Annotated in this window: 60 protein-coding genes and 2 pseudogenes (1 of these 62 only partly in view); 28 read left to right on the top strand and 34 right to left on the bottom strand. The window is 54.8% G+C overall.

Annotated elements, in window-relative coordinates; genetic code table 11:
* Positions 1-246: 246 nt before the first annotated feature.
* Together ACYJ11_RS17300 and ACYJ11_RS17305 are read left to right on the top strand one after the other, a co-directional pair.
* On the top strand, positions 247-483 hold the full coding sequence (locus ACYJ11_RS17300) for a hypothetical protein (protein ID WP_461648733.1): 237 nt from the start codon (positions 247-249) through the stop codon (positions 481-483).
* Entirely contained in the window at positions 480-833 is a 354-nt protein-coding gene (locus ACYJ11_RS17305; protein ID WP_461648734.1) for a type II toxin-antitoxin system PemK/MazF family toxin, read from the top strand. The genes ACYJ11_RS17300 and ACYJ11_RS17305 overlap by 4 nt, the downstream gene beginning before the upstream one ends.
* Before the next feature lie 309 nt (positions 834-1,142).
* Here ACYJ11_RS17305 and ACYJ11_RS17310 read toward each other — a convergent pair whose 3' ends face one another.
* Both ACYJ11_RS17310 and ACYJ11_RS17315 read right to left on the bottom strand, forming a co-directional pair.
* Positions 1,143-1,364 (bottom strand): hypothetical protein, encoded by a 222-nt coding sequence (locus ACYJ11_RS17310; RefSeq protein ID WP_461648735.1) that lies wholly within the window; start codon positions 1,362-1,364, stop codon positions 1,143-1,145.
* Positions 1,364-2,977, bottom strand: coding sequence for a TrkH family potassium uptake protein (locus ACYJ11_RS17315; protein ID WP_461648736.1), 1,614 nt, complete (start codon positions 2,975-2,977; stop codon positions 1,364-1,366). Before ACYJ11_RS17315 ends, ACYJ11_RS17310 begins: the two co-directional genes overlap by 1 nt.
* Positions 2,978-3,203: 226 nt before the next feature.
* On the opposite strand from ACYJ11_RS17315, the gene ACYJ11_RS17320 reads away from it, so the two are divergent.
* From ACYJ11_RS17320 to ACYJ11_RS17330, 3 genes are read left to right on the top strand one after another with little or no spacing between them, the layout of a single operon-like run.
* On the top strand, positions 3,204-3,365 hold the full coding sequence (locus ACYJ11_RS17320; RefSeq protein WP_461648737.1) for a hypothetical protein: 162 nt from the start codon (positions 3,204-3,206) through the stop codon (positions 3,363-3,365).
* Complete coding sequence (locus ACYJ11_RS17325; protein WP_461648738.1) at positions 3,358-5,781, top strand: amino acid permease; 2,424 nt, start codon at positions 3,358-3,360, stop codon at positions 5,779-5,781. Before ACYJ11_RS17320 ends, ACYJ11_RS17325 begins: the two co-directional genes overlap by 8 nt.
* 7 nt (positions 5,782-5,788) lie before the next feature.
* Entirely contained in the window at positions 5,789-6,136 is a 348-nt protein-coding gene (locus tag ACYJ11_RS17330; protein ID WP_461648739.1) for a hypothetical protein, read from the top strand.
* Between the two features lie 388 nt (positions 6,137-6,524).
* On the opposite strand, the gene ACYJ11_RS17335 is transcribed toward ACYJ11_RS17330, so the two are convergent.
* Both ACYJ11_RS17335 and ACYJ11_RS17340 read right to left on the bottom strand, forming a co-directional pair.
* On the bottom strand, positions 6,525-7,235 hold the full coding sequence (locus ACYJ11_RS17335; protein ID WP_461648740.1) for a potassium channel family protein: 711 nt from the start codon (positions 7,233-7,235) through the stop codon (positions 6,525-6,527).
* 251 nt (positions 7,236-7,486) lie between these two features.
* Positions 7,487-8,251 (bottom strand): Lrp/AsnC family transcriptional regulator, encoded by a 765-nt coding sequence (locus ACYJ11_RS17340; RefSeq protein WP_461648741.1) that lies wholly within the window; start codon positions 8,249-8,251, stop codon positions 7,487-7,489.
* A gap of 414 nt (positions 8,252-8,665) precedes the next feature.
* Here ACYJ11_RS17340 and ACYJ11_RS17345 point away from each other — a divergent pair, with 414 nt between their 5' ends.
* Positions 8,666-9,538, top strand: coding sequence for a universal stress protein (locus ACYJ11_RS17345; protein WP_461648742.1), 873 nt, complete (start codon positions 8,666-8,668; stop codon positions 9,536-9,538).
* Here ACYJ11_RS17345 and ACYJ11_RS17350 read toward each other — a convergent pair.
* The 3 genes from ACYJ11_RS17350 to trkA form a co-directional block, all read right to left on the bottom strand.
* Entirely contained in the window at positions 9,535-9,798 is a 264-nt protein-coding gene (locus ACYJ11_RS17350; RefSeq protein WP_461648743.1) for a hypothetical protein, read from the bottom strand. The genes ACYJ11_RS17345 and ACYJ11_RS17350 overlap by 4 nt on opposite strands.
* 144 nt (positions 9,799-9,942) lie before the next feature.
* Complete coding sequence (locus ACYJ11_RS17355) at positions 9,943-11,511, bottom strand: TrkH family potassium uptake protein (protein ID WP_461648744.1); 1,569 nt, start codon at positions 11,509-11,511, stop codon at positions 9,943-9,945.
* Positions 11,512-11,593: 82 nt separating this feature from the next.
* Positions 11,594-12,928: a Trk system potassium transporter TrkA gene (trkA, locus tag ACYJ11_RS17360; RefSeq protein WP_461648745.1), complete on the bottom strand. Its 1,335-nt coding sequence runs from the start codon at positions 12,926-12,928 to the stop codon at positions 11,594-11,596.
* A gap of 418 nt (positions 12,929-13,346) precedes the next feature.
* Here trkA and ACYJ11_RS17365 point away from each other — a divergent pair, with 418 nt between their 5' ends.
* Genes ACYJ11_RS17365 through ACYJ11_RS17380 form a run of 4 tightly spaced genes read left to right on the top strand, consistent with a single transcriptional unit; the run spans position 13,347 to position 15,358 of the window.
* Positions 13,347-13,670 (top strand): hypothetical protein, encoded by a 324-nt coding sequence (locus ACYJ11_RS17365; protein WP_188979515.1) that lies wholly within the window; start codon positions 13,347-13,349, stop codon positions 13,668-13,670.
* Between the two features lie 5 nt (positions 13,671-13,675).
* Positions 13,676-14,545: an FAD:protein FMN transferase gene (locus ACYJ11_RS17370; protein ID WP_461648746.1), complete on the top strand. Its 870-nt coding sequence runs from the start codon at positions 13,676-13,678 to the stop codon at positions 14,543-14,545.
* Complete coding sequence (locus ACYJ11_RS17375; RefSeq protein ID WP_461648747.1) at positions 14,529-14,816, top strand: hypothetical protein; 288 nt, start codon at positions 14,529-14,531, stop codon at positions 14,814-14,816. The genes ACYJ11_RS17370 and ACYJ11_RS17375 overlap by 17 nt, the downstream gene beginning before the upstream one ends.
* Entirely contained in the window at positions 14,816-15,358 is a 543-nt protein-coding gene (locus ACYJ11_RS17380; protein ID WP_461648748.1) for a hypothetical protein, read from the top strand. Before ACYJ11_RS17375 ends, ACYJ11_RS17380 begins: the two co-directional genes overlap by 1 nt.
* Here the strand turns inward: ACYJ11_RS17380 and ACYJ11_RS17385 are convergent.
* From ACYJ11_RS17385 to ACYJ11_RS17400, 4 genes are all read right to left on the bottom strand, one after another.
* Positions 15,355-15,876, bottom strand: a complete 522-nt coding sequence (locus ACYJ11_RS17385) for a winged helix-turn-helix transcriptional regulator (RefSeq protein WP_461648749.1) — start codon at positions 15,874-15,876, stop codon at positions 15,355-15,357. The two genes, ACYJ11_RS17380 and ACYJ11_RS17385, sit on opposite strands and share 4 nt — an antisense overlap.
* A 3-nt stretch (positions 15,877-15,879) precedes the next feature.
* Entirely contained in the window at positions 15,880-16,167 is a 288-nt protein-coding gene (locus tag ACYJ11_RS17390; protein WP_188979520.1) for a hypothetical protein, read from the bottom strand.
* A gap of 859 nt (positions 16,168-17,026) precedes the next feature.
* Positions 17,027-18,673, bottom strand: coding sequence for an ArnT family glycosyltransferase (locus ACYJ11_RS17395; protein ID WP_461648750.1), 1,647 nt, complete (start codon positions 18,671-18,673; stop codon positions 17,027-17,029).
* 334 nt (positions 18,674-19,007) lie between these two features.
* Entirely contained in the window at positions 19,008-19,277 is a 270-nt protein-coding gene (locus ACYJ11_RS17400; protein ID WP_461648751.1) for a hypothetical protein, read from the bottom strand.
* 162 nt (positions 19,278-19,439) lie between these two features.
* Here ACYJ11_RS17400 and ACYJ11_RS17405 point away from each other — a divergent pair, with 162 nt between their 5' ends.
* Both ACYJ11_RS17405 and ACYJ11_RS17410 read left to right on the top strand, forming a co-directional pair.
* Positions 19,440-19,772 carry a hypothetical protein gene (locus ACYJ11_RS17405; protein ID WP_461648752.1) on the top strand — a complete coding sequence of 111 codons (333 nt, stop codon included), beginning with the start codon at positions 19,440-19,442 and terminating at the stop codon, positions 19,770-19,772.
* 571 nt (positions 19,773-20,343) lie between these two features.
* A complete protein-coding gene (locus ACYJ11_RS17410) occupies positions 20,344-21,573 on the top strand; it encodes a glycosyltransferase family 2 protein (RefSeq protein WP_461648753.1) in 1,230 nt (409 codons plus the stop codon).
* Between the two features lie 46 nt (positions 21,574-21,619).
* Here ACYJ11_RS17410 and ACYJ11_RS17415 read toward each other — a convergent pair whose 3' ends face one another.
* From ACYJ11_RS17415 to ACYJ11_RS17425, 3 genes are all read right to left on the bottom strand, one after another.
* Positions 21,620-21,754, bottom strand: a complete 135-nt coding sequence (locus tag ACYJ11_RS17415; RefSeq protein ID WP_461648754.1) for an amidohydrolase family protein — start codon at positions 21,752-21,754, stop codon at positions 21,620-21,622.
* A 99-nt stretch (positions 21,755-21,853) separates the two neighbouring features.
* The gene (locus tag ACYJ11_RS17420) at positions 21,854-22,255 is read right to left on the bottom strand and encodes a hypothetical protein (protein ID WP_461648755.1); all 402 of its coding nucleotides are present in this window, start codon (positions 22,253-22,255) and stop codon (positions 21,854-21,856) included.
* On the bottom strand, positions 22,252-23,121 hold the full coding sequence (locus tag ACYJ11_RS17425; RefSeq protein ID WP_188979526.1) for a ParA family protein: 870 nt from the start codon (positions 23,119-23,121) through the stop codon (positions 22,252-22,254). Before ACYJ11_RS17425 ends, ACYJ11_RS17420 begins: the two co-directional genes overlap by 4 nt.
* Positions 23,122-23,695: 574 nt before the next feature.
* On the opposite strand from ACYJ11_RS17425, the gene ACYJ11_RS17430 reads away from it, so the two are divergent.
* Positions 23,696-24,775, top strand: coding sequence for a CNNM domain-containing protein (locus tag ACYJ11_RS17430; RefSeq protein ID WP_461648756.1), 1,080 nt, complete (start codon positions 23,696-23,698; stop codon positions 24,773-24,775).
* A gap of 85 nt (positions 24,776-24,860) precedes the next feature.
* On the opposite strand, the gene ACYJ11_RS17435 is transcribed toward ACYJ11_RS17430, so the two are convergent.
* Positions 24,861-25,715, bottom strand: a complete 855-nt coding sequence (locus ACYJ11_RS17435) for a coenzyme F420-0:L-glutamate ligase (RefSeq protein WP_461648757.1) — start codon at positions 25,713-25,715, stop codon at positions 24,861-24,863.
* Between the two features lie 189 nt (positions 25,716-25,904).
* Between ACYJ11_RS17435 and ACYJ11_RS17440 the strand changes: the two genes are divergently transcribed.
* Positions 25,905-26,192 (top strand): amphi-Trp domain-containing protein, encoded by a 288-nt coding sequence (locus ACYJ11_RS17440; RefSeq protein WP_005538623.1) that lies wholly within the window; start codon positions 25,905-25,907, stop codon positions 26,190-26,192.
* Between the two features lie 109 nt (positions 26,193-26,301).
* On the opposite strand, the gene ACYJ11_RS17445 is transcribed toward ACYJ11_RS17440, so the two are convergent.
* The 5 genes from ACYJ11_RS17445 to ACYJ11_RS17465 all read right to left on the bottom strand — a co-directional run bounded on the left by ACYJ11_RS17445 (position 26,302) and on the right by ACYJ11_RS17465 (position 31,218).
* Positions 26,302-27,129: a hypothetical protein gene (locus ACYJ11_RS17445; RefSeq protein WP_229775340.1), complete on the bottom strand. Its 828-nt coding sequence runs from the start codon at positions 27,127-27,129 to the stop codon at positions 26,302-26,304.
* A 62-nt stretch (positions 27,130-27,191) separates the two neighbouring features.
* Complete coding sequence (locus ACYJ11_RS17450; protein ID WP_461648758.1) at positions 27,192-27,644, bottom strand: ArsR/SmtB family transcription factor; 453 nt, start codon at positions 27,642-27,644, stop codon at positions 27,192-27,194.
* 90 nt (positions 27,645-27,734) lie between these two features.
* Positions 27,735-28,532: a DUF7847 domain-containing protein gene (locus ACYJ11_RS17455; protein ID WP_461648759.1), complete on the bottom strand. Its 798-nt coding sequence runs from the start codon at positions 28,530-28,532 to the stop codon at positions 27,735-27,737.
* Positions 28,533-30,123: 1,591 nt separating this feature from the next.
* Positions 30,124-30,642 carry a GNAT family N-acetyltransferase gene (locus ACYJ11_RS17460; RefSeq protein WP_461648760.1) on the bottom strand — a complete coding sequence of 173 codons (519 nt, stop codon included), beginning with the start codon at positions 30,640-30,642 and terminating at the stop codon, positions 30,124-30,126.
* A gap of 168 nt (positions 30,643-30,810) precedes the next feature.
* Positions 30,811-31,218 carry a DUF7475 family protein gene (locus tag ACYJ11_RS17465; protein ID WP_461648761.1) on the bottom strand — a complete coding sequence of 136 codons (408 nt, stop codon included), beginning with the start codon at positions 31,216-31,218 and terminating at the stop codon, positions 30,811-30,813.
* A 368-nt stretch (positions 31,219-31,586) separates the two neighbouring features.
* Here ACYJ11_RS17465 and ACYJ11_RS17470 point away from each other — a divergent pair, with 368 nt between their 5' ends.
* A complete protein-coding gene (locus ACYJ11_RS17470) occupies positions 31,587-32,084 on the top strand; it encodes a hypothetical protein (RefSeq protein ID WP_461648762.1) in 498 nt (165 codons plus the stop codon).
* A gap of 42 nt (positions 32,085-32,126) precedes the next feature.
* Here ACYJ11_RS17470 and ACYJ11_RS17475 read toward each other — a convergent pair whose 3' ends face one another.
* The 4 genes from ACYJ11_RS17475 to xseA all read right to left on the bottom strand — a co-directional run bounded on the left by ACYJ11_RS17475 (position 32,127) and on the right by xseA (position 35,746).
* Positions 32,127-32,978 carry a hypothetical protein gene (locus ACYJ11_RS17475; RefSeq protein WP_461648763.1) on the bottom strand — a complete coding sequence of 284 codons (852 nt, stop codon included), beginning with the start codon at positions 32,976-32,978 and terminating at the stop codon, positions 32,127-32,129.
* The gene (locus ACYJ11_RS17480; protein ID WP_461648764.1) at positions 32,978-34,192 is read right to left on the bottom strand and encodes a PQQ-binding-like beta-propeller repeat protein; all 1,215 of its coding nucleotides are present in this window, start codon (positions 34,190-34,192) and stop codon (positions 32,978-32,980) included. Before ACYJ11_RS17480 ends, ACYJ11_RS17475 begins: the two co-directional genes overlap by 1 nt.
* A 172-nt stretch (positions 34,193-34,364) precedes the next feature.
* Positions 34,365-34,541 carry an exodeoxyribonuclease VII small subunit gene (gene xseB, locus ACYJ11_RS17485; RefSeq protein ID WP_008308529.1) on the bottom strand — a complete coding sequence of 59 codons (177 nt, stop codon included), beginning with the start codon at positions 34,539-34,541 and terminating at the stop codon, positions 34,365-34,367.
* Complete coding sequence (gene xseA, locus ACYJ11_RS17490; protein ID WP_461648765.1) at positions 34,538-35,746, bottom strand: exodeoxyribonuclease VII large subunit; 1,209 nt, start codon at positions 35,744-35,746, stop codon at positions 34,538-34,540. The genes xseB and xseA overlap by 4 nt, the downstream gene beginning before the upstream one ends.
* A 247-nt stretch (positions 35,747-35,993) precedes the next feature.
* Between xseA and ACYJ11_RS17495 the strand changes: the two genes are divergently transcribed.
* From ACYJ11_RS17495 to ACYJ11_RS17515, 5 genes and pseudogenes are all read left to right on the top strand, one after another.
* Positions 35,994-36,863 (top strand): ParA family protein, encoded by an 870-nt coding sequence (locus tag ACYJ11_RS17495; protein WP_188979560.1) that lies wholly within the window; start codon positions 35,994-35,996, stop codon positions 36,861-36,863.
* Positions 36,864-37,265: a hypothetical protein gene (locus tag ACYJ11_RS17500; RefSeq protein ID WP_461648766.1), complete on the top strand. Its 402-nt coding sequence runs from the start codon at positions 36,864-36,866 to the stop codon at positions 37,263-37,265.
* 784 nt (positions 37,266-38,049) lie between these two features.
* The gene (locus ACYJ11_RS17505) at positions 38,050-39,066 is read left to right on the top strand and encodes a DUF368 domain-containing protein (RefSeq protein WP_461648767.1); all 1,017 of its coding nucleotides are present in this window, start codon (positions 38,050-38,052) and stop codon (positions 39,064-39,066) included.
* 335 nt (positions 39,067-39,401) lie between these two features.
* A pseudogene (locus ACYJ11_RS17510) lies at positions 39,402-39,736 on the top strand (hypothetical protein); the annotation flags it as partial.
* Between the two features lie 9 nt (positions 39,737-39,745).
* On the top strand, positions 39,746-40,564 hold the full coding sequence (locus ACYJ11_RS17515; RefSeq protein ID WP_461648768.1) for an IS5 family transposase: 819 nt from the start codon (positions 39,746-39,748) through the stop codon (positions 40,562-40,564).
* Between the two features lie 44 nt (positions 40,565-40,608).
* On the opposite strand, the gene ACYJ11_RS17520 is transcribed toward ACYJ11_RS17515, so the two are convergent.
* Positions 40,609-40,899 (bottom strand): hypothetical protein, encoded by a 291-nt coding sequence (locus tag ACYJ11_RS17520; protein ID WP_461648769.1) that lies wholly within the window; start codon positions 40,897-40,899, stop codon positions 40,609-40,611.
* A gap of 987 nt (positions 40,900-41,886) precedes the next feature.
* Here ACYJ11_RS17520 and ACYJ11_RS17525 point away from each other — a divergent pair.
* From ACYJ11_RS17525 to ACYJ11_RS17535, 3 genes and pseudogenes are all read left to right on the top strand, one after another.
* Positions 41,887-42,411 (top strand): hypothetical protein, encoded by a 525-nt coding sequence (locus ACYJ11_RS17525; RefSeq protein WP_461648770.1) that lies wholly within the window; start codon positions 41,887-41,889, stop codon positions 42,409-42,411.
* 97 nt (positions 42,412-42,508) lie between these two features.
* Positions 42,509-42,912, top strand: a pseudogene (locus ACYJ11_RS17530) (IS5/IS1182 family transposase); the annotation flags it as partial.
* A gap of 456 nt (positions 42,913-43,368) precedes the next feature.
* The gene (locus ACYJ11_RS17535) at positions 43,369-44,133 is read left to right on the top strand and encodes a DUF7093 family protein (protein WP_461648880.1); all 765 of its coding nucleotides are present in this window, start codon (positions 43,369-43,371) and stop codon (positions 44,131-44,133) included.
* A 68-nt stretch (positions 44,134-44,201) separates the two neighbouring features.
* Here the strand turns inward: ACYJ11_RS17535 and ACYJ11_RS17540 are convergent, their stop codons facing one another.
* Complete coding sequence (locus ACYJ11_RS17540; RefSeq protein WP_461648771.1) at positions 44,202-44,891, bottom strand: hypothetical protein; 690 nt, start codon at positions 44,889-44,891, stop codon at positions 44,202-44,204.
* A 93-nt stretch (positions 44,892-44,984) separates the two neighbouring features.
* On the opposite strand from ACYJ11_RS17540, the gene ACYJ11_RS17545 reads away from it, so the two are divergent.
* The gene (locus ACYJ11_RS17545; protein WP_461648772.1) at positions 44,985-45,458 is read left to right on the top strand and encodes a hypothetical protein; all 474 of its coding nucleotides are present in this window, start codon (positions 44,985-44,987) and stop codon (positions 45,456-45,458) included.
* An 88-nt stretch (positions 45,459-45,546) separates the two neighbouring features.
* On the opposite strand, the gene ACYJ11_RS17550 is transcribed toward ACYJ11_RS17545, so the two are convergent.
* From ACYJ11_RS17550 to ACYJ11_RS17575, 6 genes are all read right to left on the bottom strand, one after another.
* Complete coding sequence (locus tag ACYJ11_RS17550) at positions 45,547-46,575, bottom strand: disk-shape morphogenesis protein volactin (RefSeq protein ID WP_005538666.1); 1,029 nt, start codon at positions 46,573-46,575, stop codon at positions 45,547-45,549.
* A gap of 162 nt (positions 46,576-46,737) precedes the next feature.
* A complete protein-coding gene (locus tag ACYJ11_RS17555) occupies positions 46,738-47,694 on the bottom strand; it encodes a DUF7139 domain-containing protein (protein ID WP_461648773.1) in 957 nt (318 codons plus the stop codon).
* Positions 47,695-47,791: 97 nt separating this feature from the next.
* Positions 47,792-48,142 carry a hypothetical protein gene (locus tag ACYJ11_RS17560; protein WP_170095522.1) on the bottom strand — a complete coding sequence of 117 codons (351 nt, stop codon included), beginning with the start codon at positions 48,140-48,142 and terminating at the stop codon, positions 47,792-47,794.
* A 487-nt stretch (positions 48,143-48,629) separates the two neighbouring features.
* Complete coding sequence (locus ACYJ11_RS17565; protein ID WP_170095521.1) at positions 48,630-49,019, bottom strand: MauE/DoxX family redox-associated membrane protein; 390 nt, start codon at positions 49,017-49,019, stop codon at positions 48,630-48,632.
* A gap of 73 nt (positions 49,020-49,092) precedes the next feature.
* On the bottom strand, positions 49,093-49,674 hold the full coding sequence (locus tag ACYJ11_RS17570; RefSeq protein ID WP_461648774.1) for a VIT1/CCC1 transporter family protein: 582 nt from the start codon (positions 49,672-49,674) through the stop codon (positions 49,093-49,095).
* A gap of 6 nt (positions 49,675-49,680) precedes the next feature.
* Positions 49,681-49,971 carry a DUF211 domain-containing protein gene (locus tag ACYJ11_RS17575; RefSeq protein ID WP_461648775.1) on the bottom strand — a complete coding sequence of 97 codons (291 nt, stop codon included), beginning with the start codon at positions 49,969-49,971 and terminating at the stop codon, positions 49,681-49,683.
* A gap of 57 nt (positions 49,972-50,028) precedes the next feature.
* Here ACYJ11_RS17575 and ACYJ11_RS17580 point away from each other — a divergent pair, with 57 nt between their 5' ends.
* From ACYJ11_RS17580 to rdfA, 3 genes are all read left to right on the top strand, one after another.
* Entirely contained in the window at positions 50,029-50,445 is a 417-nt protein-coding gene (locus ACYJ11_RS17580; protein ID WP_461648776.1) for a hypothetical protein, read from the top strand.
* A 297-nt stretch (positions 50,446-50,742) separates the two neighbouring features.
* Entirely contained in the window at positions 50,743-51,624 is an 882-nt protein-coding gene (locus tag ACYJ11_RS17585) for a universal stress protein (RefSeq protein WP_461648881.1), read from the top strand.
* A 111-nt stretch (positions 51,625-51,735) separates the two neighbouring features.
* Entirely contained in the window at positions 51,736-52,350 is a 615-nt protein-coding gene (gene rdfA / locus ACYJ11_RS17590) for a rod-determining factor RdfA (protein ID WP_461648777.1), read from the top strand.
* A gap of 83 nt (positions 52,351-52,433) precedes the next feature.
* On the opposite strand, the gene ACYJ11_RS17595 is transcribed toward rdfA, so the two are convergent.
* A complete protein-coding gene (locus ACYJ11_RS17595) occupies positions 52,434-52,769 on the bottom strand; it encodes a DUF7576 family protein (protein WP_461648778.1) in 336 nt (111 codons plus the stop codon).
* 1,273 nt (positions 52,770-54,042) lie between these two features.
* Between ACYJ11_RS17595 and ACYJ11_RS17600 the strand changes: the two genes are divergently transcribed.
* Positions 54,043-54,174, top strand: a complete 132-nt coding sequence (locus tag ACYJ11_RS17600; protein ID WP_268237885.1) for a hypothetical protein — start codon at positions 54,043-54,045, stop codon at positions 54,172-54,174.
* Between the two features lie 199 nt (positions 54,175-54,373).
* On the opposite strand, the gene lpdA is transcribed toward ACYJ11_RS17600, so the two are convergent.
* On the bottom strand, positions 54,374-54,957 hold the end of the coding sequence (lpdA, locus tag ACYJ11_RS17605; RefSeq protein WP_461648779.1) for a dihydrolipoyl dehydrogenase. The gene runs 850 nt beyond the window's last position; 584 of the gene's 1,434 nt are visible here — the last part of the coding sequence; the start codon falls outside the window, past its right edge — the gene reads right to left on this strand; it ends in the stop codon at positions 54,374-54,376.

Below are 54,957 nucleotides of genomic sequence, written 5' to 3' on the forward strand. Positions count from 1 at the left end.
TCAGCTCGGCCGTTTTCACCGCCCGGAGGACAGGTATCGACCTCGCGTTTAGCGGGACGTAATGCGTGTACCACAGCGAGACCGCGTACCGACATAGTGCTGTGCTCACAAGTTCGCTGCTCGACCGATAGAGAGCTTGAATAGCCAATTCCTGACTGCTGTTTCAACAGCATTATCTGGTTGCCTGTGATAAATGGGTAATGGTGGGTAAGACTGATATAAGCGTGGGCAATAGTGGGTTACGAGATGAAAGTTGACGCCGACAAACTCCAGACGAACGAAACCGACGACCGGGGAAGGGTGTATCTCGGCACCGAGTACGCGAACAAGCGCGTCACAGTGGCTGTCGTCGAGGTTGAGTCCGAGTCTCCCGACGAGGAGGAACTAGCCGCCGCGTATCGTGAAGCGTCGGAAAGTGCCAGTGATATTGCCGAGGAGTGGGGCGGGACTTCGGACGAGGCGTGGTCGGGACTTGATGAATGAGCGACGAAACCGAGATTCGACGCGGTGATGTCGTTATCGTTCGACTCGATCCTGCTGAGGGGCACGAAATGCGGAAAACGCGGCCTGCAGTGATAGTCCAGAACGATGTCGGGAACAGGAACTCTAATACCACAATCGTCGCACCCGCGACGGGAACGTACAGAGGCTATCCCTTTGAGGTACTTGTGGAAGCGTCGGACTCACCGTTCGAGAAAGACTCCTCCGTGCGGCTTGATCAAATTCGAGTTGTCTCTGTCGAGAAGCGAATCCATTCGGTGGCTGGCAGTCTCGACGATTCGACAATGGGTGAGATCGACGACGCACTCAAATTGAGTCTCGGACTCGACTAATCGGGAAGTTCTTTATCAAGAAATCAGTGTCAGATCCGTATGCATTGAGACAGCCAGTCTCAACTTCCATATATATTGGACGTTGAGACTATAGCGGGTTTAGCGGCACCCTGATGTGTGGTTTCGGCCGCTCCAGTGAACAGGAACTGACTTAGATTGCCCCCCCAAACGCCCAATCTTATTGAACTAACAATCATATGCGTGGATTTCCCAATGGATACACGCACTTGCACGGATATGAAATCGTTCACTCACTGGAAGAATTAAGATATCATTAAGCTGGACGAACCCGCTGATAAGTAGTAGGCCCTAAGTACTACTCTCTGTAGTTTCAGCAACTCCCTTATATGCGATATAGCTGAGAAACCCGCCCGTATAGGCGACTGCAAGGAGGACTGAAGGTAACGTGCGGCCAAGGAAAGTGATGATACTGATCACGATCGGACCGAGAATAAGAAGCGCATCGAATACGGAGTCATCTGCGCCAGCCGCGAGGAGCGGGCCAATGACCGGAATCTGTTCGAGTCGCATTAGTCATATACCTCCATCGAGACGAACAAACTCCGCAGGAGTACCAAGACCGGGATTATCTCAAGTCGCCCGATCCACATGTTGAATAAGAACATGGCCTTTGTGACCGCCGGCATCCCGGGACCGGTGATGCCCGACGAGAGCCCAACGTTACCTTGGGCGGAGGCAACCTCGAACAGAACGTTTTCTAGAGTGTAGCCTTCTGGACCCATCGGAAGAGCGATCATAAAGACAAATGCAGCGACGCCAAGGAAAAGGATCCAGAGGAACGTGATGATAGCAGCCTCTTCAAACTCCTGAGCTGCTTCGTCATCTGATAATGTTCGGTCGTCCAGTCGGAATGTGCGAACAGCAGTTGAAGGGTAGAACACGCCACGGATACGAAACAGAATCCCCTTTCCGAGGGTGAGCAGCCGGATGAGCTTGATACCCCCGACAGTTGATCCAGCAGCTGCCCCGACAATCATTCCGAACGCGACCGTCAGCTGTGCGGGCGCCGACCATCCCGGTCCGAGCGAACCTGCGGTCTGAAACCCGGTGCAGGACGCCGCCGAGATGAACTGGAATATGGCAAATCGGAACGTCTGAAAGAGCGTTGCTGCCCGGCCATGAAGGACGATTCCAGCAACGGTCATCGTCTCTGTCTGGTAGAATCCCTGATCAAACAGTAAGGCAGTCAAAATCAACGTCCCAAGGCCGAAGAAAATGAAGACCCACCGCGTCTGGAGGTCTCTGTAGAGGTTCCGGAGGTCCCCGCGTAGAATTAAATAATGAATCGGGAACGCAATACTCCCAAGAATCATGATGGGGATGAGTGCGAAGTCGATGGCGACGCTGTTGTACGTGCCTATCGAATTATCCGTAATCGAAAACCCTCCGGTTGCGAGCCCCGTCATTGCATGGTTGATTGCATCCCACATCGGCATGCCAGCCAGCCACAGGAGGAGGATCGAGAAGAACGTGAACAGGAGGAAGATCCACCAGATTGTCCTGACGGTGGACACGATACTCGGATGGATCTTCTCCGAACGCGCTTCACTTTCATAGAGCGTAAGTGACCCACTTCCCGGGCGTGCGAGAATAGCGGTCGTGAGCACGATGACTCCTACGCCACCAACCCATTCGATGAATGAACGCCACCACTGGAGCGTGTGTGGAAGCGCTGCCTCGTTATCGGTCATCGTCAGTCCCGTGCCGGTAAACCCGCTCATGCTCTCGAAGAACCCGTTGAGGGGATTCTGGAACGCAGCGAGTGTACTGAACGTCCTAGTTCCTCCGGTCGTGAACCGGGCCGGAATTTCGAGAACTGAGGGATCAAGTCGTGCCGTCCAGGCAATAAGCAGGAATGGGAGGGAGCCGAAGACTGCTACGAAGAACCATCCAGAGGCAGCGATCATCATCCCGTGCAACCGACCTGGATCGTCTGCGTTCTGAAAGGCTCGCGAAAGCCCAAATCCGACTAGCAATGGGAGCAGTCCTGAAAGAATCATACCAGGAACAACCCACCACTCTTGCCAGACGAGTGGAATAAGAACGGAGACGAGAATGAGACCCGCTAGCGCCTCGAGCATCCGCCCAAGGTCGCGAGCAATTGTCCCAAGACGATTAGCCATACAATTCCGGTATGCTGAACGAGAACTTAAATTGGCTGATTCACTCCAAAGAGGTGGGCCGTTAGATTGCGCAATGGGAAATGGTTACCTGCGAGTACCGCTATCTGGGCGAAGTCCTGATATCGAGCATAGGCCGTTTGCCATTTCGCTATCCATATAGTATTTATATATACTAATTACGAATAAGCACATTACTTTTATATTAGTGTATGGGAGACACAGGAATATGGTGTCCACGCTGACTATCGGCGCTATACTTACGCTGTTTGCGTGGGTAGGTCTCCAAGTTGCCGTTATACATGGCAAGTACGTCGTGGATAGTATAGCCGCGGGCGAGTATCAGAAAGGTCCATTCAGCGACGCTAGGGACGGTGATTCTGATGAGTGACGACGAAGGGTTGCCGGGTCATAGTCATAATGAGGATCTTGCCCGGGATCTCTCAGTATTCGACATCACAATGATCGGCATCGGTGCCATGATTGGTGCCGGAATCTTCGTCCTGACTGGGCTCGCTGCAGGTCAGGCAGGCCCTGGACTCGTAATGGCCTTCGCATTCAACGGGTTCATCACCATCTTCACGGGGATGGTCTATGCGGAACTGGGGTCAGCAATTCCGGAAGCTGGCGGCGGATATCTCTGGGTTCGCGAGGCGCTCGGACGGTCGCAAGCATTCCTCGCCGGCTGGATGTCTTGGTTCGCCCACGCCGTCGCGGGCTCGCTCTACACGCTCGGTTTCGGGGCTTTCGTCCACCTATTACTGACGGAATACTTCGGCATCGCCCTGTTCGAACCAGTCGATCTATTCCTGCTCACCATCGGACCAGAAAAGATATTTGCCGTGTTCGCGGGAGCGCTTTTCGCGTACATCAATTTCCGTGGTGCCAAGGAAACTGGACTCGCTGGCAACATCGTGACCATGGTCAAGGTCACGGTCATCATCATCCTCATCGCGTTTGGTCTAGGCTACATCGTCGGCAATCCCGCCGAAGCTAGTGGTCGATTCCAGCCGTTCCTTCCGCGTGACTTTGGCGGTGTGTTCATCGCGATGGGGCTGACCTTCATCGCTTTCGAGGGGTACGAGATTATCGTTCAATCCGGTGAAGAAGTCGTTAATCCCAAAAAATCTGTGCCGAAGGCGGTCTTCTACTCAATGTCCGTCGTCGTCACGATTTATATGCTCGTGGCAATCGTACTCATCGGGGCGGTCACAGTTACGCCTGACCTCTTCCAACTAGCGCAGGAAGGCGCTGCATCAGGTGCTCACGGTGCGACAAACCTGCCTCCGGTTCCGGATAATATCGAAAACGCCGCTGTATGGGAAATTCTCGGCCATCTCGGAGAGCTTGGTCTCGCTCGCGCTGCGGGCCAGATAATGCCGTACGGGACAGTCGTCATCCTCGTGGCTGGGATCTTCTCGACGCTCTCGGCCCTCAATGCGACAACCTATTCGTCGACGCGCGTCTCCTTCGCAATGGGACGCGATCACGTCCTCCCCGACGCTTTCAGCGCAGTTCACGACGAGAAGCGAACGCCGCACATCGCGACAGCACTCTCAGGGACCCTCATCGTCTTCATGGCGGTAGCGCTCCCGATTGAGGCTGTCGCAGCCGCGACCGACGTAATGTTCCTCTTGCTGTTCCTCCAAGTGAACTACGCTGCCATCGTGATTCGGCGAGAGTGGGGGGATCAGATCGATTACGGGTACGTGATGCCGTATTTCCCCTACGTCCCCATCATCGGGATCCTCACCAAACTCGCGCTCGCAGTCTACCTGTTCAATTACAGTCCGCTCGCGTGGTACGGAGCAGTTGCGTGGATCCTAGTCGGCGTCGGGATCTTCTTCCTCTACTCGCGGGGCCGGGTCCGCGAAACCGAAGCGAAAGAGGAAACCCGCCTCATCACAGAAGAACGCGCAGCCGAAGAGCGCGGCTATCAAGTACTGGTTCCGATCGCCAATCCCGACCATGCCGAACAGCTTATTCGTGCAGGGAGTGCCGTCGCTCGCCACCAAGACGGTGAGGTTCTCCTGACGAGTGTCGCCACAGTTCCCGAGCAAACGCCACTGTCGGAAGGCCGTCGGTACACTGATGAACAGCGGGAGTTACTCGACGAGGCGATGCAGTACGCTCCCGATGATATCCCGGTACACCAGACTGTGACAATCGGCCATGACATCGCGAAGAGCATCAACAACGTCGCCTATCAGCGCGACAGTGACCTTGTGTTGCTCGGCTGGCGAGGGCAGCGGAAACGTGTGTCCGATTATGCGCTGGGCTCGAATATCGACACCGTCGTCGAGAACGCCGAGTGTGATGTTGCTGTCCTAAAGACCGACGGGACGACGGACTCCAAGCGCGTTCTCGTACCGACTGCGGGCGGTGCAAATTCGGACCTCGCAGAAATGTTTGCCGCCGCGTATACGGTTTCAGGTGCCGAAGTAACCCTGTTTCACGCCGCAACCGACGGTGATGTCGAGGCCGCTCGCTCGTTCCTCGAAAGCAGACAGGAGGAACTGGCTGAGTCCGATATTGATGTGGAAATCGCTGTCGAAGAAGGCGATGACATTACACAAACAATCCTTGGTCACGCACGCGACGACCAATATGACTCAATTCTCGTTGGAGCGGCCACTGAGGGGATTCTCCGGCGGGTACTGTTTGGCGAAATCCCTGAGACTATCGGCGAAAAGTTCGACGGCGAAGTCATAATGCTCCGGAAGCATCGGCCGGTCCAGTCAGCCGTGAAGCGGCTACTCGGCAAGTGGATCGGCAAAGGCGCAAAAGCAACTAACTTAGGCGAGTGACTGAGGCATGGTTTCCGATTCTGAGGAGGATGAGTTTAGCCCGCCGAATCAGTCGCTGAGCGGTCAAGTTGCCGGTGTAATTGAGCAGTTCTGTGTTGTTGGGGCTCGAATTTCGATGCCGCTCTTCCTCCCGATAGGTGGGCTATTATTCGTCTACCTACTCGGAGGATATGCCCTCATAGAATTGGGGCTCTGGCCTCCTGTCTATGAATTCTTCTCCCCCACAGAGGACGTCTATTTTGCCTGGCTGGGATTCCTCACTGGTCTGGTTATTTGTTTTGACACCGGTTCACTCATCGGACTCGCTTCCTCAACGGGGGTGAAGGCCGAATCCACAATGAGGTCTCCATTCTAGCCTCGTTCATTGGTTTCGGATTCGGTGCCGGAGCGATCAGATTGACTTACGTGACTGCTCTTGCAGCGATAGTGTAGCCACTACAGACAGTTGTCGGTGACAAAAGGATCTGACTGGAACTGCTTGCGTGACTTCGGGATGTCAATGTTTGACCACTGATCGAACACTGCAAGCAACATTCTTTTGATGTTTAGAACACCGCTCGCCATAACAAGAATCTCTATCACTGGTGATCAGTAGCTGAAGCCGTCTTTTTTGCGCTTACGTCGCGGTACGGTGGGGCCCTCCGTACCCGGACAGTTCCGAGAGTTGTGCTACAAACAGCTGTGAGGAATTGTGACCACACTTCCCGAGTCTACGACTGCCGATTGAGCGATTCCCACACCACTCATAAACTGAATCTGCTCGAATTGTTTGTTTCGTGGTCCTCGTAATGTCCGAAGATATCTGTCACCTCTGGTGTTGCTCCAGTCCCCGAATACACCGTGAGCAAGTCACCGGTTTCAATGCGGGTCTGTCCACGGGGGGTAATAGGGGAATCCGATTCGGGCCGTTCAATCGCTACGACAAGTGTGTCCTCATCAAGCAGTCCTTCGTTGTCCGCTTCGATGAGATTCAGCCCAGCGATCGGTGCGTCCTCGGCGACCGTAATCTCGAACACTTCGGCAACATCCCCGACACGCATGTAATCGACAATCGATGGTCGATCCACAGACCGGAACAGTGATTCCGCGATGAGGCGCTGTGGATTCTCCATTGTGTTGACGCCGATCTGCCTGAAGAGGTTCATGTGCTCAGGGTTGTGGACGACTGAGACGATGCTAGGGATTTCGAGTTCCTGTGCGAGCAATGAGATCATGACATTGGTCGCGTCCTGATCCGTCGTCGAGATGAGCGCATCAGCCCGGTCAGCTCCGGCATCCTCCAATGTCTCCTTGGTCGTCGCATCCGCGTTGATGACCATGCAGTCGAACTCAGTAGCAACTTCGTCCGCTCTCGCCGGGTCTTTTTCGATGACGACGACTTCGTTTCCAGTTCCGGTTGCGATTTCAATGAGCGGCGTTCCGATATCGCCAGCTCCGACAGTGATTATGTACATGTGTTATATCTCCTACTGGTGCCGCTTTGGGCTGAGTCCCTCATAATCAGTGTCCCGGGCGAATCGCTCGTCTCGCTGTCTGCCGACACACCGCGGACGTAATCGAGGGTTCACTTGGGTGAGAATTACGGTCCTGAAATAAAAACCTCGCTATCTTGCTTAATCCACATACTATCGGGGGTTAGGCCAGCAATCCGAAGAGATGTTGAGTATGGGACTAGTCTAGTAGTATCGAAGAATCGCTCGGGTCTTCACGATGGTGTCATCGGTTGATTCGTGTTGCCAAATGACTCCAGTGTCGACTCTGGCACGCCGTCCCGGGCGAACACAGAGATGAGATCACCAGCACGAATCTCCGTGTCACCCTTGGGCGTAATCATTTCATCTCCACGCTCAATGGCGATAACAAGCACTTCACTGCCGAGCAGCGATTGCTCGTTAGCGTCTCGTAGTGTCGTATTGACGATAGGGGCGTCCTTGCTGACGGTCACATCAACTACCTCGGCTCCGCCGGAGAGAGACACCATATCTGTCATTGCACCCTGCTTGGGTGCGCCATCCGGCCCAAATGGCTCGTACGGCGTAAAATACTCCTCCTGAATCAGATCTTCGTCCTCGATTTCTAGACCGAGTTTACTGAGCTGGTGGGCTATTCGTGTGAGGTCGCTCATTTCTTCGCCCACAGCCTTGATTTGGAGGTTCCCACGGCCCGTCCTGAGTTCACGAACGTTCACGACTCCGGGAACCGTGAGTGCCTTTCTGGCGAGATTTTCCCGTTCACTCGCCGAAGTGTTACAAACGAATAAATTAGTCATGCGACTTTCACAGCGTTCGTAGTCGATATCAGCGTGATACCCTTTGATGATGCCCGCTTCTTCGAGTTGGTTGATTCGATTGCGAATGGTCCCCGGAGAGACATCCATCTCCTCGGCGACCATCGGAGCCGAGATATTCCGTGCATCTTCCTGCATCGCATATATAATGCGTTTGTCGATTTCGTCGAGACGACGACTCATACTAGATATACAGGATGCGTGCCAATCCCTTTTTCCCCTGCTGCCTGCAGTGGACTGTCAGCGATTCCAGGCGTCGGATGATGGTCTGACCAACTGACAACGTGGATTCTTCCGGACCGTGCGCGGTAAACAGGTCTGATCCGTCTGTTCAGCTGTGGTTTCAGATAGCGAACGTAGACCGGCCTGTGTCACCGGGGAAACAGGGCGCGCGTACAAAACGTACCCCGACCCGTTGCCAGCGTATTGAGCCTGATGTCTGTTGGTAGCTGTGTTCCGGCAATAGTCTACGAGACTAGTCTTGCAGCTGGTTGTCTCCGAAGGCATCAAACCGTTGTTTAGGGAATTTATATTCTTCTAGCTACGGAATCCGGAACGATAGAGTGGATTTATTACGGATAGACAGTCAGTAGTGGCATGGCCCACACTGAAACGAGTCTCCGAGAATTTCTGGAGCGGTCCAACCCGCCCGATTCTCCACCGAAAATACTGTACCCAGTTTTTAGTTCTCATGATAACTTCACGTTTCAGGCCGCATTGAATATCGCAAAGGGGGCCGGAGCGGAACTCCTCGTGCTAGATTTACTTACAGACGCTGGTCTGGAAACAGCAGAGACCTCACGTATCGGTCGAAAATTACTGCAGGCACATCTAGACGAGGACCACACTGTCGACGCCCATTTAATCGTCGAAGAGACAGACAGTCCACTCTCGACTGCGATTACCGTCGCACAGCAACGGCATGTCCAGCTCGTCGTGTTCGACGAACACACGCCCGAGTTGCTGGGCGAAGGGCTTCGCGGTGACGCGGCCGACCAGATGCGAAAAAAAGCAGGCTGTGACGTAGTATCAGTCACGCATCCCCGGAGTGGGGCAAGCGTCTCTTCGGTGCTCGTCCCACTTGCTGGTGGAGAACATTCTGGTCTCGCAGTCGTCGTCGGCGGAGCGCTGGCAGCAGGCGCGAACGGTGTTGTCGAGCTCTTTCATGTAACACAGAACAAAGATGAGACCGAGGCCGCACAGGCCACGGAACTGTTCGACACGGCACGGGCACGGCTCCCCGAGTCGGTCGAACTGGATACGCACCATCTTGAAGCGCCTGACGCAGCGGAGGCAATCATCGACGAGTCTGCCCACTACGACGTAACTGTAATAGGCAAACCGACTCAGAGCCGTCTCATAGAATTTATTACTGGCTCGGTAACCAAATCCGTAACCGAAGCCTCAGAAAACGCGGTTCTTACAGTCCAGCGTGGCGACGACGATGGGTTCAGTTTTGAGGGACGCTAATCTTCGCGCGTGGGAGTCTCCTCGTGGTCTGGTTCGACGACCCATTCGGCACCTTCCTGTACCACCGTGCCAGTGTACGACTGTTCAATAGCATCGCTGTCCTGTTCGACCACTTCGTACTCGTAATCCTGGTCGGTAACAGCCTCGAGTGACGAGATACGGACACCCCTGTCACCATTGGCCTGTGCATACACAAACAGCGCGGAGTAATAGTCACGAATAGCGTCTTCTATCTGCTCTTCAGCAGTATCATCGGTCATGAGTTATGGATGAGGAAGCGCACATAAAAAGGCTATGTTGAATGCGTATTCCCATCTATTTTAATACGGGATTGCTAATTGCCCTGATTCTATAGGCAGCCCAAGTCCAAGGCCGCGAGGTAGATTCGGTCCGGTGTATTGGCACTACCACTCCCAGAACGACCGGGTGAAGAGCACCAGCATAGGGATCACTTCGAGTCGGCCAAGCCACATCAGAACTATCATCAGGAGTTTCGAGGTCGCTGGGAAAGAGAGATAACTCCCGAATGGACCGAGCAGACCGAACCCTGGTCCGATGTTCCCGATGGTCGCGATGCTTGCGCTGAGTGCTTCGATCGTCGTGAGGCTGAGGCCAACGCGACTGGCATCGAGTGCAATTACCACGGTTGACACTCCAAAAATAAATAGATAGAGAAACGTGAACGAGAAGACGCCTCTGACGACATCCTCGTCGACAATGCGCCCGCCGAGTTTGACTGGTTCGACGACGTCTGGGTAGACTGTTGTGGACAGTTGCCGCCGAGCAGCCTTGAGAAGGACGAGCCATCGGATGGTCTTGATGCCGCCACCAGTCGATCCTGCCGACCCACCAATGAACATCACTCCCAATAACAGCACTTGCGCCCATTCGCTCCACTGTGCGAAGTCGCTCGTCGCGTATCCCGTTGAGTTGAGCAGTGTGACTGTCTGAAACAACGCCTGCCGGAGCGAGTTCTCAGCGATGCCTCGGGTGACACCTCCCAGTTCTAACGGCGGAGCCGCTCCAGTGAACAAGAGTCCCCAGAGGAGAAGCGTGACCCCACCGATGGCCCCAATATATCCTTGAAACTCTCGATTCCGAAACACGTCGAGATACTGCCCGTGGAGAACGAAATAAAAGAGCGCAAAGTTCGTCCCCGCAACGATGATGAAGGGAATCACGAGCCACTGGACTGCTGGCGAGAAGGCAGCGATACTCTCAGCCTGGGGGGAGAACCCGCCGGTTGGAAGCGTCGTGAAGCCGTGAGCGATCGCGTTGTACAGGTTCATGTTGTGCGCCAGCCCCAGCAGGTGGAGGCCGTACAGGAGACATATCAACAGGACAGTGAATCCGGTGTAGACAAGCCACAGGATGCGTGCCGTTTCGGCAATCTTTGGCGTCAGCTTCTGTAGTTCTGGTCCGGGTGCTTCGGCGCTGATGAGTTGCGCACCGTTGACCGCTAGCTCGGGGAGAATAGCCACCATGAGCACGATTATCCCCATCCCACCGAGCCATTGCGTCAGCTGGCGGTACATCAACAGGGCATGAGAATGCCGTTCGAACGAGATTTTGCCCAAAACGGTTGCCCCCGTCGTAGTGAATCCTGAAGTGGATTCGAACAACGCGTTGACGAACGAGTTGAACAGGGCACTCGGCGAGCCGAGTGCGAGCCCGACCGTCGATTGAGTGCCCATGCCGGCGAGCAGGTATGGTATCGTCCCGCCCACAGAGACACCGACCCAAGCCAGAGTGACAAACAACAGCGCTTCCTCAAGCCCGAGGTCAGAATTATCTTCAAGACGTTCGAGTGCAAGTCCGAGGGCGGCTGTCATGGCGATCGACACGAGGAAGACTAGGCGATCACTCCCGTAGATAATCGCGACGGACAACGGGAGCGCCATCGTCACGGCGAGGTACTTCAGAACTGTCCCGACGAGCGCGACGCTCTGTCGCCAGTTGACGCTCACCTGCATTCAGTAACACCACCCCTAGAAATCGGGTAGCGCCCCGTCGCGTTGCTAGCTCGGGCAGTGGAATAGTGATTCCTGTGCATCATTACAGCCGTTCGATCGTGTCCTCGACGACGTCGCTATCAGCGAGTATCACAGCATGATCGCCGGGTTCGATGACGGTATCGCCACGGGGCATACGGTAGCTCCCGTTGCGCGTGAGCGCTCCGATGACGACATCCTCCGGAAGGTCATCGATCGCCTTGCTAATCGGTCGTCCTGCGAGTACGCTATCTGTGTCAATACGGATCTCGATCACCTCAGCCTGATTGTCTTCCAGCAGAGCGACGTTCTGAGTGTCTTGGTCACGGACGAACTCGATGATCTCCCGAGCTGTCGCCCGGCGCGGGTTCACAGCGATATCTACCCCTGCATCTTCGAACAGATCGACGTACTCGCCGTGGTCTACAATAGCGACCGACTGGTCCGCGCCCTCTCGCTTGGCCCGCAGGGCAGCCAGCAGATTCTCTTCGCTGTCGTGTGCGAGCGCTGCCACCACGACATCGACATCAGCCATCCGTTCATTTTCGAGGAAGTCCCGGTCGGTCGGGTCCTTGTTTCGAACCGTGGTGGCGGATAACCGTTCGGAGAGTTCCCTGGCACGGTCGGCGTCTGTCTCGATGAGATGAGGACTGAGACCACGCTCTTCAAGCAGCCGGGCGGTATGGTAGCCGGTGTCGCTCCCGCCGATGATCAGCACGTTCTGGGGACCTGTCTCTCGTGGGGCTAGTTCGGTGCCGAACGAATGGACCGAATCGGGTCGGCCCGTGACGACCACATCATCTCCCGGTTGGATACGTGTCTTTCCAGTCGGAAAAATCGTCGCTCCGTTCCGGAAGATGACAGCGAACGTGAGCGCGTCGTATGCATCGGCTTCACTGATCGTTTGGCCGAGAATTGGACTGTCCGGCTTGATTTCGAACTCTGCCATCTGAACCGTCCCGCCTGCGAAAACATCGAAGTTCTGTGCAGCTGGTAGGCCAATCCCTCCGGCTGCTGCGGCCACTGTCAGCAGATTACTCCCAACCATGAAATCGACATCGAAGACGTTCTCAGCCTGATCCCAGGTGTCGATATACTTCAGATCCTTGACCCGGGCGACCGTCGTAACGTCGGTGAGTGCTTTCGCCGTGCCACAGGTGATGATATTGATCTCGTCGCTGTCGGTACTAGCGATTAGAATATCGGCATCCTCGATGCCGGCCTCTCGGAGGGTTTCAATGGCCGAACTGTCACCGGGTACCGTGAGCACATCGAGGTCGTATCTGAGTCTGTCAATCCGGTCGGTGTTCACGTCGATCATTACGATGTCGTGATTCGCATCGAGTGCTGCTGCGACCCTCGTTCCCACCTGACCAGCGCCAGCTATTATGACCCGCATTCGTGTACTTGATTCATATCCGGATATATTGATTTGACTCCTCGCTTCCGATTCCACCGATATCAACAAGCTATCAGACTACATAGAAATTGGTGGTTTGACGTTGACTACGTAACATTTCAAGCATCGGCCTTAGGAATGATGTCTGAGGAAACGTAACCTCTGGTTCATCGTACCTCTCTTCGGTGAACTCCCGAGATTCTCGATAGTGTTGCCACTCAGAAAATCGAATCGCCATCTATGGTCTGTGAATCTCGGCTGAGACCACTCTATGTTGAATGGATTCGATAGCTGTACGAAGATTCGAGAGTTGGACGCGAACGGCTTACTAAGCCGGTCTCCACCGTCTATCTGCAATGGCAGAACGCAACGACCGACACGTCGAGGGTAGCGATTCTAGAACGAGGTACAGCTAATCATGCGGATTCCAGTCGCAAATAACAAACTCGTTACTTTCACGCTGGCAGGTGCCTTCCTCACGGCTCTCGTGGCCGGTGGCCTTGCGTTTCCCGGCGTCGGCCTCGGGCAATCTGACTCACCTGGAACGTCCCCATCGGATGCCTCACAACAGGTTGCTTCCGATGCCCCAACGCCCAATCAGGACTTTACGCCAACAGTCCAGACGCAATCCGGCTACGAGGACGAAGAACACGAGGAATATGACGAACACGAGGACGACGAAGACCACGAGGAAGAATACGAAGCGGGGGACGAAGACGAAGACAACGAAGAGGACGAGTGACCGAGATGATGGGATCGCTCGCATCGCTCACCGAACGGTTCGGAGACAGTTGCCACGAGTTCGACTGTTGTGATACGACATTTCGAGTCCAGGCGACGGGTGTCCGGGCCGACGCCGCAGTGACCGCGGCACGAGACACGGCCGAGGCACTCGAAGCTCAGCTGAATGCCTTCGACGAGGCGAGTGCTGTCAGCCAGCTCAACCGCGATGGTGCGGTCGCTAACGAACACGTCGCCTGTATCGTTCGCCGTGGACTCGAATACAAGGATCGGACTGAGGGAGTGTTCGATATCCATCAGGGCCGCGTCGAACAGGCGCTCAAAACGTTCCTACGTGGCGACAGTGACACACAACCCACAGACTTCGATACTGGAACTGTCCATGTCCGCGGATCTCAGGTCAGTACCGATGTCGGACTTGACCTCAACGGTCTCGCAAAGGGGTACATTGTTGACCGGGCCAGCGAGACGCTCGCAGGTCTCGGTCGACGAGGGTTCGTCAGTGGTGGCGGAGATATGTCCCCGCCGACCGGCCCGGTAGCCATCGAGAGCCCGTACAGCGACGACACACCGTTGAAGATTCTGGACACGGATTGGTCCGTCGCAACGTCTGGGGGATACCGGCGTTCACGAGACGGTACTGATCACATCTACGACGCGACCACCGAGTCGCTCGGCTCGCGTCACGAGTCCGTTACCGTCCTCGCGCGCCGCGACTGTATGGAGGCCGATGCCTTGGCAACGACGCTCGCCGCACTTCCCCTCGACGAGGCACGTGAAGTAGCAGCCGAGTGGGACGGACTGGAGGCGTTGATCATTCATGAGGGTGTCTTTCACACGACAGAGAGGTTCGATGCACATGTCATGGACGCATAAGCAGCGAATCACCGTCGTCGCAATCGTTGTGCTGGTCGTGGCTGTTCCGGCCCTCTGGCAAATCGGCGATGTACGTGCCGTCCAGGCGACTGAAAAAGCACAGAATGACCTCGTGGATCAGACTGTTTCCCAGCGACAGGCACCGAACGATTATGACGGGGACAGCATCAACGACTCCGCGGATAAGTGTCCGACACGCCCAGAGACCGATAACGGGTTCCAGGATTCGGACGGCTGTCCCGATGTCGTCGAGACGACGGGAGCATCGTAATGTCACAACTCGTCTGGCTCCTTGACCGGGGTGCCGCACTCGTCACGTATCCGTTGCTGTACTTAGCCGTCCTCACGGGCGTCCTCTACAATACGGAGTCGTTCGGCGTGCTCCACGAGGCCGCCCAACGCATCCACATCGAACTCTCCGTGTTCGCGATGATCGTCACGTTGCTACACGCGGGGCTCGGCGTCCTCGACGCGTGGTTCGTTATCACCGGCCAGGTTCCGGCACCAGCATACTCGATGCCGTACTTCCTCGGTGGGGTCGTTGTCGGTGCAGGTGCACTGCTCATGCTCGTCGTCGCAGTGCTCGGCTTTACTGACGCGAAACGCTTCCAGCAACCGTGGGGACCGCGTGTCGTCCACTCGTTCGCCTATGTCGGGTTCGCCTTCGGGACGATCCATGCGGCCGCAATCGGGACTGATCTGACCGGACTGGCCCGTCCTTTGCTGGGCCCCTCAGTGGTGTTTCTCGTGTACGTACTCCTGTTGCGTCTGCTAATGCTTCACAGAGGACAATCGAAGGCGACTCCGAATTAGTAGCCATCCCAGAGGCCGAGCATCCGGTCGACGACTTTGTCGGTGAACGAGCGTTGATGAACCGTGTAGAGATACGTTACTCGATCAGGATCGCTGACCTCGTAGACGACGCTCCGGCCGTCGCGCTCTTTCGTAACGAGGTCGGCCTCGGCGAGCTTCGATAGATGCCACGAGACGGTCGATTGCGCCTTGTCGAGGCGGTCGCTGAGATCGGTCGTCGAGAGCGGGCCGTCCGTGAGAAGATGTGCGAGGATGCGACGGCTGTACTCCCGCCGCAGCGCGTTCATCACTGCTCGATCGACTTCGTCGAACTCGGTGGCGGGGTAGTACCGCGTGTACTTTCCATCGTCCGAGACATCGATCAGGGCTTCGTCGGCGAGCCAACGGAGGTGATACTGGAGCGTTCCCTGCGCGTACTCAAGATCGTTGAGAAGCGCGCGAAAGTGAACGCCCGGCGTGTCGGCTATCCGCTGGTAGATCGCCCGCCGAGAGTCCAGTTCGAGGTCTGGGTCCGACATCGCTCAGTCCCGCGTGAGAGCGATGAAAAAGGTCAGGAGGCCACCGAGGATCAGGATCGCACTCGCGTGTTCGAGCAATTCGAGCGTCGCGTACGGGATATACGGGAGCAGCGGGTACTCGAGAAACACGATGAGTCCGTAGACGGCGAACATCGCGTACCCGAGCGTGACGATTCGCATCCGACTATCACGTTCCCGTCGCCACGCGAGGAAGCTGAGGACGCTGAGCCCCCCAGCGAGGACGAAGATACCGAGACTGACGTACTGTTCGAGGAGTTGAGCGAGTGTCATGCGTTACTATCTGTACACACAGTCGGTGCGACGTGCTCGGCGGTCGATACAGCTCAACTGATGGTGGTGTCGGGAAAACGATTGGCGTTCAACCGTCGAATCCAATCGAATAGAGCCCCTGGGCTGCCCTGAAGCTCTCTCAGTCGACACTGCTGAGGAAATTTCCAACAGTGTCAGCGGATTCTCGGCAGGAACTCGTGTTCGCAAAGGTGTTTGATCAGAACCGTCCGCGTAACTGCCAAATTGTTTTACGAAGCTCTGTAGTGAACCGTTCGTTCCAGCTGCGCCACAGCGTCGGCTAGTCTGGGACCGTTTTTATATATAGTCGCTCACAGAGTCCTGGATTGTGGTGAGGTGCGTGAAGGGTGTCATCCTGTGGGTCCAGTCATGAAGCTCTTTTAGCTGGGGCAGTGTGACTTATTTTCCGCTTTTACAGAAACCATGACTAGAATTATCTGAGGAGTGACCAGATTAAAGAATCGATCACTGAGACGGCTACTGAAATCAATAAAAGGGCACAGATCATCATGATGAAGCCCACGACTATGCGTGGAAGTCGGTGCGCTATTAGAAAATTAAATCGTCCCCATTCTGCCTCATATAGATAGCTCCGCATCCGCCACACACTCGCAAACCACAGTGCGAAACCGACGATAGTCACAATAATAGCATACACCGAACGGAAATCTACTATCATATGTCTGCCCTGCGTGTGCCAAGCAGTACAATCCTCCGGCGCCGGCCACGTTTCGCGACATCCGGATAATCCATTTGTGCAGTTGGTTTCGCAAGGTAGTCGATGACTACAACGGTTGGTAAGCGACCGGTATCGACGCACAGAGCCGAGTAGACCGGTGAATCAGTCCCGTCGGTCGGGCACCCGCTCGTAGACGACGTATCCGTTGTGTTCCGCGACCGGTTCGTAGTTAGCCTCGATATACGTGACCACCGGCTCTCGTGCGTCGGGGTAGTACCCATGGGTCGGGTCGATGCGGCCGTCCACGACCTGCTGGCTCCTGACGAGCACGTAGGGGACCTCGCCGCGCTCGAGTTCAGTCACTACCCGGTCGGCGAGTGGCTCCCCGTAGGGGGGCGTGATGAACGTCTGTGCTGGGCGGGCCTCGCCGAAGTACGCTAGCTCGTATCTCGTGGGTGGGCCGAGCGAGTAGAATCGCCCGTCGACGGTCTCGTCGAGTTCCTCGGCGGAAGCCGATTGCGTCTCGATGTGTTCGCCGCTGAGCCTGATCTCTCTCACCCCATCAACTGCCACTGTCCCGCCGAGTGCGGAGAGCACGAGGAAGACTCCGGCAACCAGTGCGACCCACTGGCGGGTGTCCAGCTGACCGACGCTCCCGTCCCACTTGACCATGACGTAACTGAGGACAATAGCACCGACGAGCATCAGAGCGAAGCCAAATTCCAAGAGGAACAGGTACTGATATCCACTGTTCGCTGCGACGAGCGTGAGTACTGCCTCGGAAACGGCGACAGCGAGCGCCAGCCCAGCCCACTCCAACCGTGAGAGTGGCCTCGGCCCGTCGGCGAGAAAGCTGAAAAGCCGACGCAGGCCGACGCCGGCGAGCACGGCGGCCGCCGGCATGGCGAAGATGTACCGGTGGCCGCCATGGAACGCCTGTAACCCCGGAACCGACATGATGACGAGCCACAGCGAGAGGAACGCGAGCCGGGTGTCGAACGACCGCGAGGGTATCGACCGGAATACGTAGAGGGCGGTCCCGCCCGCGAGCAGCCACACCGGCAGGTAGGAGGCCGCGCTCAGCAACTGCCCGTCAAGGAAGTACGGCGGGTCGTAGTGGTTTAACGGTAGGAGAAAGGTGTACCAGAGCGTCTCCGCAAGCGTCTCTCGACTCGCCGCGAACAGCGCCACAAGCCCGAGCGGCGTGAGAAAGGCCACCGCGACTCGGCCGTAGCGGACCGCGACAGTCCGGAGGTCGGTCTCGCCGGCGTAGAGTCGGGCAAGCGACCAGCAGATGACAACCATTCCGAACAGGAGAACGGTCTGGTTGAATAGTACCCCGAACGCGAGCGACAACCCAGCGAGGAGGTCGGTCACGCGCCGCTCGGCGAACAGCCACAGCACTGCTGCGGTCAGGAACAGCGCGGCGAAGGGCTCAGTCATGAGGATGAACCCGTCGAAGACCGGTACGTATACCCCGAACAGGTACGCGAGCGAGCCGACGGCCGCAACCGGGCGTCCCCACAACGAGCCAAGACGAAATACGAGCAACGCCGTCACCGCGTGGACTGCATAGACGAGTACCCGTCCGGCGAGGTACGGTTCGGGAACCGTCTCCCAGAGCAGTGCAGTCAGGTAATACACGGCGGGGGTTTTGTGATCCGCGATGCCAGCATAGAGCGTTCCTCCAGCGGCTATTTCACGACCGATGACGAGGTAGGTCATCTCGTCGTGCAACAACGGTTGTCGGAGGTAGAACAGGGGTGGGATGATCGCCAGCGCGAGGAACACGACGTAGAACGCCGACATTCCCCAGGACTCGAGAGCGCTCCGAAAAGTGAAGGCGGGGCTACGTTCGGTCTCGAGTATCGGCATGATGTATCCATCGTATGGTCAACAATCCAATTAGTTACTCGCCGATTAACTCCACTTGAGCTGATCGAGACGATCACTACCGAGGTTCATAGTATCGAAGAAACGGCAGTCGTGGTGCGCCATCGATTCAGCGATAGGTTTGGGGTGTGAGATGTGTTCGTCTGGATACGCTACCGTCTCTGTTGCTTCGAGTCGCGGCCAGAACATGTGGTGATACAGTCGCCGTTTAATCCACACTCTTCGCGTGGTTCTCTGTCGTCCAGAGCATTTACAGCTTGACCAACAGGATTGTCCCATGACGTAATCGAAATCCCGCATCTACCATCTGGAAGGGTCTCCGATAGAACGACATGCGGTCGTCAGCGTGCCTGATAGCCCGGCGCGTGGCTGCGTCCGGCTCGGTGGCGTGCAGCCGGTGAAGCGGCTCAGTTACGATTTCCGCCAGCAAGACGCCGCTGAAAGTACTGACCAGCAGCAGGGGCTCGTTGTCGGTGGCCGTAATGGCTACAGCCTCGCCGACGCTCGGTTGCGGGGTCATCGTCCCATCTTCCGGTAGCAGAATGGGGCCCCTCAGTATCAGTCGTGCCTGGTGGATGTAATTTGAAGCAACTGCTAGGTAAGCGTGCTTAGTCAGTAGAACCACCATTCAGTTGCCATTTATAGCATGGGTATTTTATCCTCCGTAATCACAGTTCTGTTTATGCGTCCTGCCCTCCGGTATGCTGTTTCGGTATTTGTTGGACTGATCGTTACGGGAGTTGTCGCAGAATTCGCTGGGACAGATCACCTGCTTACGATCTCACTATTACCGCTCTATGTGGCCATAAGCTCAATCATGTTAGCACATCGCCAAGTGATTGTTTCCCTCTCTCGTGATGCACCCCCTGCAAGGAAGCGTGGAGCTATTGTTGGTGGTGTTGGCGCATTCACCGGGGGATTTCTCCTTCGGGTGTCGATCCCAGCCGGTGTTGCTGGTTTCGGGTTAATGTTGCTCGGTATGGCAAGCGTCATTGCTGACTTTGATGAATTGTGAGGAACTGTACAATTTGGATCACCTGTACTGCCCGCTCCAGTATCTGAGCATTCGGTCAAAATGTGGCTAGCAGGCTGCTGTGGCTACTCGCGCATCTCCTTGAGTGCAAGTCGATCTTCGTCAGCGTCGGTGTCGGAATCTGCCCTATCGAAGACTGCCGGAACCGACTCATCAAAACCAAGCCGATTCTAGTTTGCTTCGGGCATTATATAGACACTACAACCGAGCTGGTCGTAAAATACGATCACACGGAGAACGTATGCTTAGATAATGTCTACACAGTGCCGACATGATGCCGGCTTTGTGACTCCCGATAGGTGACGGGTTTCCGTATCGTGAGCACTGAACAGCAGTCCGTCAACGAATAGTCAGCAGTGGTACCGAGTCGACGACCACTTGCGTCCTGCCCAGTATCGACAGGCACAGACCATGGTGAGGTCCTCTAAGCCAGCCTCACCGTGGCAAGTAGGTGTCCTGTCTCGACTGACAGCTTGTACTCACAGGCACGGACCCACATCGAAGCAGTGGCCTCAAATAGATAGTATCTAGTATAACAATTGGAACCTATTAGATGCTAATTGGTACGCTACTGTTTGCGACGACGACGTTTCTCATTTGGGTTGCGCTGGTCTATTCGTTGTCAGCGCTCTGGTGGTTAATAGAAGTCTTACCACTCGGTATCGGATGGAACTCGAGTGATATGGACGCATGGGGACTAGATGACGTACAGGTACGCGTACTCACAATCGGAGCGGAAGACGTTGTTCAGGCAACCGTTGACTCAGTTCCCGACACCGTTGCCGGAATCAAGGTTATTGCTGAACAGAATATTGAAATCGACGGGGCAGCAGTGCACATCGTCCCAGACTCGTTCAGTTGTGAAGCCACGAACAAGGGCCGCGCTGTCGAATGGGCACGAAGACACGTCTCTTGTGACGCAGAGTATGTATTGTACCTCGATGAAGATACACTGGTTACTGGGTTGACTGGCCTCCCTGAAGCAGACTTCGTGCAATTTACTGAGAAGCCGATTTACACAGGCTCACGGCTCGCCTATCTGTGTGAGGTGTTCCGCGTTGGGTACCAGTTCGAACAGCGTGCATTCCGTCGTCTTTCGTATCCACTGTACGCATGGGGCGGTGGCTTTGCAATCCGACACGAGTTGGAGGATGAACTGACCTGGGACGTGGCGACGATTACAGAAGACACGAACCTCATTTGGCGGGCTGCTGATCGGTTTGACTTAGAGTATCGGCTAGTCGACGCTCGGTTTCGGAATCAAGCGCCACCATCGCTGAAAGCGATGATTAAGCAACGCCGTCGGTGGATGTCCGGGACACTGAAAGATAATCATATCCTTCCACTATTGTACCAACCACTGACACTAACTCGCGTCGTGTCCTGGGGATTTTCTCCAGCTATTCCACTGTTGATTATTGGTGCATCATTCGTCCCCGGTGCAACAGTCAGCATCCAGTTCTTCGAACTGATTTCGACTGCGCTACTGGTCGTGCTGTTTATTTATATGCTGTTTGGCCTATGGGCCTACAGAAAACATCCATTGCTGTGGCCGGTGTTCCTAATATTGACACCGCTGGCCGTTGTACTCCATGCAATCGGGGCTGCATGGGGTGTCATTAGCCCAATCGAGGAGTTTGAGGTCACAGAGAAAGTCGCACCCGAGACCGTCGAGGACGTCAACCCAGAATTGAGCGAGGGTGCGATTGCCGCTCATGACGGAGAGGATCGCCTCGTTCGGGACTCAGCTGATGAATTTGATACAGAACTGTTCAGAGACTAGCTGTACTCGCAAAGCACCTTGTTGACGGGTGCGAACTTCGGTGTATTCATCTCAAGCACATCAGGTCGGCCCGTTTGCTTCCCTCGAGACTCCCGATTTCGTCACCGATGTTGAGTGTTTTTGCACCCTCAATGGTGAGCATCTGGACCAGTTCTCGGGAGGTGAAATGGCCAGCCCCCATTCGAGATTTGCCGCGAGGAGCCGGTCAGCAAGCAGGCCCATGTCATCGAGGAGGGCAGCTACGGCGTCCCCAAGCCACCTACTGGAAAAAACACAAGGCCTATCGTCCGTATCCCCACTCTTCGAGGATTTCGGTGAGATCATCGATCTGCTCTAGACCGACGATGATAGCAGCTTCCCGGAGGTCAGCCTTCTTGACCGTCTCACCGAGTTCTGACTCAACGTCTGACCGAGTCTGGCGCTGGGAATCCAACGTAGACTGCTGGAGATGGAGCTGTACCGTCTTCTCTCGGCCGTCTGTGATACTGGAGCGGTCGAAAATCCACGGTAGTCCGGAACCCGAAGGAGTCGATAGCTCGGCTGACCCCCTCTCCGGTTTGTTCGTCTCCACCGAGGTGGCTGGCGTCTCAGTGACATCGGGTCTCTCAGTCACCATGTCCTCATCTGACTCGTCGCTTCCGAGCGGATCGTCGTCGCTCGCACCACTCTTGAAGCCCGTCATGCTGGCTCCTCCAGTGCGCCTGGTTCAGGCGGATTTGGTGCTTCCAGCCCGACCTCCCCCTCCAAGAAGCGGGCAATACGGTCTATCTGGGCCAGCGTCTCGACCTCGTACTCACGACGCCGGCTCCGGTGTTCTCGGACGTACCGGAAGGCCGAACACTGCTGTTTCCAGCACCCTTCCATGAGTGACGTTCGATCACCGATTACTTCGGGGGTCGAGAACTCGACGTCTCCCAGCATCTCACGCTGGTCCGCGGTATTCTTGACTCCGTTCGGGATGGCCGCCAGAACACCGACATCTATGTTGAGCTGCTCTGCGAAGTTCGTCGCCAAGTCAGCCAGTCCTTCGACGGACGCCTGGCCTTTCCATGACGGTTCGACTGGGATGACGAGATTGCGAGTGGCGTATATCGAATTGTAGAGATGGTCTGACTCTGTCGCAGGAGGGTCACAGAGCAAGACGTCATACTCATCGCCGACGCCCCCATCTCTAAGCACTCGCTGGAGTTGCGCATAGATGTTGTACGCATCGCCGAGGTCCTCAGCTTTGGACTGCTCACGGGCTAAGTGGTCCGACAGATCGGACAGCAGGTTATGTTCTGGAACGATATCGACTCCCTCCGCCGTTCGAATGAGGTCCTTGAACGGGCCTCGTGGGCTATTTACCATATGTCGGACGAGGTTGTCAGCGCCACTGTTGGCTCGGTCTGTATCGACTCCCATCAGGCGAGACAGGTCACCGTCCTGTGGGTCCAGTGGCACTATGAGTGGTTTGAGTCCTGCCCGAGCGTGTGCGACCGCAAGGTTCGCTGTCAGCGACGTTTTTCCGACACCCCCGGCCTCCGAGTAGACAGTGTAACTTAGCATACTCCTGTCTGTATCTCTCTTGCTCATGAATCTTTGTCAGACAACTCATCTAAGTCACTAATCTAAGACACTCTTCTAAGAGTCTTGTCTAAGATTCTAATCAAAGATAGAGATCTAAGATTCCTGCTACGGTAGGAAGACAAAAATCTTAGATGAATGTCTTAGTTCCAACACCGTCGGTAAGCGCGCTGAATCAGGGACAGACAGACGCAAAGCCGACATGAGTTACAGACCGCTTCTTGAGACCGATTGACCCCGGGAAGGTCGACACTCGAAGAAGAACCAAAACGGCCGGCTGCCAGCGACGACGGTATCGGTGGACCGAAACCGACAATAGATGCGTCCCCGCTCGAACTCGCCGCTACCCACTTCGAACACATTTAGCGTAGTGCTTTGTGGATTTGGAGACCAGAGGCGACACTATTCGCAGAGGGGGTCGTTACTACTGAACTGTAGACTGCGCCGGGAAACGGCCAAAATACCCGATACCCAGAGCTGACAAAACCCATATACGGCGTCCGACTGCTGCGTGTCAACAGTAGATTTAGATAATGTCCGGAGAAACCAGCGTTTGATGCCTATCTCGCTGGTAACGTGGGCCCGTCTGTTCGGTGGTGTCGCCCTCCTTCTGGGAAACAGCTTCTTCGTTACGACCGAGTTCGCGATGACCCGCGTCAGGCAGTTCGAGGAAGCAGAGTTTCTCGGTAATGGCCGTGGACTCGAACGCGCCTGGAACATGACCGAGCGATTGGAGATATTCCTCACAGGCTGTCAGGTGGGGATCACTATCTGTAGTGTCGGTCTGGGGGTTGTCGCCGAACCGGCGCTCACAGCAGTGTTACGGCCCCTATTGGGTGCAGTTGGCGTTGCTGGCAGCGGACACACGACACTGTCTGTGCTTCTCGCGCTGGTGGTGGTCAATCTCATGCACGTTATCGTCGGCGAGCAGGCACCGACGTATCTGGGAATCGAGCGTGCCAAGTTCGTCGCTGGATACGGATCGGGACCGCTGTACGTCTGGACAAAGCTCATGTATCCAGTGATCATCGCAGCGGATTGGGTAGCCAAGGCGTTGCTTGGCCTCTTCGGCGTCGAAATCTCCCGTTCCTGGACCGAGTCGGAGGCCGAGGGCGATCTCGCAACGACTCGGGCTGAACTACGTAGTGAAATGGGTGACTCGCTCAGTCGAGTCGGCATCTCCGAGGAGCGACGGAGCGAAGTTATCAACGCCCTCGACATCGGCGCGAAGCCGGTCAGCGAGATCATGGTTGCTCACAGCGACATCGTCGCGCTCTCGACGACTGACGACTTCGAGACGAACATGGACCGGATCGACGGGATGCCATACGTCCGCTTTCCGTTGATCGAAGGCTCACTCGACTCGTTTGTGGGTGTTGTCTACGCGCCGACGGTGCTGCACAACTACGAAGCGCTGAATTCGGGGACAACCTCGCTCAAAGAACTGGCAACCCCGCCGCTAACCGTCGCTGCTGAGACGACAATCAGTGACTTCATCGACCAGTGTCAGGCCGCAAATCAGGAACTCGCCCTCGTGGTCGGAGATGACGACGTCGTCGGTCTCCTCACCGCGACCGACGCCTTCGAGGCAATCACCGGTGAACTCGAAGACCCAATGGATCGCGCGGCCGAGTGACTATCAGCTCAGGGCCAACGTCATTAGCGTGCGGCGAGAATTCGATGCTATTCAGTGCTCCGGCTGGTGAGTTATATCGTTACTGTCAGAACCACTCGCGGGCCTTCAAGCGAGCCGTCAACTGGACGCTCTTACGGAGTCCGCGGCGGACGACGCCGCCCGAATTCGGTACACCCTCTCCATCTTCGTACTCCAACCCTCGGACGATCGTAACCGGAATCTGTTCGTCCGCCTGTCCGAAGAGCAATGCTGATCCGGCGGTGAGTTCGTCCGCAACGAGGTCGACACCGCCGACCTTCGGCTCTCCGTACAGGTCTGTCCGTCCGAAGTTGTTATCGGTCGCTTCGATCCCTGAACACCCGATCGCCAGATCCATCGAACCCGGTCCGGCGATTTCCGAGTCTGCTAGGACGACAGCCACATCTGCGCCTGTGCGAGCCGCAATTCCCTCGCGCAGGCGACGCGCACTCTCATCAGGATCTTCAGGCAACAACGTCATAATCCCGTCTGGACTGTTTGACCAATCGACGCCTGCGTTCGTACAGAGTCGACCGTTCCGCTCGGTCAGGAGCATCGCCGGTACCTCGTCAAGCGCTTCCTGCGCCGCTTCGGGGTCAACAGCGTGGTCTAGTAGCAGGTCTTCACCTACCTCTGCGATGGGGATCGCACCGATAACCTCGCTTTCATCGTAAATTACGGCCACTTCCCGCGGGTCGATTCCGGTGATATCGGCCACCCGACGGTCGCGGTCAGTCACCTCAATCTCGTCGGCTTCGACGAGTCGATTCTCGGCGAACGAGACGACCTTCGCGGTGACGACGACGATATCACCGTCTGTCAGGGGATACTCTTCAGCCGTCGTGTCGACGATTCGGTCGACGAGGTCGTCGTTTGGCTCGATTCTGCCGATATCAAGTCCGTGGAACGTTAGTTCTGTCATCATCTAGATATTGGAAACAGCGCACTTCAACGCTGAGACGATTGTACATCGCTGGGAATAGACGAGACTTTCTTCGAAACGTGTCCCGCTTAGCTTACCGACTGTATCGGGCGGTTCGGCGGGGGCGTGATCACGTCGCACCCACAGGGCAGGCGGCTTTATTGGTGCAGGCTGTGTATCAGCACCTGTATGCCCGAGGAAGTCCTGTTCAAGTCAGAAAGTGACCAGAGCCGAGAAGAGATCGCATCGTACCTCCGGAAAGTCGCGGATAATCTCGACAGCGGAAGCGATATCAACCTGAAAGCAGGCTCCGAGTCCGTAACGCTGAATCCCCCTGCCCGACCGACCTTCGAGGTCAAAGCCGAACGCGAAGGGCCGGCAGACAATATGACCGAATTAAGTGTCGAATTCGAACTCGAATGGGACGAAAATGATGGCGAGGGGGGCGGCGAAAGTGGGCAGTTAGAAATCGAGTAATCACTCCGACGCACGCTGAGGAGTGATTCAGCGGAACGTATCTAACAAATGAAGCCGCTGTGCTGTCTGGCCCCTACGTCTTGTCCTGTTTCCGTCTGAGGGACTGCGTTTACGATACAATCTCCTGGATGTAGAGGTGGGCGTACGCGCTCGCCCACACGATAGAAAGTAAGTCACCGACACTTGTAGAAAGTACACGCAAAACAGGAGCCACCGAAGCGACGCTCGTCCCCATTTCGGGCAGATAGAGATTGCTTACACTCCCGATAGCGATTATTGCGATGAGCACGAATTTCCGTCGGTAGTTCGTCGTAATCTGCCAGCTAATCCGAAGTGATTTGAGAGGGCCATATTGGCCGATAACGCAGGCCTCCGGTGCGAACCAAAACTTGAACAACAAGCCGAGAAACGGCACAGCAAAAACGAGCACACTCACCGCCGCAACGACGGGAAAGCCAACTATATCTGCGGGATTTCCTGGAATAGCGCCAGCAAGGAGGAGTAGTGGAAGAAACAGAAAGAATGGAACTGTCATTACCGAAAAAACGATAAGCAATGTTACGCCAATCAACGCCGGTGTCCGAGTAATGCTCCGATGGACTCCTTCGCGTATCGTTACAGAGTTATCAGTCAGTTCCCCGGCGACAATTGTTCCCACATAGGCTCGAATCAAGATGATAAACACAAACGCCGTCAGACCATCGAGTAGGTCGATTACGGGCATCGGGAACGTGTTGATGATGTCAGTCTCGAGAAGTCGGTTGGCTAAGATAGTCACGCCCGCGAAGGCAATGATCGACGGATAGGACCGAAACAAGCGAACGGACCAGACCAACGCATCAAGGACGCTCCGATTGGTGGTCGCAGTATCGATGTTTCGGCATTCGAGACAACCACAGCCATCGATATCTTCTCGTGACTTGATCGTCGGTGCCATGTCATATGTAGTTGCGTCGTCACCGGTAGGAGTGCTTCGGACTGGGGGGTCGGTGTGGTCGCTCATTCGGCAGTGATGAACTGTGAGATGGATTCGCCGATAGCAAGTAAAACCGATGGGGGACCGAGCAGCGAAGCGAACGATTTGAACGCACGTTTGAGACTCGGTCGGTCGTCCTCAGTGCCGAGGAAGAGAAGTGTCGGGTCTTCAGACACGACGTATACACTCATCTCGCGACCCTTTTCGGAATAGCAGGTGTCAGTCACTTCGATTACGCCAGCTGCTTCGAGATTCTCCAAATGATAGTGAACGTTCTGCAGGCTCTGGCCGAGTTGCTCAGCGATCCGTGCCGGTGTCGCTGGCGTTTCGTTGAGCAGTTGGAAAATCTCGTACGCAGTCTCGGAGGACAACGCTTCGATTACCTCTCGTGTCGTGTCGTCATCGAGACTCAAGACAGCGGGGTTATCGCTTCGTTCGACGGCGGCGTCAGTTTGTGTTGGAAGAAGTCGTGCCATGTGTGTGGGTAGCTGCTGTGGATCGAGCGCGTGGGATCTGATCCAGTTGGTTGCTGTTCGAAACTATCGTTTGTAATTGTTGGTAGGTGTTTATGTTGATTCCGGGACAGCAGTTAATCGCAGGTAATAGGCCGTGTAGACCGTATAAAAGTACGCGAATCCAACTGAAGACAGAGCGATTCCGAGCAGGAGCAATATCGGTATCGGAATCCCGATCTCAATCGGCAATACGTCAGCCGGTCCAGCGTCCGTCAGTGTCAACCGGAGGAGATATTCGGGGATGAAGAAGGCGTTCAACAGGACACTCCACACCAGCGAGAATCCAGCGACGCTTCTGAGATTTGAACGGACGAGTCCCACACTTTTTCGGAACGCATCAGTAACACTCTGGTTCTCGATGACAATCGCCGTATCGTAAAACTGCACGAACATAATGACAACGAGGATGGACAGCAGCCAGATGAGCATAGATCCGACGCCAGCAATGAAGGCAGCCATCTCGTTAATTGGGGCGAGTGCCATCGAGCCGATACCGAGGATGAACCCGATAAATCCGAGTCCGACAGCGGTCCCGAACACGATAAGTATGAACAGCACAGTTGCAAGGAGAAGCGGGAAGTAATGTGTCCGCGCTTCAATGAAAAACTGGGTGAGTGACGTGTCCATTCCTTCGATCGCGGCCTGAGCGGTTCCGATGAAGCCACCGAGAACGAGCGGGAACACGATGAGCCACACGAGCGAGATACCCGCTGATAGTCGTGGTGATTCGACCAGGTGGTCCACGTACTGGAGTTGACTTACGGTCCCGATGAGGAGGCCGGCGACGAACAGGATCGGATTTTCTCGGAGGGCAGCGGATCCGTCTTTGAATGCGGAGACTGTCACCATTCGTTCCCGAATTACTGTCGTCGCGTATTAGGCCGAGTGTAGTATCAAAATCAGATTTGAGCATTTTGGACGGTAGTACAGGTGACGAGCACCGATCTCGCCAACGCTCGGTTGGGTAGTCACCGGGCCACCTTCTGGTGGCGGGACGGTGGAAACCCAGTAGCTGTCGGATGGAGAGACTGTCAATCTAATTCACAAGTGTTTTTGACATCAAGTACATACCGATTAGTTGGGTTCTGGTCCCCACTCCACTTCCCCCTGAATCGTATCCGATTCACCGATCGGCTCGAATCCAGAACCCGTTGTCGTGGATGACAACTTCCGATGGTGTGTAGCACACCACTCCCCCAGCTGCACATCATCTCTCCCAATCCTTTGCAGGTTGGACCAAAGAGTCGTGCAAGCGTGTCAGTGTCTAATTGAAGTTTTATCATCGAGTGAGCTGAGATACAGCGGAAAAACGACAGACAGAGTGAGGACATCACAAGCGCTTTCGTGGCTACTCGTCTCAGGATCAAGTGGTTCCGTGCTGTGTCCAATCCCATTGGGTGCACCCATCCCATCGATTGTTGCAGGGCTGAGCCCGTCGTCGAAGTAGACGACTTTGGGTGATGCATTGCATACCGCCTCTCCACCCCTAGCAACCCGCCATTCTGCTGGTGTACACAGCGGCCCACAGGGTATTGTTGTACGTTCAAGCGCGTACGTCACTGGAAACATCGGTACGGGTAGTAGGGCTGGCTATTATTCTGGGGAATGATGGTGTGGTATTTGGTATCGTGGCACCACAAAGGCTATTTATGAGGCGTCTGTCACATGCGAGTGGGTTCTGGTCCCCGCTTCGAGCTCCCCTGACTGCTGGTCGTCTGACTGGGTTTCTCGGGTCCAGAACCCAGCCGTGCCTCTGACATAGCAAAATGGTGGGCGCTACGCAAGGTGCCCATTGCAGCCCACCATTCTCCCTCCAGACGAACGGGAAGGGTTGTATTGTATTCGTCCGATTGTGTAGCACTGTTACCGTCACCATTGGCGTCTCCGATCATGAGTGATCACAGAGACCTGTCGGTGTCTCAGTATGACGCGAGTGACGTCATCAGAACGGTGGCAAAGAATGGCAGAGCCCGTCTCTTCCCCCTCCCTCGAAACCTCCTCTCGATACGTCAGCTGTTATTATCAGCGTCGATGTGGTACAGCTGGCACTATCCTATTCATTAAATCATACATAAATGACTTCATATAGTTAGAGAACGATGTTTGTTGATATGCTTCAGTGGCTCCGAGCACGTTTTACACAAGACTCTAACTCGGGTTCAGCAGCGACCATTGCTGTCGATACCTGTGTAGAGTGCGATGCACCAGCGCCACCTGGGGCCAGCCGTTGTGGCGACTGTTTAGATAACTGAGACGCTGTGCTCTGCGCCCGGTACTGTTCAGTATCGACAGCCGTCAGTGCTGCATGGATCGTTCACTGGGAAGCAGCTGGGTACGTCATTGGAACAGTCGGGACTTAGCAGATTACGAGACATATTACTCTCAGATAGCTATAGATAGCAAGCGCAGTTGACTCTATTCTGTCATTTGGAGGGTGACATCAGTCGTCTACGCTAGCCACCATGTGATACTGCGTCCTTTCGAATCCAAGCTTTTCGTAGAACGCGATGGCTCGGTCGTTGTCTACGTGCGGATCGAGACTGAATTCCTCACATCCGGCGTCGCGTGCCCAGTTTCTGATACGGTCGAACAGATCGCCAGCCAGCCCGGTTCCGCGATACGGTTTGTCAACGTAGATATCACAGATGAACAGTCGGCCGGGACGGTCGAAGACACTCGGCGCTTCGTCGATTTCGGCCGCGATATACCCGGCAAACTCACCATCGGTACCGGCGAGGGGACTCCCATCGGTGAATCCATCGACGGCGATCCACGTTCGGTACGCCTCCGAGTCAAGGCGATCGACGCGGAACGGAAGTTCCTCCGCGACGAGGTCGACATCGTCGGCGAGTGAGAAGGCATCGACAGTCGATTCGAGTTCGCGGTAGTACGGTAGCCAGAGCTCCTCGATAAAGCGCCGGACGGCAGGCTCTTTTGCTAAGAGTTCCACGATCTCCATACCTATCCGGACCAGTCGCGGCACTATCTTTGTTACTCTCGGAGTCGACGATGACTTTGAGAGCCAGAAAGCAGAGACTGACAAATTCTTTGATTGTCTTGAGAAACAGCGTAGCGTTGAAGCGTTTACTCCCGTAGCGGATCTCTATGGACGGCCAATATGGCCTTCTCATGCAGCCGATGTTCTGTATAAATAGATGGTACAGAGGGCGAGGGTTGCCTCAGCTACCTTCGCTGCGACAGCAAGCGGATTCAGGTTCCCTTGCATATAGAACGCGTCAAGGCTGAAACCCTGAAACACAAACAGTGCAAGAATAGTGACAATAGCGTATCCCGCAGCGACAAGGTACAGCTCGGGTCGCCAGTATCGGCTACTGTATAGGAGGAATCCACCAAGAAATCCAAGCCCATTCAGAATAAACAGCGTCCCTAATGTCTGGCTGAATCCCATGACACGTGGACCGAGCAGTAAGTGGATGCCAGCAGTGGTGAGCGTGGCTACGATTGCGAGGTATCCCACTGGATGCGATGGAAGCGTAAAAAACGAATCTTGCCGTTGTGTCGATTGAGCAACCATATCGCACAATTGTCACTGAGGTGTATTAAATCCATGTGAGTTTCTCGACATTACGGGGACAGACAGAACGCACATGATCGGCTGCGTTCCTGATTTAGGATTGGGAGGAAGAAGTCAGCCGTTCGTTCGACTGTCCCATCAAGTACGGAGACAGTCCAGCAAATCAGCACAATCCCTACCAGTACTGTGTTCGAGGCCGTATCTCCCTCAGCAGTAATACGTCCCATTTTCTGCAGGAATCCCCTGTCCGTCATCAGCAGTCTCAATCCGAATCGCTGATTCGATCTCGATCTATCAACTCTGACCGTGACACTTGGATGAGACAATCGGAATGATATTCTGTTTCCTGTTGGAACACAATTCTACGGATGGTTTCCCGTCGAACGATCGCGCTCCTTCTCGGATCGGCACTTGTGATTGGCTATATCCAGTATGCTACTGTCTTTGGACCCGTCCAACCCACACTGACTGTTGAAAATAACGACACGACAGCGTATCAACTGTCAGCGTACACTGTCGAAAGCAGCGAGCAGGCGATGTACCTGAACTTCGAGGTCACGACCAGAGATGGCGAACGCAGGCTCAAGACGCTCTCGCAGTTGGTCTGGCCGGATGGGGATCGAAACGTCACACTCGCTGACGATGGGGTCCCCACACAACAGATCACCGTCGCCCCCGGGGAGACGGTGACGACCACGATTGATGGGTGGGTGCGTGGGGACGTGACGGTGTACCTCGGCGAGAGGATGGCCGATAACGAGACGCACGTCTATACCAGAGTACGGACGTGTCCCCGAACTGGTCAGGAACACAGTGTGACTTTCAAGCAAGATGGAGGAATCAGTGCTAGCGCACTCTGTGCCTGATGATGTACTAGTAGGGATTTACAAGAGAGACCACGAACGTCGTTACTGACTCTCGTCTGAGCGTGTGTCGCCCGATTCGATATGGTCGTCTGGGATCGACATTGTCTCACGAGAGCCAGTCGAAAAGACGGTTCCGATCGCAACGGCGTGAATCGGTGCCACTACGGCAGTACTCAGAAAGCCGCCGGCGACCGGTACGGTCGCGAGACCCCAGTAGGCGAGGCCAATACTGATGATGAGACCGGCGATGGTCATGCCCTGCCCTTGTGATCGATGATAGCTCTGCCTGAGCGCCGTCACAAAGCCACTGCCAGTGACTAGCAACGCAGGGAGCAAGAACAGACGGGTCAGGACGAACAGACCCACCGCCAACAGCATCAGTCCGATCAGGAAATCAGGGATATCCACCGAGAAACCGCCCAACAGCTCCGGCATGGAGACAATCGCAGCCAGTGCGATATACCTGCTCAACGCACGGGGGCCAGAGTGCGTATCGAGTACTCGTGTAATCGTCATCCAACCGGCGATTCCGACAGCGAGTGGAACGAGGACTTCGAGCCCGACAGCCCAGAGGAGATACCGTGTTTCGAGGTCGATCAGCGCACCAACGTGTCGGACCGTTCGTGTAGTTCCCTGCGGGAACACTGAATAGGTGACACTGACCGATTGACCGAGTGCGTCGGTCGCCACCGCTGGAATTGAATCGTGCTGGCGAAGCCAGTCGACGAATGCAACCAGCATACCGACGACAACGAATGGGACAGCGAGCACAGGGTCGCGACGAATGCACCCGAGCGCAGACTTGAATACACCTAAGGTAGACAGTCGAGTCGTCGGGGATGGGTGTCCAAGCGAAGACACCGTCTCGCTTCCATCCGCCTCGTTCCCGGGCATTATGCTTCCTCCAGTGCGAGAACTCGGCCACGATTCGCCAGATACAGCATACCATCCCCGACCATCGGTGGCGAGAGGGGTACTTCCGAAGGATGGTACTCGAACTGTTTCTCACCCGTGGCGACGTCGAATGCCTCCAGTGCCCAGAGTGAATCCACCGCGTAGACGCGACCGTCAGCCACAACCGGTGTCGTTTCTCCGTCAAACGGAACTGTCCACCGTGTCTCGCCGGTTGCCAGCGAGAGTGCATGCAGTGACTCCCGCTCATCGGCAACGAATATTGTCCCGTTGGCTACTGCTGGCGTGCTGTCGGTCACATTCCCGTCGAGATTGCGTTCCCACAGGAGTGTCCCATCGGATCGGGCACGCAACTGAACGGACTCACGCGTCGGAATGACGACGCCCTCGTCTGTCGCCACTGGCGGCAGAACTGTCATTTCTTCGAGTTCACGGTGCCAGTGTTGCTCACCAGTAGCAGCACGATACGCAGTGGCCTGTTGGGGCCACGCGGTGACAAACACGATGCCGTCGTCCACCGCGGGTCTGTTGTACGTCCCGCTGACCGACTCGTCTTTGTGATGCGTTCGCTGCCATAGAACCTCCCCGTTGTTCGGATTCAGTGCTACGACCGAGTTCGTCCCAGGTAGTGCCGTGTATATCGTCCCGTTCGCAGTGACCGGAGTTGTTGACTCGGCCGGCCCGAAGAAACCGGGACTAGACGATTGTGGTCCCGTCCATCGCTCGCCACCGACGGTCATATTTGTGAAGGGGAGTTCCCGTCCACCATTCGCGTTAAGCCCGTAGATGCCGGCTAAACCGGCTATCCCGAGTGTTTTTGTCTGATAGATTGAAGCTGGGGCGATTGTTGGGCTTGAGTGATACGGCCCCTGGAAGCTGAATCGTCGCGTTCCAGTCTCGGTATCGAGCGCAAGCAGTCCGTTGCCACCAACGTATAGCGTCTTCCCGCGGCGGATCGGTTGGGTACTCCCCCGAAACCAATCCGGTGCCCTGTGTGTCCACGCAACCGCCACATTGTCTTTTGGACCTGATACTGTGGGGTTGTACCCGGTTCCGGGAGGATCGTATCGGCCCATCGGCCAGTCGGAGGGTGTTTGACGACCAATATATTTCTGCGTCTCAGGAGACGTGAAGCCGCCTGAACCGATAATTCCCGAGGCGGCTAATCCAAGAAATCGACGTCGTGTGGAGGGCATCTACTTGCTGGTACATTACAAGCAAAATTATTGGTGTCGGTCTTCTCACTGGATTCAGAAGCGGCTGAGTTCGATAATAGGTGCTTTCTGGTAACTAACATCTGTCCGACTACCAAGCGTCGGCGGATTCCATCAATGTCCTCCCACTCAGCAAAACAGCTTCAACTGGGATTCAGCGGTCGATGACCTCGCCATCCCCAACAGCTAGTTCCGATTCGAGTTCGGCGATCAGTTCCGTTCCCTCGGCATGGAGTTCGTTCGCCCGTTCCAGCGAGACGTCTCCGTTTTCGAGCTGTTCGATAATCTGTTCAAGCCGGTCGGTCTTGTCGGCGATTGTCTCGTCTTTCATAGTACCAAGATGTACAGGAGCAGAGCCACAACAAGCAGGCCCAGAGTGAGCAGGACGAGCAGCAGCCGTCGACGCTGGCGGCGATGGGCTGTGGCCTCCTGTTTTCGTTTCCGCTGCTGATCGTACTGGGTTCGTGCTTGCTCTAGCCGGTTCTCAAGATCGGTCAGTTCATCGCGAACGTGCGTGTCGTATGTGCGGTCAAGTTCGACTTCGAACGCAGACAGATCCGACTCGACTGTCCGTCTGTAGGCTTGGGTGAGTCGGTCATCCATTGTCTCCATCGTCGTCTCGACAGTCTCTGTGTAGGCTGTGTTGAGGCGCTCTTCGAGCGTTTCTAGTTCCGCGTCCAGTGTTGTCCGCTCCGGAACGATGTTACCCACCTCGGTCGGTGTCATCACCCGTTTGTCGGCCACTTCATCGGCCAGTGTGCGGTCGTTCTCGTGGCCGACCCCAACTACGATTGGCGTCTCGGTTCTGTGGATAACACGGCAGAGTGGCGTTTCGTTGAACACCCGGAGATGCTTGTCGGACCCTCCGCCACGAGTAAGAACGATAACGTCGATCAGCGGATCGTCGTCGAGTTTACTTACCGCACCCATGATCGACATCATCGCATTGTCCCCCTGGACGCTCGTGTTCTGGACGACGATATCCACGTCGGGATACCGCTCGTGAATGCTGGTGATTGCATCCAGACGGGCATCACTTGTCGCACTGGTGGCGATCCCGATCCGTTCCGGGAAGTCCGGCAGGGCTTGTTTGTGCTCCGGATCGAGCAATCCATCCGAGTCCAGCAGTTCCCTGTTTTGCTCGTAGATCTGCTGGTACGTACCCTCACCGACCTCCACGATGTCTTCGACGATGACGGACACGTTTCCCCCGTCTTCGTAATACGAGAGCGAGCCTTTGACAGCTGCTTGCATCCCATCCTCAATTGTGGTGTCGATGGTCGATCGTTTGTACCCAAAGAGCACACAGTGGATCGTCGAACCACTGTGGACCAGATCGAGGTGGACATGGTCGTTCGAGGACACACCATAGTCGGAGATATCACCGACGACGTAATCGAAGGCGAGCTGGTCTGCACTCTCGACGACTGCACCGATATCCTCGTTCAGCGTATCGACGTAGGTGATTCGCTCCGTTTGGAGTGCTTCCTGCAGTGTCTCTAGCGACGTGTGCGTCGGTCCCGGCTCCGAACCCATTCGACTCCCCTGTAGTGCGGTTGTGTACTTAAGTCATGTACTATCTCGCTATATCGATCCGAATAACCAGACACAGCCCGCCAGCGGTGTATTCAGACAGCATTTTTGTCGATTTGTATTGCTGTTTGTACTGGACAATTGAACCAATCGATTGAACTAGCTAGTTGAATCGATTAGTTGAACCAGTTGATTGAAACAGAGAATTCAATCAATGGATTATTCCAACTGGAAGCTATAACAACCAGCTATGCTCTCATACAGCACCTACAGCGAGGCTGGCGGCGTCGGCAAGACGACGACCGCCGCGAACCTCGCCGTTGCACACGCCCGCGCTGGTCTCAAACCACTGGTCGTCCCACTAGATCCGCAAGAGGGAAACCTCTCACGGCTGTTTGGCGTCGACAAAGACCGCTCGAAGGACGTCGACCATCTCGCCCGGCATATGATCAACCGCCCCAAAGGTGACTTTGAGGACCTCATCGTCACTGCTGAAAACGGCGTCGACGTCATCGCTGAACACAACCAACTCGCCGATCTCGGGGACTGGCTCCGACGCGAACAGGATCAAGCCGCCGCTGTCGGGGATGCGTTCAATATTCACGCCGCGTTACTCAGCACGCTTGCCGATGCTGGCGTTCGTAACAAGTACGATGTGCTGATTTGTGATCCTCCGGCGACGGAAGGCCCACACCTACACAACGCTATCAACGCGACACGGTCGTTGGTTATCCCAGTTGAACCGAGTGCGAAAGGTCAGGCCGCTGTTGAGGGGTTAGAACAGCTCGTTTCCGGGCTTGAAGACACGCTTGAAATCGACGTGGGCGTCCTTGCCGCCGTCCCAGTCGGCGTGAAGGGGACGAACGACCAGAAGCGCGTCCTTAGCGAGATCCCGTACTCGACGCCAGAAATCTTCGGCGACCGTACCTCTCTAATGGAAGGGTCGTGGGCACAGCAGTGCTCGGCGTTCACGTATGTCCGGGATCATCGCGACCGCCGACGTGACTACGAGGTCGAAACGCTGGCGCAGTACGACCGGTTGGCTCGCTACCTCGAAGCGCAGGCCGGGATTGAAGCCCCGAACCCACCGGAACCCGGCGCTATCGAGGAGGTGGCGTAAATGGCGGGAATGAAAGAAGGTCCCGGAGAGGACCCATTCGCCGAAGATACGACCGACGAGCAGGACGACCCGGCGCTGGACCCAACACCAGAAACGACAGCTGAATCTCAAACCGAATCCGAAAGCGACACCACCGACAGCATGAGTACAAACGAAATCCCGTACGTCATTCGCCGACAGACGGTCAAAGAAGACCGAGATAACGAACACGTCGCTTTCCTCCGTGACGAATACGCCGAATTAGAGGACCAGGTGAGAGCCGACGTGGCCGATGAACTCAGTATGCGCTCGAAGGATGTCTCGGTAACGGATCTGCGTGAGGCGTTCGTCGAACTGGCGGCAGAGAATCCCGATACTGTGGCGTCAATACTGGAGAGGTGGGGCTACGAGCACCTCAAATGAACGAGACCAGCCGCCTATTGGATACGCTGCTCGCACAATGCTATAACTCTCAGCGCGAGTGGATGACCCGCTGGTCGCTATTCACCGCAGCCGCCGCACAGACGATCGCTTGTTAAACAGACACTTTTCGTGCGACTCAGATCATCTAACCGACTCGCGGATGCAATTGTGTTTCTCGGTGAATCGATGAAAAAACACAGAGCGAGAGCGGTTCCATGACGGCTGAAACTCTCGATATCCAGCACCAGGATGGTATCAAAACCGATTGCCGAAACAGTTGTCACGACCTACCAACTAAGTGGTGCTTGCCTGTCAGCGTCGACGTCCAGTGTTACTCGAAGTTCCAGCATATCAGGGTGCCAACTCATGCGACTGCCTGCCCACTGCACGAAAATCAGTGTTTCGACCACCGCGTCCATCGGTCGCTGGGTGCAAACAGTGGCCGTCACGACCTCTACGACTCGTTGGTTTGGTCTGGGTGACCGACACACTGTCGTTACTCCGTCCGGACTTGTTCTGAGGCAGTCGCTCACTTCCCCGGAGGACCACAAAGTCGGACAGGGGGTGAGAAATCCCTCCGTATGATTAATGGGATTCATTAGTGAGATCAGCAACTGCAATCAATTGGTCTTTGAATCCGAACAATAGACTATTTAAATGATACTTTCAGTTTAATACAGTCGAATGTCTATCGCCGATCCTGGGCTGTGGCGAACGGTATGAAAATATATTTGAGAATTTCATATCCAAAAACACTTGTGACAGCGCTGATACAATTCCGCGAATGGAATCGCCCGACAAGTCACGCAAGCCGATGACATTCCCTGAAACGTTGCCGTCTCCCCAAGAGTCGATGCGCGTATTTCTCATCGGATTATTGATGGGCACTGCTGATGGCGTACCTGGTGTTTCAGGCGGGACAATTGCTCTCCTTACAGGTATTTATGGGCGGCTCTTGACAGCAATTGCTGCTGTCACTCCCAGCCGCATCGGAAACGGCGTCCGCGCAGTTTCTCCACTCCACGGTGGCACCTCACCAGCCCAAATCGCCCGAGTTTGGAACGAAGTCGACGGGTGGTTTTTACTCACCCTACTTGGGGGAATCAGTACAGCGATCATCCTCGTCGGTCAGGCAGTTGAATGGGCAAACAGGCACACACCAGTTCTACTCTTTGGGCTATTCTTTGGTTTGATTGGTGCATCGGCAGTCGTCCTTCTTCGAGCAACTGCAATCCGTACGCTCCCTGAGATACTTGCAGCTATCACAGGGACTGTTACTGCCTTCGTGATCTCCGGGCAATCGCAAGCACTACTTGAAACTGGAAGTCTCCCTGTACTCTTCGTTGCAGGAGCTATTGCCATCAGCGCGATGATTCTTCCCGGACTCTCCGGCTCACTATTACTCGTGATCTTGGGCCAGTACACATACATGTATGCGAAATTGGGTGACTTCCTCGATGGTATTGGTACAGCAGTAACGACTGGATCTCTCGAGACACTCGTTAATGCGGGTGACGAGGTAGCGATATTCACCCTTGGAGGACTCGTCGGCCTCCTTACAGTCGCTAGAATAATTCGCCGCGCACTCGACGCGTACCAGCAAATAACCTACGCGTTTCTCATTTCGTTGGTCTTAGGCGCACTTCGAGCGCCGATCACGACACTCAACAGTGCCGAATACTCGGTAACGTGGAGTGTTTCCACGATACAAACCTTTACCATGACCGCGCTTATCGGCGCACTCATCGTGTTCATCCTCGACTGGTACGCCGTTGATATCGACCTCGAAGCCATCCGCTAGTCGCTATTGTCCTTATGATCTTTTTTAAGTGGATCTGTTTCCTTGTGAGTAGTAGCGGGAGAATGGAAGAGTGTACTTGTATCGACATTTTTTAATCTTTACATTTCACATTTACTAGTATGAAAGAAAGACAGGCCCTTATAATTACTAGCTTAGGGTTCTTATTGATAGCAATTTTCTCTTTCTCTTTTAATTCTGGGCACAAATATATCCAGATCGGGTATCTTGTTTTGGGTTTTTGGGCCCTTCTGAAATATATTAGGTTATGAGGAGTTCCGAAGATCAAAAATAATGCACAGGTTGAGTGCCGACTGTTCAGTACTCTGAACACGATACGCCAGTACTCGGTGTTCATGACAAACACCAGTAGTGTCTTTCTCACCGAGTATGGGTATCGGTGGGGATTGAAAACGGCTACAGGTCGATTAAGCGATTCATGGCCACGACAACCTCGAAGGATTTCGGGCTCCAATTCTTCTACTTCGCGTTCGCGTGTCTGTTGTACTTTCAGCCAAATTGGCGTTTGGAGAGTAATCTGAGTCAGTTTCCGTTCACTGGGTCGGGCGAAACCACGCATCAGAGCCTCGCCAAACCCGCTGTAGTCTCAACTTCCAAATACACTGTTCTGACTCTGTTGAAATCCTCAGAGGGTTACACGTCCGCCCAATAGTGTGACCAGATGCAGACCCTCCCGAAGTCGCGGTTACTCCGGTTTGTCGAGCAGGCATTCCACTTGGCTCAACGAGATGTCGCCCGCTACTCCTCGAAGTTCTCAAAACGACGTTACACACTCCACCAGCACATCGTTCTACTTTGTCTCAAAGTTCGGAAGGACACGACGTATCGGACGCTTCTCGACGAACTCATCGAAATGCCCTGCATTCGGAACGCCATCAACTTGGACGAACTCCCGTCACTCAACGTTGTGCAAAGCCTTAACCGACTCGATATGGCTGTCTGGCGTGTTCTGCTTAATCTCTCGGTCACGCTTCTCCCGACTAACGGGATTGTTGGGATCGACGCTTCAGGGTTTGACCGGAGTCACGCCTCGAAACACTACACGAAGCGAACAAAGCTAACTATTCAGCAGTTGAAGGTGACACTTCTGGTGGACACGAGGTCGAACGCGATTATCGACGTACACGTAACGACGACACGAAAACACGACTCAAAGATTACGCCGTCGCTCATCAAGCGGAATACCGGGGAATTTGCGGTTCTCCTTGGCGACAAAGGATACGACGACGAGAAGGTTCGCGCATTAGCCCGTGAGACCGGTGTTCGACCGTTCATCAAGCACCGCGAGTTTTCGTCACTCCACAATGCGTGGAATCCTCGACTAGATGCTAACCTCTATGGTCAGCGTAGTCAGAACGAGACGGTGAACTCCCGACTCAAACGCAAGTACGGTGCGTTCGTCCGGTCACGGCACTGGTGGAAACAGTTCCGAGAACTCGCTATCGCCTGCCTTGCTCACGATCTCGACCGATCACTCTAATCAGTAGATACAGATTGTTGCTCTAACACACCACCGAGCGTGAGTTAGAAGGTGGTTCCGAGCACGAAGAACCCGACGAGCGTGATGGCCGCAACGACGAGTGTCCCGACGAAGAGCATCGCGTCGTCACGGGCAGTTGCGTGTTGACGCAACCGCCGCCGACTTATTGGTGCGAGTGCTACTGCTGCCCCAAGTAGCCCGATACCACCAATCGCTGGGAGGATGGCAATAGGAATGCCCGCGGCGGCGTGCAAGGCGGCGATACCAAGCAGCCCAACGCCGATGGTCAGGTCAAGCGCGCTTCCCGTGTATCGCGCGACGGATGCAACAGCCATGTTAACGCGTTGACATTCCACTGGTAAATTCATTATGACTGTCTTCCCTGTCCGCGTAGACCCCGCCGTTAGATACGCACGCCTACCTATCAGCTGCTTCGACAGGAAAGGTGTCGAGTCAATAGAATTTCAACAGAGCCACTGTTCCATATATCGATATACACTTTAAACCAACAGTTGCTGAACTACGTAGAGTGATAAGTCATCGTCTGACTCCGTGGAATTCGAGATCGCGCTCGCAGACAGTGAAGAATTGGACCTTGGGGTATGGTCGGTCAGTCGGTTGCCTACCCAGCGATTGGGGTATTTGTCTTCCGGGTTGGGACAGCCAAAGCACGCAAACGGGGTGTTCTTGGGCATCATTAATGCGTGGGAGCAGTGGCCGATAGTGTAATAGATCCGAACGTCGCATCTGTGCTATGTGGTGACATGCAATATTTCTCCCAGCCTATGGCTTGAATTTGCAGGTCTAAACGACACTATCATGATATAACAGGCGTACGCTTGTAAGATACAGTGATTTAATTGATTCTATCTAGCGATTTCTCAATACAATATCGCCGAAAACGCCCTCCGTGAGCCGTAGTTCTCCGGAAACTCTTATAACGATCACAGTGTATCCGAATTTTCACTCTCGCCAAGCAGTATCTCGGATCCGGATCACCGGAGTAATTACCTGATTCTCGACGGGTTTGCAGTGGGCAACACCATCACCGACCCGGATGCCGGCACGCTCCACAAAATCCAACCCAATTCAGTCTCCATGTCCGCTGAGATCGCTGGTTTCCGGCATAGGTACCAAGAAATCCGCCCGAGTTACGTTTCATCTTGATTGAACACGACGTTTTGGTTAGAATAGGGTTACTTGAGGGTGTCATAGAGCCGTTCGCATACCAGCGGTTACAGTAGATTTAATCAGCAATATAGAGTCTAGGGGGTAATAAGAGAGAACTATGAAGCGGATACAATCCGAACACCTCTCCACTGATGATGATATTCAGGAACGGTTCGATAGATGAGGAGGAACCAACACATAAGCTGGTTATGCAAAGTCCGTCAGGAGTCAAAGACTGGGACGAAGAAGGGATAATCGGTGTTGAGAATCGAGCTATGGAGGTCATATTGGATCGTGGCTCGACCGTCCACGTTGAACTTGACCCCGCTCATGGACAGTTCGAAACTCTCCGAAACAAGTTGACCCAGGTGCCGGAATCGGATCGGATCTTCGTCGCTTCAGAACACGAGCATCGGGCGGTACTCCCCGAGGATCGCACATCTGTCGATTCATTGTTAGAAATCCAAGCCAATGATACTGACGAGTGGACTGACCGACTATTTAATATTGAGGCGTTTGCAGTTCTCTCCGACCAGTCCTGGACGTATCGTTCGGTCCCTCACGAAACGCATATTCGTGAGATCAATACCGCTGGCCACGACGGACTGGTAGAAGAATTGCACAAAACGCTGGAGCAACTACGAGGCGCGACTGTGAAGCCATTTGATGGTTCGTAGAAACACTCTCACGAAGGTTATCCCACGAATTGGCCAGAACTGGGGGGGAGCCATCGAACGGTTCCCACAACAAAGACGGGGTGAACGCTGAAGTGGAATGGTCCCAGCGATCCTGCAGAGTCATCCTTCGGTAGACTTGTTCTTCAATGTCGAGACGGAGACGTTAGCGTTGTTTGAGTACCTCTCCTTCGAGTTTCTCGAAGAGTTTGACGTGTTCGCCCCGGCGCAGACGGGGCGAGCACGAGAGCACAAACCACCAGAGTTGATGCGTGGCTTCCTCCATGCTATTACAAGGACATCTACGGTATTCGTCCGGTTGAGCGGGAGCTACAAAACACGGCCGTCCGGCTGAGTTGTGGCTTCGATCGACCGCCGTCGAGAGACGCGGTCGATCGCTTCCTAACCGGCCTCGAACACGTCGTCGACGAGGTCTTCAAACATCTCGTCGAGCAGGCCGCCCGCCGCGGTCTGCTCGACTTGACCCACTGTATCGATTCCAGCAGGGAAGCCAGGAAGGGTGACGCGGTACCCTCACCCGATATGTTCCTATCCGAATACTGAGTTCAAAGGCAAGCGCTGTGGGCTTGCTGTGGACGGTCAACTGTTGCAAGAACATACTACTTGCTCTGCCAATCTGAGTTTGTGGTCAAACACTGCAGCAATCAGAGGTATCGACGGTATTTCCGTAAAGGTGCTGACCACACAATCAATATCAATATCAATATCAATGACATCTCGGATGCCAGCTGACGATATCGAAGACCGGATAAGTAGAACCAGCCGCGTTACTTGTCTTCTTCCGCAGGCTGAATATCTCGAAGGTCCAGTAGTCACTATCAGTAATCGATTTTGGACGGGGCGAGGCTGATCGCAGACGCGTGCCTGCCTGCGTCTAACGCGATAGAGATGTCACTGCTGGTGAATACATTCTTAATCGTACGAAGCAAATGGCCGTGCATGGGACTGCGTTGTGAGGTATTTGGACACGACTTCGGGGAGACGACGATAGAGGAGTCGTATGACGAAGGTAAGCGTGGCACTGTCCTAACTGTTCGGGAATACAAGTCTTGCGAGCGCTGTGAGCATATCCGAAATATCTCTGAGAATCAAGGCTTGATATCCACCACAGAAGAATCGAGAGCGAATGGCGAGCAGTCGGATAAAGTCGAACACAGAACCGAAAACAAGAGGCCAGCGGGGGTGAAAGAGAATGCGGAGGTCAAGACTGAAGCGAGAGACACGGGGCAGGTAGCGGACGAAACGGAACCGAACGAACCACCCGCATCCACGATGGCTGCGTCAGACAATGTGGCAGAAACAGCTCCAGATGTGGAGGCGAGTGACGAGTCATCGTCGGTGACCGAATCGACGCTTCTGGAAACGACTGATGACGCCGTGATACTGTCGGAGACAGAGGAACCAGATGACGACAGCGACACGCCATCGAATAACGACGATGCAGTCATCATTGATGATGCTGCTACAGACACGACAGAACCGTCGTCTGAAACCCCCGAAGAGCCGGATATTGGAAACGATCGAGACGGACATTCGTACTCGACGGACCGCTCAAAGAGTACCACAAACGACTCAGTTCCGATGTATCAGTGTCCGAGGTGCGAGTTCGAACTCCCCGTGAGTGAATCGTCGTTCTTTACCGGTGACGTTTGCCCGCAGTGTCGGGTCGGCTACCTCGAGGACGTATCAGATGGTGAGTCGTAGGCGCTCGATTGGACGTAATTTCGTGGAGAGAGTCGGAGTCAGACAGTGTTTTCGCGGGGAGAGCCCGATCAGTAGTTTTGAAACAGCAGTTTTCGTACGTCGTCTTTCGTCCGGGCGCTCACTGTTGAACCGTCGGGAAGTGTGACTTCGTATGGTTCGTCGTTCTCGGCTGACCGGGTCCACTTCTCGTCATGTTCGGTTAGTAAGCGGTTAGCAGCGGAAAGGGTATCACTCGGAGTGTCGTCAGCTGCCGAATTCGACTCGGCCGCGCCGGCGCTTTCGCTGGTATCGGATGACGATGTGGTTTGTGTCGACGTATCGGGCTGTGCGGCGCTACGTCCGTCGTCTGGCGTGTCCCCCAGCATAGTTGGGCCGGCGGCCACCTCCTCACCCCTCTCGTTCGCTCTTCTTTCAGGTTCGATATCCGCGAGGCGATCCGCAAGTTCACTCGTTCCAAGTGCTGCGAGCAGCTTCCCCCGCATCTCGTCGGCCTCAATACCGCTTCCGGGAACTTCCGGCACCTTGGACGCGATGTGTTGGAGTTCCGGATACTCAGCCGAGGCGATTCGTTCGTAGTCGGTACGGCTCAGGCCGTGCTCGTCTTCCAACTGGTCCGGCGGTGTGTATGTATCGAGGAGGTAGTCAACGACATCTTGCGTACGAATGTGGCCGTACGTCTCGACGAATGCGTCTTCAAGATCCTCCCGGATCGACGTCAAGTCATCCTGTTGTGTGTCCGTAATCTCGATCTCCGGCATCGCCTCCAACATCGGTCGCCCATCCCATAACTCGTTCCCTGGACGGCGGTAACTGACGGAACCATTGTATAGCAGAGGCACACATGGTCCAGTATGCGGTGTCCCCGCTGCAAATCCGATCTCAGCACGTATACGCTTGCGACCGCTGGCCAGACAGCTATCGTCTGTGAATCGTGCGGCTTCGCAGACATCTCTGCGTCGCATCACAACGAGGCCTCCCCCCCAGAGTCCTGGGAGTTCGCTCTCGCTCGGTTCAACCAGAATCCTGATTCTAACCCCGGTAGACCCGAAAACACTGGCCGTACACCCAGCGTTCCGATTCCGGAACAGGACGAGCCCACAGACCGACCAGAGTTCTCGCTTGAACAGGCTGGTGTCGCGGTGGGAATATCTCTGGGATCAGACGTTGACAGGTTCCAGCAGGACGCGGCTGACGAATTGAACCGTGTTCTCGACGAGAGCGAAATTGAACAAGGCGAGGAGGTTACAGCCAAATCTGATGAGAACGATGGGAATAGCCAAGACACGGAGACTGAAGCCGACGAAAACGGGGAAGAAACTGAGTAGCGTCCGGCGTCAGTTGTACTGCCCGGGACGGGACCAGTGGTATGTTCGACTGACGCCGGCGAACAGTGCTTCTATTCGAGCCCAGCCGTTATTCGGCTGTGGCGTCGGATTCTTCGGCTTGCTCGTTTTGCCCCTCGCGCTCTTCTTCCGACCGCGCTGCGACGAGTGCACCCTGTGCGACACTATATAGTGGATTCTCGGCTTGGCGGACGTCGCTGATTGAGAACGGTATCTCGGACTCGTTGATCCGTTCGGCGAACAACTCTTCGAAGCCGTCAGGACTGGATGTCCCACCAGTCACGACAACCGGGACATCCAGTCCCTCCTCGACATCTTCCTCATCGACTTCACTGATGATGTTCTCGATGACATAGTCGAGGAGATTGTCGTAATAGATACTCAGTGCACCTTCAATACCACCGACGTCCGTCTCGAAGTTGAGGGCGAAGTCCTCCTCCTTAACCGATGTGACCTTATCGACGGGCGTGCCGGTCGCCTGTGCAGCCTGCTCGTCGATCCAGTCGCCACCGCGTGCGATGGAGAACTTCATTACGGGGACTGCATAGTACGACAGACAGACGTTGGTCATCCCAGCGCCAAAGCTGATACCGAGGCCGGTGAACTCACGGTTGGCAAGCTCGGAGTAGATGACGGCCATCCCCTCATTGATCGGTTCCGGGCTGTAGCCCATGTCGGTGAGTAGGGATTCAATCGTCTTTTGATGATATAGCGTCGAGACATCGGCATCAATTGGGTCCGCGGGAACCGAGAAAAACAGGCGCTCATTCGGGAACTCCGGCTGTCCCACCACCTGTTCAGTAATGAGCTTAATCATCGGAATAGCGGACTGCTCGTCGCTTGAGAGAATCCCGGCTTGCATCGGGCGGCGTGTCTCCTCACTGAAGATGTTCGCGAAGTTCAGGGCGTCATCACCAACGATGTAGACCCGATCATCCTTGCGGATGTGGAGAACATCACTTCTCGACAGCATCTGTTCGGCCATGTCGCTGTAGTCAATTTCGACGAAGGAGTTCCGCTGCTGCACGAATACCGTTTCGTTACCATCTTGGCGTGCAGACAGGAGGTTCATCGTACCGACATCGAGACCTTGGGGCATACAGTTGTATTCCTCCCACCAAGTTGAAAAAACTATCTTGTTTTGTTGCAATAGGTTACATGTTATTTATGATAACAGACAGAATGGTTCGTAGGAACATATTAGTACAATATAAACCAAACAACAAGACAACCACCGCGGAGTGTCTAGTGAGCAGACGACTTATTCAAAGAGCAATGACCGAAGACGAGCAACAATGCTTCGTTGCTCTTTGACACCAGTTTCCACATCGTCGTCTTCGCCCTGCTCATTTCGAAACTGCGTGAGAGCGTTGACCTGTTCTTCGGTACCGGTGCTTCGGTCCGTCTTTGATTGGCCTCCCTGTAGTTGCCTGAGTCCATCTACTGCGTCATCAACGTCATTGCTGTCGGCTCGTGTCGTGGTCGCCTCGGAGTTCTCGATAGCCGTCCGATCGAGATCAGAGTCCGTTTCTGGCATATCCAGATTTAGCCGCTTAGTTTTTGGCTGCTGTTCGACACCACCCCACGATAGTTCCGCTCCGTCTAGTGCCTGTTCGATATCGTCGTCCACATCTGCTTTGCTGACAGACTCTGACTCGCTCTCGACCGACTCAACTGGTTCAGCTGCGTCGCTTGGGGTTGCCGCTTTCTCGAGGTAGTGTGCAACCAGCGCTGCTCCTGTGGAGGCCGCAAGCATGACTAAGCCAGAGGCGTAAACGCTAATCGTCCAGACACTACCGTTGATTCCGCCACTGTTCGTCCATCCATACGGAAAGACGCTAATCAGAATTATCGTTGCGGCGAGACAGAACAACGTGCCGGCGGCACTGACGACCCGGGTCTTGAAGCCGACTGGCAGGAGTACGACGACGCTCAACAGCACGGAGGGCAGTCCGACGAATCCGACGACGAGTGCAACCTCGCGAATCTGCCAGTACGGTGCGCTCCCGGACTCCAGAGCGTTACTGTACAGAAAGAGGCAGAATCCGACGACGGCAAGCGTAACTCCAGCAAAAAAGAGTCCGAACCCAACATAAATATCTCGCTCTTTAGCTGGTTCGCCGATATATTCGTGATAAATCGACGCAAGCGTGTCGCGATAGCCCGACACTGGGTCGGCAGACTCGGGGGACCTGTCCGATGTAGATGCAGAGCTCATTCCATTTGTTATTTGGTTCCGATGGGTGTTAAAGATGGGCTTACCCTATTTCGTTCGATCCTGCCTGCGGGGGACGATGGGGAGGCGACACGCTAGTTCAGGGGCGCGGGGGAGTCACCCCTTCCTTGATCGTGATCCCGTCGTTCTGAATGTGGACGAAGATCGTCTGTTCGGGCTCGTCAGAGACTGTCACGGCAGCGACTGACTCGTGTTGTCGATCAAGAACAGCCTTAACCCTGTAGCAGCCAGCCTGTAACAAGTTGACCGAACAGCCGGACTGGCCTGACAAGAGCTGATAGTGGGCTGTATGACAACACACCTCGCTGTCGTATATTTCTATGCGGACATCATGTTTGGTATCGCTGGTGTTTCTGATGTGGAGGTCTTCGTGCGCTAGACGCCACTGTTCGCTGTTCGTCGGGAGGAGTTTACGACTCCTGGAGGGCATGTCGACATGTATCTATGCTGCAGTTACGAATATGTCTTATGGATGGACAGTACATCTCTGTGTCATTAGTCCAAATCCACGTGTAGTGTCAATATGTACTGGTTTCCAATCACTATCCATTCACATTTAATCTGTCAAAGTAGATCCCCAGAGTGTTGGAAACGCAAGAAGCCAAATGTCATCTGTGCCGTGCATCCTCTTCACGGATGACTCCACTGTCGTAGACACGGACATCGCGTTGCGTCTTCCAAGCGGATATCCGCTGAAAAACTGGCGGTCGCGCGCGGTAGTTCTGGGCCTCGGCATGATGGCGGTGAGCGGCCCTCCCGGCCTTGTTGGGAAATCCTCAGGACCCAGCGGCGCTGGCTGCCAGTCACATCCACGCCATAGCTTCGCCTCACAACTGGCGGCGACGGTGACGTTCAAATCCATCGTAGACGATGAAATACGACCGAGCCGGCCCGGCCACCCGGGGCGTTCTCCACGATCAGTCGGTGTACCAGTACGCCCAGAGGATCAACACGCCTTGCAGCGGCAACCGTGCCCAGCGGGCCAGCGCAGACGGATCGCCGCCACCTGTCCCCTCAATGGTAACCATGGAGACGGCCATATACACGTTCGCGGGAAAGATCGCGAGGAGCAATGCGATCGTCGCCCATGCAGCGTACGAACGCGTCCGGGGCACCAACAGGCCGAGCCCGACAGCGATTTCGGCGACACCGGACAGGTACACCAGCGCAAGTGGCGCCGGCAAGACCGGTGGCACGATCTGGACGTATAAGTCTGGCACGACAAAATGCAGACCTCCCGCGACGACATACAAGAGCGCCATCACGTAGCACAACGGCCGTTTGAACTGCCGCAAGCCAACACGCATCTACAACCATGTATGGCGGCCAGTGGAAAGCAAGTTGGGATTTGGCCCCCAGTCAGAACAGAGTCGCAGTCACTCACCCCGGAAGAAAGAGATTAAGAATTGCGACGACCAACCCGGCGAGCCCCATCCGCGCTGCGGCAACGTACCACCGCTGGCCCGAAATCGAACCCATGTAAGCGCCGAACGCACCCAACACACCGATACCCAGGCCGACCGCGATGAGTGCCGCCTCTGCCATTGTGACAACGGTCCCCTCGACAACGAACGGGGTCAGTGGAATCAGAACACCGATGAGTGGCCCCAGGCCGCTCATTATGGCGTGTACGAAGCGGGCACCGCTCTGGTCGCGTTGAACGCGGGTATCGTCGAGATCTTTGAGCATCGCTCGCTCGATGCGCCTGATTTCGGCCCGGGTTTCGGCTCGTTCGATTTCCCAGACGCTCCAGACCGCAGAGGTTCCGAGACCGACTGCCGCGCCCAGTCCGATTTTGATTACAGTGTGCCCATCGGGGACCCCAGAAAGGACAGCGCCGACGATGATGCCGATGCTCGTCAGCGTCCCGTCGAAGCCGTTCGAGATGAAGTACCGGCGCGAGATCGCACGGACATCTTCCTTCCCGAGAAGACGCCTGAGGAATTGTCGAATGGACGCCACTGCGCATCAGGCATCCTGTAACGTCCGTCGATCTCTCACGACGCTGTCACCGCAGGCAACCTGATCCACGGAGTGTACTGACCCGCCGAGATTATCGATCGTTTCTTCGATCGCTTCGAAGTCCAGGTCGTCACTTTCGAACGTGAGCTTGACGTTTTGCACTTCCTGATCTAATTCGATCAGTGACGAAGTGACGCCCTCGACGCTCTCAATGTCGGCCAGTTGGTTGGTGAACGTCAGTAACGGCGGGTCATGTGGTTTCAGTACATCGATGACAAGGCGTCGGACTGCTGCCATATCACATCACGCGAGGGGGTACAGTAAAAATGTGAGGAGTGTTTAGTTTGTATCACTGTGCTAACCAGCAAGTTGGGCCAGCACATAATAAACGTTGATCGATATGTGATCGGCTATAGTCTCTCAAACAGAAGTCAAGTTGCGCTGGCTTTAGTTGGCGGTTCACTGGCAATGATAATCATTATGAGGAGGATAATACGAGCTAATACATTAAGTAAATTTGGGCTTTGGAATTATTGGATGATGATTGGAATGGTTCTTTTAAATGGCATCCCTATATATTTGTTCTTGAAATACGTTCTAGTACTTCCTCTACTAGCCACAATTTTAATGATTGGACTTATGCTGTGGAAAGATTATGCGGCGGTTGTCGATAGTCCAGCACCACTCTTTTTTGGGTGGTGGTTTGTACCGTTAGCAGTGGCACTCGTCTTGGGTATTGTTGAGTATCTCGCACGTGGGATAATCACATAGTACCATTCACCTGTGTGTTACTGCTTTTTGTCGGCTGTTACGTTTATATCAATCAGACAATATGTTATTAGACCACACTATGTAGCTGTTCGAACAGCATCTCTGAAAGACCATGCATCTGAAAAGACGTCGAAGGGACAGTTTGGTGCGCAGATAATGGCACAGCAGGATCTCAGAGACCACAATCGAGGCGGGGATACAAGCAGGGAGCCCGCTCCGACCACCGCGCTACGTCCGCCACCGCGAAGATAGCTGACCAGCAATCAAACAAGCGACTACCAGTATGTATAACACCATCTGTTCCCGACTGACGGGAGCGACGCCGCAGAATCGGTCCTTGAATACGCACTACAGATTGCAGCCGAACACGAGGCGACGATTCACATCCTCAACGTCGCAGACACTGGCCGAGACAGCGTCACCACGATCCGTGGTGAGGTCATTGACGTTCTCGAAACAGAAGGGGAGCGCATCGTGGCGGAAGCCGCACAATATACGAAAGACGAAGGCGTCCCTGTCGTCTCTGCGGTCCTTCAGGGAGACCCACACAAGTCAATAGTCGACTACAGCAAACAGTCCGACATTGACTGCATCGTTATGCCGACGCACGGACAGCGTGGGATCAAGCGAATCCTGCTCGGAAGCGTCACCGAACGTGTCATCAACACAGCAGCGGTTCCCGTCGTTGCGGTCAACCCTACCGACGGTCGACCATTCGTGTATCCCCCCAAGCACGTCCTCGTCCCAACGGATGGAAGCCGTGGCGCAGCACTCGCAGTGGCAGAGGGCATCGATGTCGCGAGGGCAACGGGAGCAACGCTCCACCTACTTCACGTTGTTGAGACCGGCGGCCTCGGGCCGGATGCACGCTCCGTCTTGAAAGAGGGCGAGTTGACTGAACGGGCAAATGAAATGCTGGCCGAAGCGACCGAAACAGTCGAGGACCCGTCGCTTGACTCGGTCACCAGCGTCATCGAACACGGGAACCCCGCGAAGGTGATTTGCGACTACATCGACGAGAACGAAATCGATCTCGCGATCATGGGGACACACGGACAGACTGATTTCAGCAGGTACGTCATGGGTGGTGTCAGCGCCAAGATCAGCCGGCAGTCCCCGGTCCCGGTGACGTGGGTTCGCGAGCCCGAATCCGAATCAGATGAGCAATTCAGGTCGTGAATCGGCCAACTTGTTCCGGAGACGGGCCTGGTAAGGCTCTCCGTGTGAGACCCCGACAGTCCTCATGGTATGCGGGAGTGTTTAGTAACTATGGCGTATCTAAATCGGAACATGACCACAGACGACTCACAGTCCGGGGGGGGAACGAACAAGGTCGATGCCGTAATTCGAAAATACGATCTTGTCGGGATGGGTGCAGAGCTCGAAGATCGGTGGGTCGGCGCCGACGGAGAGGAAGAAAGTACCCGAGACCTCGCTGACTATTTCAATCGATCGGTGCTCGAGTCCGCCATCGAAGGGAGCGACGCTCCGACATTGAGTGGCGACATCCAACAGATCTATCAGTCACTTCGCGAAGACGACGCGGACGCCCCGCTCATACGCTCCCGTCTCGAACAGAACGGGGTCGATATCGATTCGGTGATGGACGACTTTATTTCCCACCAGACGGTGTATCGCTATCTCAAGAACGACCGTGGGGCGGCCCGACCCGAGCAGACGCCCGCAGAACGGACAGAAAGCGCCATCGACTCAATACAGCGTCTTCGGGGCCGAACCACCGCTGTAACGAGGCAGACTATCGAGAGCCTCGAAAAGAACGACGCCATCTCGGCAGGCGATTTCAACATCATCAACGAGGTACAGGTGCTGTGTGAGGACTGCGGCCGTAGCTACGATATTGTGGCATTTCTGGAACAGGGTGGCTGCGACTGCCACTCCGAATGAGGACTCGGGCCGTAGTATCAAAACGAAGCCGGTTCCCAAGTCAGTCGTTCTGTAGACCGACAATGCGCCACGCCAACCAGCGGTCAGCCAAGCCTCGGGAACCGAGCAGTCTTACAGTCGACACCGCAGAACGCGTACTCCGAAACGTTGCCAGCACTATCTCTGGTCGTGACATTACGATACCGGACGTTTTCGTCAATTGATGCCCCGCAGTGATCGCAGTGTCGCGACTCAATCGAGCTAATTACGATCCTGATAGATTGGCTCTCAACGCTTTCGGGGGTTGCACTCCGTGCCTGGTCTGCGTTTGCGATGTCTGCTGATTGTTGGCTACGGTACTCCTGCGTGTTTTGTGCGTTCATGATGTCGCTGATTATGGATTTGTAGTTAGTGTCGCAGCGCTTCGTGAGATGGGTCATCGCGACCCGAAAACCGTCGGCTGGTGTTTGGGAACCAGCCAGGACCGACGTTTTCCACCTGTGTGCCGGCGTTTGCCCGCACTGTGGTGGTCTACGTCAGTTTAAAATTTGAAAAATGTAAAAAACGTAAAGCCGGATGTGAAAGGATCTGCACCGATCAAGTGCCGGGACAGCGGGCTTGCCTGCCAAGCCATACAGTCAACGCCCGGGTTCATGTGACTATCTTTAATGGATGTACACTTAATAGTTCTGTGAGTAGTGTTCACACTCAACGAATATAATTGGACGAGACCTGTGAGTACAGCAAGCTGCACAACGTAGCTAGGGCCTGCAGCAGTCATCCCTCTAAAACGCCTGGCTCGCTTTGAGCTTATGAGCGAGCCCATCTCAATGGCGAAACCATAGGCACTAACCAAATGATTAAATACGAAAGTTCCGTACTGGATAGTATGGGACCGGGTACCAAAACGGTAGAAACGCCCCGGAAAGCGAGCCAATTAGCGACTGTAACGTCCGGTTATACGATCTTTACACTTTCTCCCTGATAACCCACATAGACCACCACAGTCCGGGCAGTAACCCGGTATAGGCGGAAAACGTCGGTGAAACGACAGTAGTGCCCCAGAGTACTGTGTAACAGTAGACGGAACGAGTCCGACCCCTGTTAACAACGAATCGATACAAACGATGAATGGACAAACTGAGCTGGACCAGTCACTAGCAACTGTTCGTTGCACTATGGAAGCCAGCAGCAACACGGCCGCTGCCGAACCGAATATCCAAAATAAGTCAACTCGAATCTTGGTCGGCGGGTCACCGAGCTACCGCTGTGATTACTGTGGACAAGTGATCAGCGAACAGATGCAGTTCAGCGGGGTTACGATACGTGATCCGGACGGAGAGATAACAGAGCATTTCTTCTGTGAAGAGAACTGCATGACATCACAGTACCCCGACATTTAACCTACCCGTTTTGATTGCGACCAGACCAAATCGTAGATATTCGACGATATGGTACATAATTCAAGATTTTCTGATTGTATCCGACGCTATAGAAAAATCAAATGACAGGAAATAGCAGCATACGATACAATGACTGAACTTTGTCCTCAAATAATAGGTCGAGTGCATCCACAGCTACACTAAATCCAAACAGATACTCTATTGCCTCGTTCTGAAACATTGGTCGATATATAAATATTCTCGGAATGTTAATATTGGACGGTACAGAATAAGGGACGGTTTTATTTGTTTCCATCAGCCATGACATCGCATGACATGCTACAACGCGAGCAAGGGAATTCTGTACGAAAACCTTCCAACAGACGTACCGAGACCCGAAGAAGAGGAGAACAAGCTGAGCGCCAGTGACGGTGGCGCAAGCCAGACGGTCGCTAACGACTGAATCCGGAACGTGTCTGGTGTCCGACGCTGGGGACTAGCTTCGATCTCTACCTACAAAATAACGTAGTGGTCACTCAGCGAATGTTCTGTTCCCAAACTGTTGTTTCGTCTCAGTAAACAATATCGGATAGGCTATAGCTGGGTATAGATACACCGGTTTTGAGGGTAGATCTGATTCCTGAGGTATCAATATCGACAAGTCAGTTTTGTCTGTGGATCGCTTTCCCTCTCGCATTCTGTGCGGCTTCCATTACCGCTTCACTTAATGTTGGATGCACATGGACGGTGGAACCGATGTCCTGAAGCTTTGCACCCATTTCGATCATGACCGCGATTTCTGCAATCAGTTCGGATGCCTCCGGACCGACAATCTGTGCACCGATCACACGCTCAGTTTCTTTTGCGGCGACAATTCGGACAAAACCTTCTGTCCGATTTGCTGTTAGTGCCCGTCCAGACGCCTGGAACTGGAACTCACCTGTAACTGGAGTAATACCCTCGTTTGCAGCTTCGTCCTCGGTCAGCCCAACGGTTCCGATTTCCGGATCAGTGAACACCGCAGCCGGGAGTGCACGGTAATCGACTGCGGCGGGCTCACCGGCGATTACTTCCGCTGCAACTTCCCCCTCTTTCGATCCCTTGTGTGCCAGCATCGGCTCACCCGCAACGTCACCGACTGCGAAAATGTGCTCCTTGTTCGTCCGACATCTGCTATCCGTTGGAATAAACCCCTGAGCATCGGTTTCGACGCCGACAGCTTCGATACCGAGCGTTTCAGTCACCG

It is taken from the genome of Haloarcula sp. H-GB5 (assembly GCF_054850705.1).

Excerpts from the sequence above, each read along its gene's own strand:
- xseB (WP_008308529.1), bottom strand. The coding sequence starts at position 34,541 with ATGAAAGACGAGACAATCGCCGACAAGACCGACCGGCTTGAACAGATT.
- ACYJ11_RS17435 (WP_461648757.1), bottom strand. The coding sequence starts at position 25,715 with ATGACAGAACTAACGTTCCACGGACTTGATATCGGCAGAATCGAGCCA.
- ACYJ11_RS17365 (WP_188979515.1), top strand. The coding sequence starts at position 13,347 with ATGCGGATTCCAGTCGCAAATAACAAACTCGTTACTTTCACGCTGGCA.
- ACYJ11_RS17445 (WP_229775340.1), bottom strand. The coding sequence starts at position 27,129 with ATGGCACCGACGATCAAGTCACGAGAAGATATCGATGGCTGTGGTTGT.
- ACYJ11_RS17300 (WP_461648733.1), top strand. The coding sequence starts at position 247 with ATGAAAGTTGACGCCGACAAACTCCAGACGAACGAAACCGACGACCGG.
- ACYJ11_RS17330 (WP_461648739.1), top strand. The coding sequence starts at position 5,789 with ATGGTTTCCGATTCTGAGGAGGATGAGTTTAGCCCGCCGAATCAGTCG.
- ACYJ11_RS17355 (WP_461648744.1), bottom strand. The coding sequence starts at position 11,511 with ATGCAGGTGAGCGTCAACTGGCGACAGAGCGTCGCGCTCGTCGGGACA.
- ACYJ11_RS17480 (WP_461648764.1), bottom strand. The coding sequence starts at position 34,192 with ATGCCCTCCACACGACGTCGATTTCTTGGATTAGCCGCCTCGGGAATT.
- ACYJ11_RS17400 (WP_461648751.1), bottom strand. The coding sequence starts at position 19,277 with ATGACCCCGCAACCGAGCGTCGGCGAGGCTGTAGCCATTACGGCCACC.
- ACYJ11_RS17450 (WP_461648758.1), bottom strand. The coding sequence starts at position 27,644 with ATGGCACGACTTCTTCCAACACAAACTGACGCCGCCGTCGAACGAAGC.
- ACYJ11_RS17340 (WP_461648741.1), bottom strand. The coding sequence starts at position 8,251 with ATGAGTCGTCGTCTCGACGAAATCGACAAACGCATTATATATGCGATG.
- ACYJ11_RS17320 (WP_461648737.1), top strand. The coding sequence starts at position 3,204 with ATGGTGTCCACGCTGACTATCGGCGCTATACTTACGCTGTTTGCGTGG.
- ACYJ11_RS17560 (WP_170095522.1), bottom strand. The coding sequence starts at position 48,142 with ATGCCCTCCAGGAGTCGTAAACTCCTCCCGACGAACAGCGAACAGTGG.
- ACYJ11_RS17475 (WP_461648763.1), bottom strand. The coding sequence starts at position 32,978 with ATGCCCGGGAACGAGGCGGATGGAAGCGAGACGGTGTCTTCGCTTGGA.
- ACYJ11_RS17335 (WP_461648740.1), bottom strand. The coding sequence starts at position 7,235 with ATGTACATAATCACTGTCGGAGCTGGCGATATCGGAACGCCGCTCATT.
- ACYJ11_RS17500 (WP_461648766.1), top strand. The coding sequence starts at position 36,864 with ATGGCGGGAATGAAAGAAGGTCCCGGAGAGGACCCATTCGCCGAAGAT.
- ACYJ11_RS17350 (WP_461648743.1), bottom strand. The coding sequence starts at position 9,798 with ATGACCGATGATACTGCTGAAGAGCAGATAGAAGACGCTATTCGTGAC.
- ACYJ11_RS17420 (WP_461648755.1), bottom strand. The coding sequence starts at position 22,255 with ATGACGGGCTTCAAGAGTGGTGCGAGCGACGACGATCCGCTCGGAAGC.
- ACYJ11_RS17390 (WP_188979520.1), bottom strand. The coding sequence starts at position 16,167 with ATGACACTCGCTCAACTCCTCGAACAGTACGTCAGTCTCGGTATCTTC.
- ACYJ11_RS17315 (WP_461648736.1), bottom strand. The coding sequence starts at position 2,977 with ATGGCTAATCGTCTTGGGACAATTGCTCGCGACCTTGGGCGGATGCTC.
- ACYJ11_RS17515 (WP_461648768.1), top strand. The coding sequence starts at position 39,746 with ATGCAGACCCTCCCGAAGTCGCGGTTACTCCGGTTTGTCGAGCAGGCA.
- ACYJ11_RS17460 (WP_461648760.1), bottom strand. The coding sequence starts at position 30,642 with ATGGAGATCGTGGAACTCTTAGCAAAAGAGCCTGCCGTCCGGCGCTTT.
- ACYJ11_RS17550 (WP_005538666.1), bottom strand. The coding sequence starts at position 46,575 with ATGCCCCAAGGTCTCGATGTCGGTACGATGAACCTCCTGTCTGCACGC.
- ACYJ11_RS17375 (WP_461648747.1), top strand. The coding sequence starts at position 14,529 with ATGTCATGGACGCATAAGCAGCGAATCACCGTCGTCGCAATCGTTGTG.
- ACYJ11_RS17495 (WP_188979560.1), top strand. The coding sequence starts at position 35,994 with ATGCTCTCATACAGCACCTACAGCGAGGCTGGCGGCGTCGGCAAGACG.
- ACYJ11_RS17505 (WP_461648767.1), top strand. The coding sequence starts at position 38,050 with ATGGAATCGCCCGACAAGTCACGCAAGCCGATGACATTCCCTGAAACG.
- ACYJ11_RS17525 (WP_461648770.1), top strand. The coding sequence starts at position 41,887 with ATGATGATATTCAGGAACGGTTCGATAGATGAGGAGGAACCAACACAT.
- ACYJ11_RS17470 (WP_461648762.1), top strand. The coding sequence starts at position 31,587 with ATGGTTTCCCGTCGAACGATCGCGCTCCTTCTCGGATCGGCACTTGTG.
- ACYJ11_RS17600 (WP_268237885.1), top strand. The coding sequence starts at position 54,043 with ATGACATGCTACAACGCGAGCAAGGGAATTCTGTACGAAAACCTTCCA.
- ACYJ11_RS17380 (WP_461648748.1), top strand. The coding sequence starts at position 14,816 with ATGTCACAACTCGTCTGGCTCCTTGACCGGGGTGCCGCACTCGTCACG.
- xseA (WP_461648765.1), bottom strand. The coding sequence starts at position 35,746 with ATGGGTTCGGAGCCGGGACCGACGCACACGTCGCTAGAGACACTGCAG.
- ACYJ11_RS17575 (WP_461648775.1), bottom strand. The coding sequence starts at position 49,971 with ATGGCAGCAGTCCGACGCCTTGTCATCGATGTACTGAAACCACATGAC.
- ACYJ11_RS17410 (WP_461648753.1), top strand. The coding sequence starts at position 20,344 with ATGCTAATTGGTACGCTACTGTTTGCGACGACGACGTTTCTCATTTGG.
- ACYJ11_RS17440 (WP_005538623.1), top strand. The coding sequence starts at position 25,905 with ATGCCCGAGGAAGTCCTGTTCAAGTCAGAAAGTGACCAGAGCCGAGAA.
- ACYJ11_RS17415 (WP_461648754.1), bottom strand. The coding sequence starts at position 21,754 with ATGGGGGCTGGCCATTTCACCTCCCGAGAACTGGTCCAGATGCTCACC.
- ACYJ11_RS17305 (WP_461648734.1), top strand. The coding sequence starts at position 480 with ATGAGCGACGAAACCGAGATTCGACGCGGTGATGTCGTTATCGTTCGA.
- ACYJ11_RS17565 (WP_170095521.1), bottom strand. The coding sequence starts at position 49,019 with ATGCGTGTTGGCTTGCGGCAGTTCAAACGGCCGTTGTGCTACGTGATG.
- ACYJ11_RS17535 (WP_461648880.1), top strand. The coding sequence starts at position 43,369 with ATGGGACTGCGTTGTGAGGTATTTGGACACGACTTCGGGGAGACGACG.
- ACYJ11_RS17405 (WP_461648752.1), top strand. The coding sequence starts at position 19,440 with ATGCGTCCTGCCCTCCGGTATGCTGTTTCGGTATTTGTTGGACTGATC.
- rdfA (WP_461648777.1), top strand. The coding sequence starts at position 51,736 with ATGACCACAGACGACTCACAGTCCGGGGGGGGAACGAACAAGGTCGAT.
- ACYJ11_RS17455 (WP_461648759.1), bottom strand. The coding sequence starts at position 28,532 with ATGGTGACAGTCTCCGCATTCAAAGACGGATCCGCTGCCCTCCGAGAA.
- ACYJ11_RS17345 (WP_461648742.1), top strand. The coding sequence starts at position 8,666 with ATGGCCCACACTGAAACGAGTCTCCGAGAATTTCTGGAGCGGTCCAAC.
- trkA (WP_461648745.1), bottom strand. The coding sequence starts at position 12,928 with ATGCGGGTCATAATAGCTGGCGCTGGTCAGGTGGGAACGAGGGTCGCA.
- ACYJ11_RS17520 (WP_461648769.1), bottom strand. The coding sequence starts at position 40,899 with ATGGCTGTTGCATCCGTCGCGCGATACACGGGAAGCGCGCTTGACCTG.
- ACYJ11_RS17370 (WP_461648746.1), top strand. The coding sequence starts at position 13,676 with ATGATGGGATCGCTCGCATCGCTCACCGAACGGTTCGGAGACAGTTGC.
- ACYJ11_RS17555 (WP_461648773.1), bottom strand. The coding sequence starts at position 47,694 with ATGAGCTCTGCATCTACATCGGACAGGTCCCCCGAGTCTGCCGACCCA.
- ACYJ11_RS17540 (WP_461648771.1), bottom strand. The coding sequence starts at position 44,891 with ATGCCGGAGATCGAGATTACGGACACACAACAGGATGACTTGACGTCG.
- ACYJ11_RS17395 (WP_461648750.1), bottom strand. The coding sequence starts at position 18,673 with ATGTCGGCGTTCTACGTCGTGTTCCTCGCGCTGGCGATCATCCCACCC.
- ACYJ11_RS17385 (WP_461648749.1), bottom strand. The coding sequence starts at position 15,876 with ATGTCGGACCCAGACCTCGAACTGGACTCTCGGCGGGCGATCTACCAG.
- ACYJ11_RS17325 (WP_461648738.1), top strand. The coding sequence starts at position 3,358 with ATGAGTGACGACGAAGGGTTGCCGGGTCATAGTCATAATGAGGATCTT.
- ACYJ11_RS17310 (WP_461648735.1), bottom strand. The coding sequence starts at position 1,364 with ATGCGACTCGAACAGATTCCGGTCATTGGCCCGCTCCTCGCGGCTGGC.
- ACYJ11_RS17430 (WP_461648756.1), top strand. The coding sequence starts at position 23,696 with ATGCCTATCTCGCTGGTAACGTGGGCCCGTCTGTTCGGTGGTGTCGCC.
- ACYJ11_RS17425 (WP_188979526.1), bottom strand. The coding sequence starts at position 23,121 with ATGCTAAGTTACACTGTCTACTCGGAGGCCGGGGGTGTCGGAAAAACG.
- ACYJ11_RS17465 (WP_461648761.1), bottom strand. The coding sequence starts at position 31,218 with ATGGTTGCTCAATCGACACAACGGCAAGATTCGTTTTTTACGCTTCCA.
- ACYJ11_RS17595 (WP_461648778.1), bottom strand. The coding sequence starts at position 52,769 with ATGACCCATCTCACGAAGCGCTGCGACACTAACTACAAATCCATAATC.
- ACYJ11_RS17545 (WP_461648772.1), top strand. The coding sequence starts at position 44,985 with ATGCGGTGTCCCCGCTGCAAATCCGATCTCAGCACGTATACGCTTGCG.